Here is a 57,671-nt window from a genome sequence, read left to right as displayed (position 1 = left end):
TGCCAACAATCCCACACATGCTTGTCACCCATGTCCCAAGAGCCCCCGACCGGTAATCAGGAAGGCGGACGCCGCTCGGTGCGTGTCCTCCAGCGGGTGCTATTAAATCCAAACAGATTAGTAAAATTGATTATTGCGATAGCTATCATCCACGATATGGATGCGACTCCCTCAGTAGGGTCGATTGACGCTGTATGCGGTGAATGGTGCCTTCTGCAAAGTGTCGATGATAAGCTTCGCCCGGGTTTTGGGCGCCTGCCTCTGAAAATGTTCGAGCCAACAGGAATTGGTATCTGCCGACGACATGCCGCGCGCATGTCATTAGTAAGCGCTGTTTTCAGGCCACGGCTTTGAGTTCATGCGTTGCGGCGTAGACCCAAGGCAGCAGGTCGTCGACGACAGGCGTGGTCATCGATATCGACCACGACCTCGATGCGCGGCAGGTGCGCTGGTAGCGAGCCCCGGTTCGTGCGCCGCTTGGCAACTTGCGACTGGCGAAAAGCCGTGGCAGCCTGTTCCTTCTCTTCCAGTCCGTCGGCTTCGACCTGCTCGGCTTCTTCAAACCCAAGCAGAAGCTGATCCTCGGGAAGCGTCTCTGCCCGTCGACCAAAGCGGTGGCGCTGCAATTCCTTGATGATCTGACGCAGGCGGGCATTCTCCGCCTCACGCGAAAGCACCATGGCTTTCAGCGCGTTCAGGTCATCCGGAAGTTCGTCCGCCGTTATCGTCATGGATCGAGAACAGCATATTTTACCGCTCGGATCGAGAGGCTGGATGGTGCTGATTCAAATGGTCGCGGCCGTCATCCAGCCCTTACCGGCGTGCGCGTTTCGCTCGGCGCATGAACGCGTTTCCAGTCCAGTCCCTCGAACAGCGCCGAGAACTGTGCGGCCGTCAGATGCATCGCGCCGTCCTGCATTCGAGGCCAATGGAACTCGCCATCCTCAAGCCGCTTGGCGACCAGGCGCACGCCGCTGCCATCCCAGAAGATCAGCTTGATCCGGTCCGTTCGTTTGGCGCGGAACACGTAGATCGTGCCAGAGAATGGGTCAGCACCCATCTCCGCCTTCACCAGTGCTGCCAATCCTTCAGCACCTTTGCGGAAGTCGACGGGCTTGGTGGCGATCATCACCTTTACCGCACCGGACGGACCAATCACGACTGAGCCTTCAAGGCCTGGTTCACGGCAGCAATGGTCGCGCTGTCCGTGCCAGATGCGATCCTGACGATCGCGCCGCCAACCTCCAGCTCGATTGCCGCAATTGGAAGTGCGCTCCTCGTTATCGTCTTTCGCCGTGTCGGGGGTGGCTCTGCCGGACGATCAATTACCGCTGGCACAAACATTGACGGCGAGTCTTGCTTCGCCTGACTTCGCACCTGCCGACGCCAGGTAAACAATTGTCCGGGCGACAACCCATGCCGACGCGCAACAGCACTGACCGACATCTCGCCGCTATAGCTCTCGGCGACAATGCGGTCCTTCTCCTCGTCGCTCCAGTCGCGGCGACGGCCTGTTCCCGTGAAAACCTCAAACCGTTGCAACGGCACATCTTCACTGGTGCCATGCGTAAATCCTGTAATCGTCATATGTCGAAGCCTCGTTCGGCAACAACATCAACAATCACACGCTGATCCGGAAGGTGGGGTCAAGGCACCGCTTACTGTCATTCGGCACGACCAATTGTCTTTCATCATGTGCACGGAGGCAATTCGTTTTTCTGCAGGTGAAGCGGTATGGGTCTGCGGGTTGACCCTAAGTCGTAATTGCCCCTTTGCATGCAAACGTGATCACGAATCGGTCAGCAGGGCTGCCCAGCCGCATTTGCAAAGAGGTTTGCGTCAGATTGAAAGTGCCGACAGTTGGAACCGCAAGGGCCATGGCGGCCCAGAAGTTCCGTTCGCACAAGCAAAGAAACTACCCCTTACCGCCGGATTTACCCCAACGCCTGCTTTTATGATTTCGGCAAGCGTCCACCAGCCTTGACCCGAGCTGGATTTCCCATGGCCGTGCTTCCTGCAGGAATATCTCGCGTGACCACACTACCAGCGCCAACGACAGCGTGATCGCCAATTGTCACGCCCGGGAGAATGATTGCTCCACCGCCAATCCAGGCGTGCCTGCCAATGCTGACAGGCCGTCCCAACTGCAGTCCAGCCTGGCGCTGCTCTGGATCATGTGGATGGTCCGCAGTATAAATCTGCACAGCAGGGCCAATTGCGGTTCCGTCACCGATAGTTACCGCTGCCACGTCAAGAATGACGCAGTTGTAATTGATGTAGACCCAAGCTCCGATCCGGATGTTAAACCCGTAATCGCAGTGGAACGGAGGACGAATAACCGCTCCAAGCCCGACTGCTCCCAATCGTTCTAAAAGGAGCGCATTCCACCGCTCGGCGGAGTCGCCCAGCGTGTCATTATACCGCTTCAACCAAGCCCCGGTGAGGAGCAGCTCGGCTTGGATCTCGGGGTCCGCTGCGTTGTACATTTCGCCTGCCAGCATCTTCTCTTTTTGGCTGCGTTTCATCGTCACTTCTCAGATCTTGTTAGCGGGAGGACGGTACTTGAGTGCGACTACTTCGCGATCAAGCTAGCTGGCACCTGGCACGATATCGGGTGCAGGCGGAGGTGGAATTGATAGTAACACTCCTTGTTCGTGGCAGAAAAGGATGAGGCGTCAACTTTAGTCGACCGGCGAGCCGAGTGAGAACTCCGGCGACGAAAATAGTCAGGCTCCAGCTCCCCGCGACACGTGGTGAAAGCGGAATAGCGTGGCTGCGCAACATTTTTCAGATGCGCGAGTATCTGGGGAATTGCAGCGAAACCTCGCTGACGGGAATCGGCGGCGCCTGCTTCAGGCACTTGAAGCTGGCCTTACAAGGGGTCAATCGTGACGATCTTCACTTCATTGCACCTGCTTAAACGCAAGGACAGCATTCATGCCGCCCATGGCGAAGGCGTTGCTCATGGCCACGCGCACCCTACGCTCCCGGGGCACATTTGGCGTGATGTCCAGGTCACAATCGGGATCCGGCTCGCGATAGTTTGCGGTCGGCGGCACGACATCTTCTTGGATCGCCATCACGCAGGCAATCATTTCGAGCGCACTTGCTGCCCCGAGGCAGTGCGCGTGAGTGGATTTGGTGGAAGAGATGGACATCGATCGAGCATGGTCACCGAAGACGCGCTTAATCGCCATCGTTTCGATCTGATCGTTGGCCTTGGTGCCGGTGCCATGGGCGTTGAGGTAGTCTACATCCTCGGCATTTAAACCCGCATCAACAAGGCAGGCGCGCATCGCCGCCTCCGGCCCATGCACAGCTGGTGCAGCGATGTGGTAGGCATCGGCGGAAAGGCCAATGCCGGCGACCTCGGCAAGCATTGTTGCACCGCGGGCGGCGGCATGCTCATAACTTTCCAGCACCGCCATGCCCGCACCCTCGCCCAAAACTAGTCCTTTCCTGTCGGCGGAGAATGGCCGGCAAGTATCTGGAGCGAGTACGCGCATTGCTTCCCATGCCTTAAGCACGATCCACACGAGTGGCGCGTCGCTTCCTCCAGCTAGCATAACGTCCGCCCTACCGAGCTTGATCTGGTCTACCGCTGAAGCGATCGCATGGTTGGCCGAGGCGCAGGCGGAGGTGGCACCGAAGACTGGCCCCCGCAGCCCGAGGTTCATGCTTACTTGACAGGCAGCCGCGCTAGGCATTGCCTTTACCCCAGTGAATAGCTCAGTGCGGGTCGCGCCGCCCAGTAGGAGGGTGCGGTAGGCCTTCTCGGTAGCGTCCCAGCCGCCAAAGCCAACGCCCACTGTCGCGCCGAAACGGTGGGCATTTTCTTCATCGCACGAAAGGCCGGCCTGTCGCATGGCTTCTCTAGCTGCAAGCACGGCAAGCAGGCTGAAGCGGTCCATGGAGATGAGCTGCTTGCGATCAATGTCGTGTTGAGGCAGCACCTTGATCTCGGTCCCGATCATCCCCTTCAGCTCATGAATCTCTGAATTTGAAATCGGGCCGATGGCGGAGCGGCCTTCGCGCATCTCCGTCCAGATAGAGGAAGCATCGGTGCCCAGTCCGCACAGTCCGCCCAATCCGGTGATAACGACGCGCTTGTCCATTCAGACCTCCCTAGTGAGCAAGCCACGGACGGCTTCCACCACGTCGCCGATATTGTTGAGGTTCGACCAGGCATCCGCCGTATTCATCTCGATCTTGATGCCGTAGATTTGCTCCAGATCCCAAAGGACATCGGCCAAACCCAGCGAATCGATGCCAAGCGAAGTCAACTCCGTGTCAGTCGTTATTTCGCCGAGCGCTACGGTCGTTCTCTCGCCGTTTTCAGCTTTGACGAGCTTATTGATCGCACTGATAATTTCCAGTGTGAGTTGATCAGCCATTTGTGTTCCTTTCCATCATGCCTAATTTCGACAAGCCGCCGGCCTTGCGAGAAGACCCGATCCAATTGCTGCTAACATCGGAAGATGTTCCGGCTCGTCTGCGAAGTGATGACAGAACCGACAAAATTACCCAACCTCACCGCGCGGCTGCCTTGCTATGGATCATATGAAATGATTGGTAAAATTGATTGTGTGGATCAAAAGCATCCACGCCATGGATCGTGGCTCGGCGCATTGCGCGGCTGAATTCATTAGCGGGCGGCGTTTCAAACCCTCCAGGAAAAGCGTGATTACGCGGATCGAAAGTATTGAGCTTTGGCCCTTCCCGGGCCGGCGCGTTATCAGTGCGGCGCAGGAAGCATGTGCGGGAGGTCGATGAAGTCGCCGTGGCGTGATGCTGGTTTTCAGCATTGAGCCGAACATAAATGACAGGAATAAAGTTTTGAATCACTTTGCATTAGGCCAGGTAAAGCATACATGGCACCTTCTCAGGTAGAAACGATCGCTCTCGGCACAATGGCTTAAATCGCTGGATGAGCTGAGGCACCGGGACCCGCCTATAATGCGTTGCCTCGTTAGGGGACCGAATGCATCGGTTCCAATGATCAGCGCCCATCTAACTACTGGGGCTGTGGAATGAACCCGGGGGTGCCGCTTACGACGTGCAACTTTGCATCTCAGATTCCATGCGCGAAGCCTCTTTGATCATAATCTTGCGCATCCATATGTTTCCAGGATCAGTGTTGTGAAGAGCCGGCCATTGGACAGCCTCAGTGAACGAAAGCAGTGGCAAAGGATGCTCGATGATCCGTAAGGGGATAGTTTGTTCGTAATGTTTGACCAGCCGGAGCGGGATGGTTGCTATTCGGTTAGTGCCTGACAGCAACGGCGGGATCAGGTTAAACCCCGGCACGACGAGTTCAATACGCCTCTTGAAGCCGTGCTCCAGCAATAACCATTGCTCAACAGAAGGCTTAAGACCACGTCCGAACTTAGCCGCAACATGCCCCATGGACATATATTGCTCCAGGGAGAGCTTCCCTGGCAGCTGCTCGTTCGTAGGGCAGCCGACACACACCAGTTCCTCTTCGAAAAGCCTTGCTTTTGGGTGGGCGCCAGACATGAACAAATCCGGAAGGATCAGAAAATCAACATCCCCACGGCGGAGAAGCTCCTCCGGATCGTCGTCAAGTGGCAGCAACTCGAAGCTGACCCCCGGCGCCTCTCGAGCTAAGCGCAAGATGATCTTGTCGAAGAAGACCAGTGCCATGAAGTCTGAAAGGATAATTCTGAATCGGCGGTCGGACTCCGCAGGGATTATTGGATCCCATGCGATGACGGAGAGCTGAATATGCAAGAGAGCATCGCGAACAGCGGGGGCGAGTGCCTCCGCACGCGGGGTCGGAATTAGCTCCCGTCTCTGCATAATAAAAAGCTCGTCGTTGAAATAGGCGCGCAACCTGGAGATGGCAGCGCTCATGGCGGGTTGGCTGAGGTTGATGCTGCGTGCCGCTGCTGTGAGCTTGCGCTCGGTCATTAGAGCGTCGAGCGCTACAAGAAGGTTGAGATCAAGGCCTTTAAAACGCATGAGTGTATATCCATTCCATAGATGATTGCCATCCAAACAATCAATTTTACCAATCTTTCGGATCACTTATAGAAAAGCCGGAACTTGATCAATATCAAGGCCGGGAACGAAAAATCGAAATGCCGGGCAAGGGCCCGATTTCAATTCTTTACTTCTCCTAACCGCTCGATTGTCTAACCGGCAATCCAATAGTCATGCGCAACAATCTCGCGCGGCTTTGATCGTGGCTGGGTGAAGGAACAACGTGGAGCTTTTGCATGTCTTCTGAAGTGCGATGGAAAATATGCTGGGAAAATGAGTTGGAAGCTTCAGACCACGCGGAGCTCGCTGATTTTTTTTGCAAGACCTATGGGCCGACGGGAGCTTTCAATGCCAAGCCGTTCGAGACTGGCCGAAGCTGGGGTGGTGCGAGGCCCGAACGCCGCGCAATCGCATATGACTCGCGCGGTGTCGCTAGCCACATGGGCTTGTTACGCCGCTTCGTAAGGGTCGGTACGACTGATTTGCTTGTGGCCGAGCTAGGCCTGTACGGAGTGCGACCGGATCTAGAAGGATTAGGCATCGCTCACTCGGTCCGCGCTATGTTTCCGGTTCTGCGCGAGTTGAGCGTTCCATTTGCTTTTGGAACAGTTCGCCACGCCATGCGGAATCACATGGAAAGATACTGCCGAGACGGAACCGCCAATATGATGACGGGGCTGCGTGTGCGCTCCACGCTTCCAGACGCGCATTCCGACCTGCCAGCCACGCGCACTGAAGATGTCCTCGTATTGGTAGTTCCCGTCGACCGTCCGATGACTGAGTGGCCTGCGGGCTCGTTGATTGAACGAAACGGGTCGGAACTATGAAGCGGCCTGCCTATATGAGCGAAGTACCGGTCAATCACACAAACGGACCGGAAGATCGCTGCGTTTACTTGACGTTCGATGATGGTCCCAATCCATTCTGCACGCCGCAAATCCTTGATGTTCTAGCTGAGCACCGCGTCCCGGCAACATTTTTTGCTATCGGTTCCTACGTGAAGGATCACCCGGAACTCATTCAACGCCTTGTGGCGGAAGGTCATGATGTCGCCAATCATACCATGACGCATCCCGACCTCGCCACCTGCGATCCCAAGGATGTGAAACGTGAAATAGACGAGGCGCATCAAGCTATTGTCTCGGCCTGTCCCCAAGCCCAGGTCCGGCACTTACGAGCGCCTTACGGGGCGTGGACTGAAGACGTGCTCTCAGCATCGGTGAGGGCTGGACTTGGAGCCGTTCACTGGTCGGCCGACCCTAGAGATTGGTCTTGCCCGGGCACCGATGTGATCGTTGATGAGGTGCTTGCTGCTGCTCGGCCTGGGGCAATCGTACTTTTGCACGACGGGTGTCCGCCCGATGAGGTTGAGCAATGCTCGCTTGCCGGACTGCGTGACCAGACGCTTTTAGCACTCTCTCGAATTATTCCGGCACTGCATAGCCGCGGATTCCAAATTCGTTCACTTCCCTGAAACACTGGACAAACGAGAAACCATGACCCTGCTCGCAACAACCAGCATCGCCGCCGTCTCGCTTTATGCAATGCTCTCCACTGTTTATAAGAGCGCGCAGGTCTTTCATGCTAGGCGGACAACGATCTCAACAACACCTGCGAAACATATCGACGCCACCTCTGTGCCAAGCGTTGATGTCATTGTGCCGTCCTTCAACGAGGACCCAATCGTTCTTTCGGAATGCCTCGCGTCGCTTGCGGAGCAAGATTATGCCGGAAAATTGCGTATTTATGTAGTAGACGACGGTTCCAGAAATCGCGACGCGGTTGTGGCTCAGCGCGCTGCCTATGCAGACGATGAAAGATTCAGCTTCATAATTCTCGCTAAAAATGTTGGAAAGCGCAAAGCGCAAATCGCCGCTATCACCCAGTCCTCTGGGGATCTCATCTTGAACGTGGACTCAGACACCACGCTCGCCCCCGACGTCGTCTCCAAGCTCGCCCACAAAATGCGCGATCCAGCGGTCGGTGCGGCGATGGGCCAATTGAAAGCCAGTAACCAGGGGGACACTTGGCTGACTCGCTTGATTGACATGGAGTACTGGCTTGCCTGCAACGAGGAGCGCGCGGCGCAAGCTCGCTTCGGTGCAGTTATGTGCTGCTGCGGCCCATGCGCGATGTACCGGCGTTCTGCTATGCTCTCGCTGCTGGATCAGTACGAGACGCAACTTTATCGCGGCAAGCCGAGTGACTTCGGTGAAGATCGCCATTTAACGATTCTCATGCTGAGCGCAGGTTTTCGAACTGAGTATGTTCCGAGCGCCATCGCGGCGACAGTTGTTCCTGACACAATAGGTGTTTATCTGCGTCAACAACTACGGTGGGCACGCAGCACTTTTCGGGATACTTTGCTTGCGTTCCCCGTACTGCCTGGCCTTGATCGATATCTCACGCTGGACGTAATCGGGCAAAATGGCGGCCCTTTACTTCTTGCGCTGTCGGTGTTGACGGGTATTGGGCAGTTTGCGATGACCGCCACAGTACCATGGTGGACGATCATGGTCATCGGCTCCATGACTCTTGTGCGATGCAGCGTGGTTGCCTATCGCGCCCGCGAACTTAGGTTTCTGGGCTTTGCTCTCCACACGCTCGTGAACATCTTTCTCTTAATTCCTTTGAAGGCCTATGCCCTTTGTACCTTATCCAATAGCGACTGGCTGTCGCGCGGATCAGTCGCGATTGCGCCGAATGTTGGTCAGGGAGCTACCAAAGTGCCAGGGCGGGCGACATCTGAAATTGCCTATAGTGGCGAGTGATGGACGCGTCACTGCACCTCAAAATTTGGGACAAGAAATGAACGGGCAATTAGCGAATTTGAAGACGGCGATCGCTGATCCGCACCAGGATCATATCATCCTATCGGAGCGGCAGGGCCAATCAAAAAGTAAGTCAATGGATTCGCCTTCTGGGTCCTTGTCTTCAGTTGCAATCGACCTGGCCGGTGTTTCGAAATCATATGGTGGTAAAGTCGTCGTCAATGACTTGTCGTTTACTATCGCCGCCGGAGAATGTTTTGGTCTTTTAGGGCCGAACGGCGCAGGTAAAAGTACGATCACCCGTATGATCCTAGGGATGACGTCGCCAAGTGCAGGCACAATCACTGTACTCGGAGCACGGGAACCGCGCCAGGTTCGCTTGGCACGAGCGAAAATCGGGATCGTGTCTCAGTTCGATAATCTCGACCTGGAATTCACGGTCCGCGAAAACCTTTTAGTATACGGCCGCTACTTCCGCATGAGCACCCGAGAAATCGAAGCGGTCATCCCGTCTCTGCTTGATTTTGCGAGACTTGAGAGCAAGACGAATACGCGTGTGGCAGACCTATCTGGAGGAATGAAGCGGCGCCTCACTTTGGCGCGTGCGCTCATTAATGACCCACAGCTACTCATTTTGGACGAGCCGACCACTGGTCTCGACCCACACGCACGACACTTGATCTGGGAGCGGCTTCGATCGCTGTTGGCACGAGGCAAGACAATTCTTCTGACCACCCATATCATGGAAGAGGCGGAGCGCTTGTGCGACCGGCTGTGCGTGCTTGAAGCTGGGCGAAAGATCGCCGAAGGCCGACCGCATGCCCTGATCGAGGAGCAGATTGGCTGTCCCGTGATCGAAATTTATGGTGGCGATCCGCAGGAGCTTAGTCTTTTGATCAGGCCAAACGCTAGGCGACTGGAAATCAGCGGAGAGACCCTGTTCTGCTACACGCCTGATCCAGAGCAGGTGCGCGCGCAACTGCGTGGATATTCGGGCCTGCGCTTGCTGGAGCGTCCACCAAATCTAGAGGATGTCTTCTTGCGGTTAACCGGACGCGAGATGGAGAAGTAGACGATGAGCGTAGCAACATTACCCGCTGGCGGTTTGAACTGGCTCGCAGTTTGGCGCAGAAACTATCTGGCTTGGAAAAAAGCGGCGCTGGCATCCATTCTCGGAAATCTAGCCGATCCCATAATATACCTATTCGGGCTCGGCGCTGGATTGGGAGTGATGGTAGGGCACGTTGACGGCGTATCGTACACCGCATTTTTGGCGGCTGGAATGATCGCGACAAGCGCGATGACTGCTGCAACTTTCGAGACTATCTATGCGGCCTTTGGCCGAATGCAGGGCCAGCGCACCTGGGAAGCAATGTTGTACACACAGCTCAGGCTAGGGGATATCGTCGTTGGGGAAATGGCGTGGGCGGCAACTAAGGCGTCGCTCGCAGGCACCGGCATTGGTATCGTCGCCGCCATGTTGGGATACACTCACTGGCTGTCTCTTCTCTATGCTCTTCCGGTCATTGCCCTTACTGGCTTTGCCTTTGCGAGCCTCGGTATGGTGGTCACGGCCCTCGCGCCCAGCTACGATTATTTCATATTTTATCAAACGCTTGTCATCACACCGATGTTGTTCTTATCAGGCGCAGTCTTTCCCATCGACCAATTGCCTGTAGCATTCCAGCAGCTTGCGGCGTTCTTGCCCTTGGCACATGCGGTAGATGTTATCCGCCCGACGATGCTGGGCCAATCAATCACCAATGTCTGCCTGCACATCGGCGTTCTCTGCATCTACATAGTCGTACCATTCTTCTTGTCTACCGCATTGCTTCGGCGGCGACTGATGCGGTGAAGAATGCTGCTTAGCAAGTAAAAGGGCACATCGCGTCTCCGCGGCCATCATCGCTAACCATATTGGGGCAGCGACGACCCCCGGCACCAGCGGCGTGATGCCGCCTCACCAATTTGCTACGGCTGCCACCGTCAGCACCTCACTACGATTGCGCGGCCTAATGCCAAGGTCAAACGACCATTTTTCCGGCCTCGGCCAGCATGGTCTGCGTGAGCCCAGCGATGCCGCCGATGACGACCGTGCTGTCGAGCCCCGTCAGCTGATCAATCAGGGTCGGCGATAGCCGTTGGTCTGTACGCGATCTTGCGGTTTCTAGGGACGACACAATCCTCGATGGCATGACCCACAGAAACTAGGCCGGAACCGCCACGTTTTCGGCTAGAGAAAGCAACAGACAGCCTGGCAATTCCCCTAAACCAGCCTTAATCTGATCGTCACAAAACTGTTGGAGGGAACTCCAAAAAAACTTTGGAGCAAGGTCGGCCGGGGCTCCTTCGGGCCGACTCCTTGATTCAATTGGTGTCGTGGAGGCGGCATGGGATAACTGGTGTTAGTTGCGGAGTCCACGGGGAAAGGTCAGGCGGCGCGCCAAGTGGTTGCCGAAGTCAACCAACCCGATCCATAATGTCGGACTGAATGGTCATAGCAGTGTATATTGAAGCGTCCAATGGCAGATCTCCAAACGCGAGTTGACACAGAAGATAGTTGGCGCCTGCCTCTTCCAACTGATCAAGAAGAGACCGTCGCACAGAGGCTGCCGTTCCTACTACGCACAATTCACTCTCAATTGCGGCATCCAAGGTCAGCGGCAGGTTTGACGGAACTGGGATCGCATTGATATCGTATAGAAATTTGAAGCTCTTAACCCATCGTTCGTAAGCAGGTGCCGCGAGTGAATAGGCATGCGCGGCAGAACGTCCGACCACCACCATTCGGAGCAATCCGAGAAATGAGGCTTGGTCGTCCGTGCCATCGTAGTCCTCTCGATGGGAATGGAAGGCATCAGTAATTTTGCGAACAACAGACGCGGGTCCTAGGCACGCGATATTCGCGCCATTTGCGGCGGCCCAAGCTGCAGACTCGGGCCGGTTGGTGGCGATCCAAATGGGCGGATGCGGACGCTGATAAGGCTTCAGCGTCAATGGTACGTTGTTTAGCTCAAAGTGATCGCCTTGGTAGGATAGCGTACCGCCCTTCATTGCCTTGACAAGGATTTCACTGGCTTCGACGTAACGCTCCGGCACCGCGTCCGCATCAATTCCAAAGTAACCCAATTCGATTGGGAGTGATCCGCGGCCTATGCCCAACTCGAGCCTACCACCGCTCAACTGGTCAAGCATACAGATCTCTTCAAACGCGCGTAGCGGATGACACAGGCTTAGCAGCATGACCATGGGGCCGACGCGAAGATGACGAGTGCGCTGTGCCACGCTCGATAAGAACAAATTCGGCGATGGGCCTCTGCCATGCGGAGTACAATGGTGCTCTGCGAGATGATACGCATAAAAACCGAGCCGATCGCAGGTCTCTGCTAGCGTAAGGCGATTTGCATATTGTTGTGCGAGGTCGCGACCATCCTCGTCCAAATGATCAAAGATGCCGAAGCTTAGCTTTGCAGGAAAGGCGTTTCTCATTCCGTATCTCCAACGTTCATGCACATCCTTCAGGCACCGATCCAAATTTAAGACTTGGATTGCTGAGCGGACATGATCTCATGCTCAGGGCGAACTTACCTCTGAGCTTTGCGTCTGCGAGGGCAGATCATTGAGATCTCGAAATTGCCCGCAGCCATCTGTGATTTTGCTGTTGCCGAAAGTCCACCGTCAGGCGTCGGCCCGCTCTACATCACCAAGACCTAGAGAATGCCGACCCGGTGGCGTCGTCGACGCTTTGCAGGTCGTGCCGACGCGCGCCTTTTGTGAAGATGGTTCCTGATTTGACTGTGATGGCCGGTCCAAACCGGGCGGATAGTATCGAGCAGCGGCCTCCCGTTGCCCGCCATATCATGTTTATGCAACGCATAGAGCAGAGGCAGCGTTGCTTTAAGGCCGGCCTTCGAGATCCTCAGCTCCCATAATATCGCTGACCGCCGCAAGAAATGCATCCATCTGCGCTTTTGTACCGATGCTAACGCGGATGGAATATTCCAGTCCTCTATCGGGGAAGACAGCAATGAGTATCTTTTTCCGCTCCAGGGAGGCTTGCCACCAGACGCTATCTCTTCCTGCTGGCACACGGGCCAGCAGGAAGTTTGCATGCGAGGGAGTTACGGTGAAACCAAATTGCGAGAGCGCTGCGCTCACTCGCTGTCTCTCATACTTAATTTGCTTGTGGTTCTCGTCGTAGGCGGACCGATTCGAAAGGATGCTGACGCCAACAGCATGGCCAATCACGTTCATGTTGAAGACGTTCTGTATGTTTCGCAGTCTGCCGATGACCTCAGGATGACCGAATCCGAGCCCAACTCGAATGCCCGCAGCAGCATAGCTCTTCGAAAATGTTCTTAAGAGCAGGAGGTTCGCATGACGCTTAACCAGACGTAGAGCATCGTCAGGTGCAAAGTCGACATAGGCTTCATCCAAAACAATCAACCGATCCGATTGTGCCACAAGGAGTTCGATGTCAGCAATCGGAATAAATGTTCCGGTTGGGTTGTTCGGATTAGCCAACAGAATGAACTTGGCATCTTTTGCTGGTCCGAGGAGTAATTGCTTTGACAGCAATGAGTGAATTTCCCCCCACCCAATTTCCAGAAAATCAGCTCCTTGCAAAAAGGCCAGTTTGCGGTTGAATGAAAACCCCGGCGACACCATCGCGACAGTGTCACCCGGAGCAAGGAATGCCCTGTAGATAAGCCCGAGAAGTTCAGATGATCCGTTCCCGGCGATCACCTGATCTCTGGAGAGGTCATAGGTAAGGGCGGCTGCTTCCCTCAGACTGATGTTGTCATTTTCCGGATACAGATACTGCCGTTCGAGGGCAGCAATAGCGCTCTGCATGACAACTGCCGGCAACGCAAATGGATTTTCATTCGTGTTTAGCTTGATGCAACCAGCATCCGGCGCCTTACTGGAAGGCAGAGCGTTCAGCTGTCTGGGCACTTCCGCAAGAGCCGAAAGCACGCTCTGCAATTTTGCATCCGACATGTTTTTCTCCGTTTCATTCGCTGGGGCGATCACATTGTGCCGGTACAAATACTCCTGTTCGTCCATTCCATATCGGCTCGCGACTTTTTTATTGGATTTTCATACGGTTGGTAAAATCATTTCTATGCATGGCATCCATCCACGCTATCAATTGACTGGCAGGCTGTGCGGGAAGGGACAGGAGAGCAGGGACGTTGCCGACTGTCCGCGAGCACATGTTTCGAAAATGGCAGCGCGATAGGAAGTCGATCGAAATGGCCTTCTCGAAACTTACCCGGCCAGCGTTACGATACAATTGGCGTGGCTCATCTAATCGATGACATCGATTTCGACATAATCCTTGGCGACAACTAATTCCGCGTCATACGGGTTCTTTCTAAGGATACGACAACGGCTGTCAGGTGCGCCTCGCGCGGCAAGAACGCCGAGGGCTGAGGCGATAAATTTTGAATCGCCGGCTTCCATTGCCTCGTCTGAATCGAGCAGATTGGCAATGTCGAAATCCATGATCTTTTCAGTCGTCGTGTTACCAGTCTAGCCGATAAGCGATGACCCTGAACAGAATCTCAGTAGGCTATCGACACTTCAGAACGGCTTTCATTGAGATTGTTCAGGGATTTTCGATATCGTTGCTATAGCTGACGATAAATCGGACCACGACGCTTCCCAGACATAAGCGATCACCGGCGTTTATGATCATAGGATCAACAACCGTTGCGCGGGAGGAATAACGATCACGCCTGAGGCCAAAGCCCCCTTGCACAATGTTTCGGCATTAAATCGAGGCATTGGCAGCCAGACATGAAAACCATCGTAAGCGGGCGTTCGTAAATCATTACCAACAACTGAGCGAGCCATCTTCGGACGGTGTCTCGCCTCACTTTCAATTGCCTCTCGAATACCGCTACGGTCCCGTCAGAAAGCCACTCGGCTAAAATGGCGCAGGATAGAGGCGATACAGTCAACGACGAAGCACGCTGGGTCCAAGGCACGCTGGACAAAGAATGCGGGTTTGCGTTGCAAGGCCCGGCATCTCGCAAGATCGTGTGAACGCTGGGCAACGCGGCGCGTCTCTTGATCAACGACGCTATGACGGCGAGGAATATGTGGCTGCCGTCAAAGCTTGCGTCGACGCATTGAGCGGTAAGACTGCCCCGGAACAACTCCGGTAAGCGCTTCTGCATGTGGCCGATGAGGCGGGTATCGCAGCTCTCTCTCGTCCGGCAGGGAGTTAGAGCGCGATGACCGGATCTGCCCTCGAGCCCCAGGATAGTCCGAATCTCAAAGGCTACCCGCTTTCGACGTCACGTCTGCGCGGAGCGCCCGCCCCAGCTGGCCGGACACGGACGCGCCACTCCTTGCCATCAGGTTGCTTCGAGCACCATGTTGAGCGAGCTCTGGGCCGCGCGCCTGATATGGGTGAAGCCGCCGGACCGGATCACCTCCGTCAGCCGCCGTTCGCCTGCCTGCGCGCCTAGCGCCAGCCCTGTCTCCTGCGCAAGCGAGGTGGGAACGCAGATCATCGTCGACGCCGAGTAGTAGAGGCGCCCGACCGGATTGATGTTCTCCTCCAACGTATCTCCCGCGATCGGCTCGACGACCATCCACGTGCCGCCGTCCTTCAGCGCCTTTCTGATATGAGACGCCGCGGCTTTCGGGTCGCCCATGTCGTGCAGGCAGTCGAAGCAGGTGATCAAGTCGAAATCCCGGCCGTCGAAATCTTCCGCTCGGCCCACCTCGAACTGCACGTTCGTCAACCCGTGCGCCTCAGCGTGCGCTTTCGCAGCCGCGATCGAGCCCATATGGAAGTCGTAGCCCACAAACCAGGAATTGGGAAAGGCCTGCGCCATCAGCACCGTCGATACCCCGTGCCCGCAACCGACGTCGGCCACCGTTGCACCCCATTTTAACTTGGCGATCACGCCATCGAGCGCCGGCAGCCACTCCTGGACCAGCGCATTGACGTAACCAGGGCGGAACAGCCGCGCTACAGCGCAGAACATGCAGCCAGCCTGGTCGCCCCAGGCAACGCCTTCACCGGTCTTGAAGGCAGACTGCACCTTCGGCTGATTTCCGACCATCGCGGCAGCGGTATCGAACGCGCCAATCAGGTTGAACGGGCTGTCGGGTTCAGCAAACACATAGGCCTGCTCCGGCGTGAGCGAGAACTGGCCATTCTCGTAATGCACATAGCCCGAAGCCGCCTGCGCTGCCAGCCACTCGCGCACATAGCGAGGCGCGCATCTAGCGGCCACGGCAACCTCCTCGGCCGTCGCGGGTCCGATCTCCTTCAGCGTCTTGTAGAGGCCGAGGTCATCGCCGATCCGCACCAGCGGCACGCTGAATGCACCGCCAAGGTCGCCAAAGATGCGGTCCACGAGCTTCTCAAGCGTTGTGTCGTTGAGTTGGGTCATGTCGGACTCCTCCTTATTTACGGGCGGCCTCTTGCCGATGGCCGCCTTCAAGGGATCGGGAACTCGATGCCCTCTATTTGGGGTGTATGCCCGCTTGCACTTGGAATCGACGCTCATCTATCGACCCGCGCACACGCTAACTGGATAGCCTCCTCGCGTCGACAGTAACGGGCAGGCGCCTGTTCTGCGATAGGTCGGGGAGGGCTATCCGCCATCCATTTTTCAGCAAAATGAAGCCGCCCCATAGGTTTTTGTGCTCAACCGAGATGATCGGTTCCTCAAGGTCTTTCTTGTGAATATAGACCGATAAGCCGACGTCAGTTCTGCTGATTGTCACTCTCATGCATGTCCCTTCTCGCTACGGCGGCTTTGAAGATCGAAAGTCGAGCGTTATCAAAGCCTATTATTTTGGTACGACATACCAGGCCGACACCTCCGTTATGGCTCTGTCTTGGACGGCATCCGTTCCGGGGCCCACGTCGGCTACTCAGGTTGCGCGCATCGCTCACTGGATGGGATATTGGTGGTACGTGAATTTTTAACCTCATATTCGCCTAGGAGACCACTGGCCACTCGTCCCATTCTTTGCGCTTTAGTCTGGTGACGATCAGGCAGGGACGCAGGTCTTCGGCATCGGACACACCGAAGCGCATTGTTGCGTGTCGAACTCACCCCTGCACTCGGTACATTTTTTTGAATCCACAACATATCCCTCACCTTTGAAACTGATCGCATCTGAGGGACATTCAAATTCGCAAGCGCCGCACTGGGTGCATTGGGATATAATGATCTTGAAGGCCATGTTTTAGCTCCTGATTCAATTAGAGGGGCCTAAAGCCGTCGGCATCGCCGGTTTGCCGCCAAACTCGGCGGCGTATAGCGCGCCAATCGCAGTCTCGATGTAATCATAGGAAAATGCGTCACTGGCTCGCACGCCAGTTTCTGCCAGCCGCTTCTTTGGGCAATCGCCGATTTTGGAAGAAAGCAGAATGTCGATGCCGTCGAGTGCAACGATAGTGTGATCGAGAGTGGCCTTCTCGCCTAAACCACCGAGGCAATACTGCTCGACCTTGCGGTGTCCCACCAAGTTGATCCCCTTTCGTGAGACTGCATACACTTGGAATTCTCTTGCCTGACCGAAATGTTCGTTGATCCGGCCGCCACCTTTAGTCGCCACGGCAACAGCAAGGGTTCCCGAAGAACTCAGTGACTTGACTGCTTTGTTCGCGTCCAATTTTGCTGCCAGTTGATCCCCTCGCTCGTGCTGGACCAGCTTGCGATAGGCCTCGCGCTTGCTGGTGTCGAATTCAACTTTGGTGGAGATCTGGTCGAGGGCAAACTCTCGCTCGCGATCATCGCCCAACAAACCGATGGCGTCGGCCCGGCATTGTTGGCAGTGACGCATAAGCTTGACGTTGCCATCGAGACAATCTTGAAGTGCCTTCAGTTCGAACGGCTCCGGGCAACGCTGACCCGTAAGACCGTAATAAGTACCATGCGAAGGCTTGGAAATCAGGGGCACCACATTGTGCATGAATGCGCCGCGGTCTCTGATCCATCGGTTAACTTCGACGAGGTGCGTGTCATTGACGCCTGGAATCATAACCGAATTGATTTTGGTGAGGATGCCGCGCTTGGTCAGCAATTCCAAACCCAACATTTGGCGCTCGTGAAGGATCCTGGCAGCTTCTATGCCAGTGTATCGACGATGCCCGTGGAGTATCCACGGATAGATCTTCGCCCCGACTACCGGATCCACCATGTTGATGGTGATCGTCACGTGATCGATATTCATGTCAGCTAACTCATCGACATGATCCGGAAGCGCCAATCCATTGGTGGAGATGCATAGTTTGATGTCAGGTATTTCTCTCGCAACTCCTTCAAACGTCGCTACGGTCTTCCTCCAGTCGTAACAAGCGTCGCCCGGTCCGGCAATGCCGATTACGGAAAGCTCCGGCACTTTGCTGGCGACGGCAAGCACCTTGCGTAGTGCCTGGTCGGGAGTTAGCTTGACTGATGCGACCCCGGGACGGCTTTCGTTGGTGCAGTCATATTTGCGATTGCAGTAATTGCACTGGATGTTGCAGGCAGGTGCGACCGCGACATGCATGCGAGCAAAATAGTGATGGGCTTGCTCTGAAAAGCAGGGATGGTCTTTGATTCTCTCCCAGATCCGCGCATCGATGTCATCCGTCACCGAAAGGTCATAGGACGAAGATGCGCGGCCGCCGCGCATAGCGGGCGCCATCGGCGCCCGGTCGAAGGGGGCGCTGCTGGTCATCCTGACCTCTATTTCCGGTTCCGACATCACACTGTTCCACTGTTGAGGAAGGTTAAATCTCCGAATGCAAAAGATTCCGATCGACGAGACATTGTTGTTTCAGCGTTATGTCGCCTTACCGCCCGTTTCCCCGCTTGCTGCCGGAGATGTCTTGTAGAAATGAAAACAGATCGCGCCCGGAGTCGTTGGGCCACGCTTACGGAGTTCTTGGCGATCGCCGTCACTCCTTCTTCACATCGATACGAAACCGGCGTAGCGCATAGCCGACCTGCCGCGGCGTTTTACCAAGGATACGAGCTGCTTTGGCCTGTACCCAACCAGCCTTCACCATTGCATTGATCAGTCGATCACGCTCAGTGAGACTCGGTGCCTCCATTGTGGCTGTGGCACCGCTGGGAGCGCCTGCGTAGGGGCCCAGTCCGCTCGACATTGTATCTCGCGGGTTGAGACTATGCACCGCGTCGTTGTCAATAACGTCGCCGGCGTCTTTCCAGAGGAGCGCCGAAGAACACTGGCCTTGCTGACAGGCAAAATCTGATGAAGCAATCGTATTTGAACTGGCGAGAGTAGCGGTCCTTTGTACGCAGTTGTCCAGCTCGCGAACATTGCCGGGGAAGGCGCATTTCGACAAAACGTCTTTTGCCGACGGCGTGAAGCAGAAATTTCGATCATTTGCCTTGTTGAATTTCTCGAGGAACACTTGCGCTAGAAGCAAAATGTCACCGTCGCGCTGGCGAAGTGGCGGCAAAACGATGGGCACCACATTGATCCGATAATAGAGATCGGCTCTGAACTCCCCACGAAGGACGGCCACTTCAAGGTTTTTGTTGGTGGCGCATATAATTCGAACGTCTACTTTCAATGTCTTCGTTCCGCCGAGACGTTCGAATTCACCTTCCTGCAATACGCGCAATAACTTTGCCTGGAATTGTGGTGATACATCGCCGATTTCATCAAGCAACAGTGTTCCGCCATTTGCCAGTTCGAAACGTCCAGCTCGTTGAAGGAGAGCGCCAGTGAAAGCGCCCTTTTCATGGCCAAATAATTCAGATTCCAGAACGGTTTCCGACAGCGCGGCGCAATTCAACTTAATAAACGCCTTGCTTTTACGTATCGATAACGCGTGTATTGCTCTTGCAAAGCATTCCTTGCCAGTGCCGCTCTCTCCTCTCAAGAGCACCGTGGCGTTGGTCGCGGCCACGATCTCGGTGGTAGCTAATACCCTCTTTAGCGCGGGGCTCTCCCCAACGATCCAGTCGATTTTAGCGACTTGGGTGGGATGAGACTTCGGCTTGATTTTCGGAATCTGTCCTGCTTGTTGTTCCTCGGGGACTGATCCGCCACCGCTGCACAACTCGCGACGGCTAGCTTTGGCGATCAGGTTAGCGATGTGTTTCATAAGCGCCGTCTCGCCGGCCACCGCGCTGCCGTAAAAAGTGCGATCTATCCACAAAGCGCCAATTGCTTCCCCTTTCATTTTGAAGCCTACAGCAACAGTTTTTTTCACAAAATGCGGCTCACCGCTAGCGAAGGCGCAATTTATTGCATCCGACTGTTCAACCGTAAGAGAACGTGAGCGAACGTCGTGGCCATCGGCATGCCATACGGTTAGTTTGGGCTCTCGTCCCGTGCCGTAAATCACGATCACGCCGTCTCGCATTGGCAGATGTCTGTCGAGGGTGTTCATGACCACCTTCAGCGCGATCTCAAGAGGGGAAGATATGAGATCGCCGGCGATTTCGGAGAGTAGCCGGATCCGCTCGTCTGGTTTCGTCATGCCTGGGAACAGGCTATAGGTCACTGTTTTTTCCACTGGAATCGCGCGAAATACGCCAAGGCATATTTCTAAATTGAACGTGTGCCTGACGGCGTGACAACTTAGCCTTTCGAGGGGTTGATATGTTGATGCACATTCACTTGCCGCTTAGCAGTTGCACCGGTCGCTGCTATCGCGGCGGAGGTAGGAACTCTTCATCCGAATTTGAAGAGGACCCCGAACCCTCCCCGGGGATAATTCCACTTTATGTCGCCACTCGCTTCGCATAACACTCTGCATGTGCCGCATTCCAAGCAGCCATCCGAAACAATCGCCACTTGACCAATTTCGTTCACCTCGTAGCATTTGGCCGGACAGATTTGCGTCAAGGCGAGGAGGTTTGGGCTCGGCGACAGATGCGGTCGCACCGTAATGTGCGGACGTCCAGTATCGACGAGATATCGGTTTTGGTACAGCTTATCCTCAATGCGCTCAATGGTGGTCGCCTTCATCGAATTTTCCTTTTAACGCCAAGATACGGCGGAGCGGACCGCGTCGCTAATCAACCCCCAACGGGATCGTGCGTTGATAAAGGAGGCAGCTGTGGCCTTCTCCCTGTTGATTTTAGGTGCACCGTCGACGCGCACAAAATTTTGCGCCGCCTGAGATATAAGCGTTGGATACGTCATGAAAAAATTGTGACTGTCGGTGTGGAGGAGGCTTGGAAGATCTTTGTGTTTCATCAAGTCTTTCATGACGAACGACTTATCCAGCATACCCTTATAGAGAGAGAGATTGTGCTTCGTCATGAGACCGCCACGGCTCTTTATCTGGAAGATCGCTTCACCCGCCATGAGGCCTGATGTCATCGCAAGGTTTGATCCCTCCCTATGCACGGCATTGTTTAATTGCGCCGCGTCGCCCACGACGACCCACCCGTTGCCAAAGAGCTGTGGGATTGCCTTGAAGCCTCCCTCAGGGATAAGATGTGCGGCGTATTCTTTGATCTCGGATCCCGCCAGTAATGGTCGGATGGATGGATGTTGCTTGAAGGCGTCAAGAAGGCGGTACGGATTTTCCATGCTTTCCGCTAACCCGGAGACGAGACAGCCGATCCCCACCGAGATCGACTCCTTGTTGGTATAAAGGAAGCCCAGTCCGGCCATTCCGCGTGAAATCGTGCCGCCGGCTTCGATCACGCAGCCTTCGCCACCGGTGAGGCCGAAGCGCTCTGCGATGACCTCTTCCGGCATAAAATGCATTTCCTTGACAGCGAGTGCCACACTTTCTGGCTTCGGCATATCGCGTAAGCCGGCTCGTGTGCCAAGGAGTCCGTTCACGCCCTCAGCGAGGACGACTACGTCCGCGAGGATCACACCGCCCTCTCGGTCCGTGTAAACGCCTATTACACTACCGCTCCGATCTCGAGCAAGTTTCGTCGCTGTCGTTTCACAAAGGACTGTGCCTCCCGCCTCGCGCACCTTGGATGAGAACCATTTGTCAAACTGGGCACGGATGATCGTATACCGGTTTGGCTTCAGTTCATTAAAGTCATCAGAGCGATAGTGCACGCCCGTGTGCGACGAGTCATCCATTAGCCAGAATCGTTGCTCGACCAGATGCCGTTCCAGGGGAGCGTCATCTCGGAAGTTTGGGATAATCGCCTCCAACATGTTCGCATATAATATAGCCCCCTGAACATTCTTAGAGCCCGAATGTTCTCCGCGCTCCAGTTGCAGCACTTTTAGACCGCGACGAGCCATCGAATACGCTGCGGCGTTGCCGGACATACCGGCACCAATGACGATCGCGTCGAACTTACTCTTGGTCATCTAGCCTTCCTCGATCCATACCCTTGGTAGAGTTGTGCGGTGGCATTCGCCTGGCGAAAGCTTCTGTCAACGCCGGCAAGAACTCCAGCGCGCAAGCGACAACGCCGATGTGGGCGAAGTCAAAGATCGGAGCGTTCTGGTCGAGGTTGATAGCGACAATCAGATCGGCTCCTTCGACGCCAACGCGATGCTGGACCGCGCCAGATATTCCCGCCGCGATGTAGAGCTTAGGTCTAATGGTATGGCCGGACTGACCAATTTGTCGATCAGCAGGCATCCAGCCTTTTTGGACCAGTGGCCGCGAGCACCCGACTCCCCCGCCGATCGTCGTTGCAAGGTTTCTCAAGTGCTGCAGGTTTCCCGCAGCGCCGAGGCCGAGTCCGCCCCCAACCACGATGTCGGAGTTGGCCAGATTGGATTGCTCAGAACCGTCGTTGCAGAGGAATGCGAGGACTTTGGTGACGATCGCTTCCTCGACCATTGTGAGTTCGTGCTGGATAACGCGCCCAATTGGCTTATCCGCACGTTGCGGCGTCGCCATGACCCTGGACCGCACCGTTGCCATTTGTGGCCGGCTGTTCAGCGTGTAGATCGTGCACAACAAGGACCCGCCGAAAGTTGGCCGCGTCGCTGCGAGTGAACCATCTCCATCAACATCCAGCTCGGTGCAATCAGCCGTAAGCCCCGTTTGTAAGGTCGTTGCTACAGCACCGGCGAGGTCGCGGCCGAGCGTGGTCGCGCCGAGAAGCAGAATTTCTGGTTTGTGAGTAGTGACCAGATCCGTCAAAGCCTTGGTGAAGGGTTCGTTTCGATAGTTTGCGAGGAGGGGCGACTCTACCAGATAGGCGACATCAGCTCCGTAAGCGAAGGCCTCTTCGATCGCCGGCTTGGTCCCCACGCCTTCAGACGAACCGAGGATTACCCCGGCCAGTTGGACGCCCAGCTTATCGGCTAGTCTGCGGCCTTCGCCGAGGAGTTCAATCGATACGGGATGAACCTTGCCGCGCTCAAGTTCCATGAAGACCCAGACGTGCCGGTGATCTTCGAAACACTTAAGCAGCTTTTTCCCTGAGCTGGCGCGGCCGACCGCGTTTGCCGGCGTTTCATTTTTTCTAGCGACCAAAATCTACTCCTCGCTGCTCACCGATTGCCATGGGACGTGAGCTTGCGTTCCAAAACAGGCTCGCGGGCAAAAATTGCAGCGACCGTGTCCGCCGCGACCTCGGCCAACGTTTTGTCGTTAATGTCCATTTGCATAGCTTTTTCGGCGCGCGGACCAGGAGCGAATACTCGCTTCACGACCGTCGGCGATCCCCTTAGGCCGCATTTGGTCAACTCCCCAATGCCGGCGTCAGCGGCCCCCCATTTAAGAACCGGGCTTCGCGCGGCACGGAAGGCGTCATCGAGAGAGCCCCGGCGGATTGCATTGACACCTTCCAGCACGGTGATGAGACACGGCAACGTGCTCTTCAGCATCTGCGTGCCGCTCTCCGCGTGTCGTTCAACCATGAGCTCGCGCGAAGTGGGATCAATGGAGACAATCTTCGTTACGTAAGTCAGTTGCTGGAGGTTCAGCCTCTTTGCAATTCCGGGCCCGACCTGGGCCGTGTCGCCGTCAATTGTCTGCTTTCCGGTAAAGACGATATCTGGCGCCCCATAGCTCTCGCCAATCTTCGCTACTGCTTGAGAAAGAGCATACGAGGTCGCCAGCGTGTCAGATCCAGCAAAGTGGCGGTCGGTGAGAAGCACTGCGCGATCTGCGCCGTGGGTGAGGGCTTTGCGTAGCGCTTGCTCAGCCATGGGCGGCCCCATCGTGAGAACAGTCACCTCGCCCCCATAGCGGTTACGAACTTGTAGTGCCTCTTCGAGAGCAAACAGGTCGTAAGGGTTAATGATGGTCGGTACGCCTTGGCGCATGATCGTATTTGTCACCGGGTGTACGCGTATCTGCGCAGAGTCCGGAACCTGTTTGATACAGACCACGATGTGCATAGTCGTTTAAGCTCCCAATCTAATTTGGGCTCTAGGGACCCGGCTTTCTGTGAGCACTGCTCGTGCCAATCAGGTTGCGGCGGTAACCCTTCGGGATTGCACGTGTTTCGTTGTCGCTATGCGGAGGATGTTGTAGGGTTGCCGACATGTCGTGTCGCAATCCGCCCAATTACCACGCGATGGAGAGGGCGGCCCATTAGCGTCAACTCGGTTAAGTCATGATGGCTGCGCTACGAGCCGGGAGATGATAAGGATCTCCGAGATGGACCGCGGGTACAAAGTTCCGGCGCGGTGGCCCGCACATGGGTGAGGCCGTCACCGAGCAGCTCCATATTGATGTGAGGCGAAGGTCCTGCAGAATGTGGGGCTCAAGTATGCATGCCGCCATTACGACCGGACCGGCCTCAATACGCCTGTTGTCATTGCCCCGATGACCGCGCCGCTTGCCGGGCAGGATCGCCACTTTATCCCGCCCGCCTCCATGAAGCGCATTCTTCCGATCAATGTCCCGAAATGACAACGGCGCAAGGAGATGTTGTCCAGGTTCAGGTTGATGCCCTCCTCAACGGCCGAAAGCGCCGTATTCCAGCCCTTGATCTGTGTCGCCGCCGAGTTCGTCATGGAACGAGCTCCGCTGCGTAAGTCTCGCCTGCAGCAATACGCTCCTTTTCGGCATTTTTTTGCTTCCGCGCTGGCACGCCAGCTGCCGTCAATGACTTTTGGCAAAACGTCCTCGATCGCACCCAGATGCCGATAAAGGCGATGCTGCCGTCGCGATCGACAACGAACGCCTGTGGAACGCCGAAAGATAGCTGGCATCGATCCAATGCTCATTCATTTCGCCTGAGTGATCGATGGCGTCCACCTCAGCTCTGGCCTCGTCGGCCGTTGCAGCTTACTCACGCGATGCGACCGCGATAACCTCAACTCCCATGTCGCGATATCCCTCCTGCAGCTGCGCCAGGTAGGTCAGCGATGGCCGGCAATAACCGCAGCCCGTCGCAAGAAGTCGAGGATGTATATCTTGCCGAGCTTGAAGTTTGGAAGCCGATCGCCGCGTAGCCAGTCCAGCGCTTCGATCGACGGGGCTGGAGAGCCGCTATTTAAACTGGAAGTCATTTTCATTCTCCACCAGTAGCTATCCGGAGCTTCGTAGGCCAGGATTGAGCGTGTCAAGTATCAGGCCGAGTTGCTTCGATTTCGAAACGCGGCGCATGTTCCGTCTGTTGGACCCACGCTTGTGATCTCTTCGTCTAAAATGGCTTCTGCGGGTGCGGGCCGCCATTGCGATAGTGTCCTTCGTTTGGGAGGGTGGCGATGTTCCCGTCGTGACAGGAAGACGCCGAGCCTTGATGCAGATCGAGGTCATTAAAGAGTTCCCATTAGTCATGAACACCGACTATGCTTCTCCGTGTTAGACGCTGCGGGGTTGTGCAAGCGACGCCTGTAAGTCAGGTGCCGGGGACTTAGCCTCCGGCGGGCTGCGCCGGCGATGTCTTGGGGCGAGGTTCTAAACTTTAGTTTCCCTATTGCTTCGTCAGCTGTTTGCGATTATCCGGCGTCGCTGTCATTCGCCGGTCGGCCGTCTATCCTCTGTTTGATTGGTTCAAGTGTCAGCAGCCGCAGCAATCGTCTTCATCGTCTTCCTCGATGATGTATTTTCTTTCCGTTTTCTCATTCCTCTTGAGAGAGCTGGCTGCTGCTTCAGCGTCGGCGAAGACCACCTCAACATCCTCGCGTGAGACGAGTGGGGCGACACCTCTCATAATGCTCCGTTGGGCGAGACGGCGCACAATTTCCTTGACATATGCGGCGCTGGCACCCTTTGAACGAAGGACGGCTTCGGCCAAGGCTCCATCCTGGAAGTTCAGCGCGTGACCGTATTGCTTGAACAGGCGCTGGCGGCAATCGTCATCAGGGAGAGGAATCTCAATCGCCGCATCTACACGGCCCGATCGGGTGGCGAGTGCCTCCTCGAGCGATCTCGGTCTATTCGAGGTCAGGAGAATGACGATGTCGGAATCTTCGCCAAGACCATCCAACTCGTTCAACAGACGGTTCAGGTGGGTTTCTGCCTTTTGGCCCGAAATATTATCGCGTGAACGGGCAACCAGATCCACATCCTCAAACACCATGATGCATGGCTGTAGGACACGAGCCAGCGCAAAGTGTTCCTCCATATCCAGCATCTGCTCCGCCGTGACCAGAACCACACTGTGCCCGGGCAGGTTGGCAGCGATATAGTGGACGACATGGGTCTTGCCGGTGCCAGGCTCTCCGTGGAGCAGGATCCCTTTCTGTCCTGACTGGCCGAGGCGCTTCAACTCGCCCCGGTATTTAACAAAATCGAAGATGTGCGTATCGAGCTGGGTCATAGTCGCCTTGGAAAGCACGACGTCGTTCCGGCTTACCGCAGGAAGCTTGTGCACCCTCATTGTTTCGTGAGTGCCCCCGAAGTCATTGAACTCGAAAGAGACAGCCTTGTTGCGATAATATCGGGAGCTCTTGCCGTGCGCCTCGATTGTGTGCAGAAAGCCCTCGGCGAAGACATGACCCACCTCATTGGGCAGATGAGCAATTTCGACCTGGACCTTTGGACCATACCGGGTAAGGAACTTCGACAGCATGACTGCTGCAGGCATGTCGTCGTCGATCGTTATCAGCCAGAGACCGTTGCTAATCGAAGCATAGGGCTCATCTTCGCCAATGTCGATGTCCTGATATTGCACGGGCGTCAGCTGCACGACGCGTTTTCCCTCAAAGGTGGTCAGGTCTGACAGCTTCATCGGGAAAATCTCGAACTCTTGATGGAAGCCCAAGAGCTCAGGGGACCAAGGTGCGACTAGGTCCTCGATAGTGGTTTGAAGATCTGCCAGGAGATGTGCGGTAAATTGTCGGCGTGAGCTCACGAGAACTGTCAGATCATCAGTCTTGAAATGGCGACGAAGTTTCTGCCACACAAAGCGAACGGATTCACTCATGACGATGTCCCTTTGAAAGTGGAGTTGAGTGGAAGGCCTGAGTCTCTAAAAGCAGCATCCGCATCGGGTTTCTCTCCAAACGTTCCGGCAGCCACGGTGTTTTCAGTGTCGCTTGGTCTCCGAAAATAGGATCAGGTCTCTAGGGACCCGGCTTACTCTGAGCACTGCTCGTGCCAATCAGGTTACGCCGGTAAGCCTCCGGGATCGCACGTGTTTCGTTGTCGCTATTCGGAGGGTTTTGTGGGGTTGCCGACATCTCGTGTCGCAGTTCGTCCGCGAATACTGCATTGGAGAGGCGGTCCGATAGTCTTCAACTCGGACAACTCATGAAGGCTGCGTCATGAGCCGCGGATCACCATCTTGACGCGTTTCGAAAATCTGCGGCCGGTGGAGCGCAAGTCCCACGGGCCTCTTTGCAATCAATACAGGTCGGCAACGGCGCGTTCGACGCGATCGCATGCCTGCGTGATCACCTCCATCGACGTTGCGATCGAGAGGCGGAAGTGAGGGGATATCCCGAAGGCAGCACCCTGCAGCGCCGCGACCCCGACGCCTTCCAGCAGGTAGAGCACGAAATCGAGGTCTGTCTCGATTGTCTTGCCTTCGGGGGTTTTCTTGCCGATGACACCGGCGCAGTTCGGAAACAGATAGAAGGCTCCGTCCGGTACGAGACAGGAGAGGCCGGGCACGGCATTGAGCCGTGAGCACGCATAATCGCGGCGCTCCTTGTAGACCTTCACGCATTCCGAAACGAATGACTGGTCAGAAGACAGCGCATAGGCAGCGGCGGCCTGACTGACCGACGACGGGCAGGACGACATCTGCGACTGCAGCTTGTTGATGGCCGCAATCAGGGCGGCCGGACCCGCCGCGTAGCCGATACGCCATCCGGTCATGGCGTAGGACTTTGAGACGCCGTTGGTGAGCAGAACTCGCTGCTTCAGTTCCGGGACGGCGGCAACCAGCGTCGTCATCGGCTCGTCCTTGAACCAGATCTGGTCGTAGATATCGTCGGAGAGCACGAAGACGTGGGGATGGCGCAGCAGCACCTTGCCGAGGGCTTCGAGTTCGCTCCTGTCATATGCCGCGCCCGTCGGATTGGACGGCGCGTTGAGAACCAGCCACAAGGTCTTCGGCGTGATCGCTTTTTCCAATGCTTCCGGCGTGAGTTTGAAGCGTGCTTCCTGCGGGCATTCGACGATGACCGGCTTGCCTTCGTTGGCGATGACCATATCTGGATAGGAAACCCAGTATGGTGCGGGAATGATCACCTCGGCATCGTTTTCCACGCTCGCCATCAGCGCCAGAAACAGAACCTGCTTGGCGCCGCCGCCCACGCAGATTTCGTTGTCCGCGTAGCTGAGACCCAGCCGGCGCTGAAAATCGCCGAGGATTGCCTTGCGCAGAGCTGACGTGCCGTTGACGGCCGTATATTTCGTTTCGCCCCTGTCGATGGCCTCATGCGCCGCGGCCTTGATGTTGTCAGGCGTATCGAAGTCCGGCTCGCCGACGGTAAGATCGACGATGTCGCGACCTGCCGCCGTCAGATCGCGAGCACGCGCTGCCGCAGCCGTGCTCGGCGAGATCTTGATATTGGACACACGCGATGCAGGCACGAAGGTGCTCATTGGGATTTCCTCGGTTCTGAAGAGGCTGGATAGGCCTCAGTGAACGGCGTCGGTTTCGCCGCGCATCTTTCCGGTCAGAAAAGGTCGACGAATCCGTGATGGGTGATGGCAGGATCATGGTCGCCGACAGCTTGAGAAAGTTGATTGCCAATCCCGTGACCCCCGACGAATTCAGAGCATCAGGACTTAAGTTCCAGATTGCGCTATTGCCCCTTTGAAGACCCCCCTAAACCGCTCGCTCTACAAGCAGCAAAATCCGTGCCTATTTTTACGGGTCGTACAGGATAGAACTTCTTTCAACTTGTTCTGGTACTTAGAGGAAACTTCGGCAGAACTCCATGCGCAATCAGTGTCCGACAAAGGCCGACCGCGAAATGGAAAACCCTCCTGAACTCTGAGAAATCGAGCTTCGCCAGCCTGGTAGACAATCGGGTGCCAGTGCGTCGGGGGCCGTCGCCATGAGATCTCAAGGGAATACATCAAACACGAAAAGAAGCGTTCACTCACGCGGCAGCAAAGTCGGAAATGCTACAATCCGCCAGGCGGTGGCGAAACCATTTTCCCTCCAACTAAGTGATGGGGCCGGCTTTGCTGCCATGCGAGGGCAGGGAGACTGTCGCTTGCCGCAGATAGGGCTCCAATCCCCACAGGATTATAACATGAAGATGACGCCGGGCGATGACGTTAGTTATCTTCATCGGGTGGAGACCGTATGCGGGGAAGTGGGCGTTTCCGAATCCGGTGTGGAGCGAGCTGCGCACGGCCTTTCAGGAGGGGAGGGATGATATGGAGAGCACTCGATCAAAATGCCCCGTCTTTGGAGAGGTCCAAAGCGACCGGGTCAGCTTGGACTGGCCAGGCCGACCCGGTCGTAATCAGGCGACGATAATTCCGAGACCCAACATCGCTAATCGATGCTCGCCACAAGGTACGTGGGACCAAGACCTGTCTTGCTTACCATCGCACCGCATCTGCCCATCGACTCCGCCTGACGGACGGGCGGATCTCGGAACTCGAAACGGGTGGACGCCGCCCCGTTTCCAACCGTGTTCCATGCCCCGAAACCTTGGTCGAACACGATCGTCGCCTGCTTCCCACCGGTAAAACGCAGATGCATGTAGCGACCGTGAGCAACACGTTGGAACGTGATATTAAGGTCGACGTCCTTCCTTTTCGCGTATTCCTTCAACACCATCTCCGCCACCGCGCTGTCGCGCCAGTCGTTCGAGATCGCGTTCTGCATGCCATGCTTCGTTCCCGGCTTGTCGCCGGTTAGTAGCGAGACGATGGGTCGAGACGTCGAGCCCTTTACCAACGCGGCCACGGTGTCGACGAACATCTTAGCCACCAACGGCGACTTCACGTATGGATCGCTGTAGACAATGGACTCGATCGCCGATGTCTTCGGTATTCCAAGCTCTTCGAGCAGCCCCCGAATCCTTGATGCCATTCCGCTTCCAAACAGTGTCAGCGATCGGTCCAGCTCGCCTTTGATCGGTTCGTATCTGGACTTGGCCGACGGAAGCAGTGCCTTGCTCTCCAGCGGAGAGAAAGTGGGTGTCCAATTCACGGCCGCCTTGACCACCGGCATTGTCGCAGGCTGCCCCCACCTCGTTCCGGGAAGCCAGGATGAGGTGTCCCTCGACGCCCACGCAGTGGTTCGGCCCGCCGAGGTCACCGAAATACCAGCGAACGCGCCGTTGGCCTCGGCGGCCGGGTTTCCAGACAGGATCGCGAAGGTGCCTCCTGTTCGGCTGAAACGCTGTCCGAGATCGTAGAATGCCAGCTTGCTCGCACCGTCGTAGGAAGAAAGGGCGACGTCCGGCAGGACGAAACGAACGTCGTATCCTTGCGAGTACCACTTTCCGAACTGCGAGAGCGACGCCCACTCTGAAAGTTGTCCGGCATCCGTCGCCTCGGGAAGGAAGACGTGAACGATAGGCTTCGCAGAGTCGACGAGAAGCCGATTGACTTCGTCCAAAGTGGACGCGGAGAGCACTGGATCCGCCCCGAACCGGTCCTCCGTTGGAACGTCGTCATTGAACGAGAGATGAGCGTCAAGGAAGTCCAAAGCTGCGGTTCTATCTAGTCGACCCTCTTCGAAGGGAGCGTCGGACACCAGCACGCATGACGCGCATCCCGTCGAGCATCCCGGATTCGGACAGTTCAGTATCGACCGAGCCTCCCGCAGGACGGTGACTAGGCGCGCTGGTATCGCAGCCGAGAATCCTGCTCCTCCTGCGGCGCGGTCGAACACGAGCATCGACCGGACACGCTGGGCGAGGACGCCGTCCCAGCTTTGCGTCGCAAATCCCATCTCGTCTGCTTCGATACCGAGGTCGCGAGCCACGCCCTCGCGCAGGGCAATGACAAGCGCGGTTGCTGCAGCTTTTGTCATGGGCGCAGACGGCTGGAGCTCGAAGACGTCAGTCGTGATCTCATAGCCGAGTTCCAGGTTCCTCTTGATGGCCCAGGAACTGTCGTTGCCTTCGCAGAATAGTCGACTCTCGCCCTTCTTCCATCGCAGTGGAAGGTGCAGCTCGAGCGGAGATGAGTGCGTAGGATCGGGATCGCCGTTCTCAAGCTTCTGGTGATCGGGCGCCGCGCGACCGCAGTGAAGGCAGAGGGCGTATCCGTTTTTCGATTGCGCCCTGTTGCTGTAGTAGACGGACCCTTCTCTCGTGCTCCTGAACCGGCCGAGATCTGGCATTGGGAGCGAAGCCCAAGCGCTCGCGCGCACCGAGACGCTCGGCTCTTCCGGGGGGACGTAGGAGATGATGTCCGTTTCCGCATGCGCTTTCTCTCGGGCGTCTACGGAGAACCCTGCTGGACGGAGATACTGTTGATTTCTCACTGCCCCCGCGCAGATCGGGCATTCGGTCACCAGGTCACGTCCGGTATCGCTGGTGCCGCAGCTCTGGCACACCCAGTGGAACTTTAGGCTTTGAACCTCGCGGACGTTTTCCTCGCTCGCCGGCCGCTTCCAATTCAGAAGCACGCCAGCGGACTTATGCACCAGACCGTCTAGGACGATCTCGGAACCTGGGGCGTAGTCACGGATAGCGAGGTCGAGCGATCGCTGCGGTCCGATAAGCCGCGTCGTGCGCCGTCCATCCTGCGGGTCGGTGGATTTTGGTTTGTGTGGGACGAACGTGACGACGCCGGTCGGAAAGCCGTGGCCTGGAAGGAAGCCGCGATCGGCTAGCGCGCTGAGGAGGAATTCCTGGCAAAGGCGCTTCAACTCGAGAGCCATTCTCCCCTTGGCAGCAACCTTGATGCCTTCGTCCTTGGCGAGAGCCTGCAAGCCGGTCCATTCGTTTACGAACCCCGTTTCCAGAAGCGTCGCGATTTCCAAGCAGCTCTCGACGAGATCGGATTGTCCTTCGAGAACCGAGTGCCTGACGAGGCTTGTGAGCTCGCTCTCGACCGCGGCGGCTGTCGAAGGATTTCCAAGCCACTCGCGAAACGCCGCGATCGGCCGCAATTCCGCAATGGCCCTAGCCTCGCCGACCACCGCCGGAGTACCCATGAACGCCCCGATTTCCATCTTGAGCGGGTTGCCGCCGCGCGCGAGCATGAAACGTCGCAGCAGGTAGGCGTTCACGTGCCTCTGAACGATCGGGCGGCTGCTCAGCGCCACCTTGGGCGCCGCCAAGGTGCGGGCCAGATACCGCTCCGGTGAATTGAAGGCTTCCCGGTCGAGGGGGCGGTCCCTGCAGAAGGTGAAGGCGAGCGAAAATGGCTGCCTGCGTCGGCCGGCGCGTCCCACTCGCTGCTTGTAATTGGCAATCGACGGTGGAACGTTCGTCATCAGGACCGTCGAGACCGATCCGATGTCGACGCCCATCTCCATCGTCGTTGAGCAATTCAGAATGTTGATTTTCCCTGCCTTGAACTGCGCCTCGTAATGCTGAAGTACGGCGGCGTCCTGCTGGGCCGAATGTTCGGCAGACCGCGAGTAATCAGCGAACAGGGCGACGCGGTCCGAAATGTTGTTCCAGGCACTGTCTGCCCGCAGACCCTTCACCTCTTCGGAGTCCTCAAGCCATTCGCGGATCTTCCGCCGACCTTCGTCGAAGTCGACGTCGCCGAGCAGAACCGCGGGAAGATTGGGCATCTTCCTGGACTCTGCCACGCGGCGGGCGGAATGCCTCGACGCCCGGACGAGCGGACTTGAGCCGAATGGGGCGATGTCGACAATTCTGCGCGTCAGGGCGCAGTAATAGCCGTCGGGCAGGGGCGCGATGTGGGCCTTGCGCAGGTCGAGGGCAGGGCGATCCGGATCGCTGTTGAACACTGCCTGAAGCTGATGCCATGCCCTGTCGAATATCTCTTCGAAATCGGCGCGGTGATCTGGCCGCGACCGATCGAGCCCAAGTCCGTTCATCAGGAGCAACTGAGGCGTCGAAGGATTCCCCTTCCTCGGGACACCCGGCCACGCTAAAAACCGCCTATCGCCATCAGTGGTCCTGCCCGGAGCGCGCAAACCCCGCATCTTCGCCCTGGGCGTGATCCAGTGCATGACCGCCGGGTGGATCGCGACCGCGGAATTGGCGCGCAGGAAGAACGCGGTGATGGCGTATAGGAAAGAGCGCCAGTCCTCGATCCCCTTTCCATGTCGGGCGAAAGCGGGCGGTACGACAGTCTGGCTGTCGATCACGGCGAAGCGGAGCCGCGCGAGCCCGAGGCTTTCAAGAGAAAGCGCGGTTCGCGGGCGCCTCGCGAATTCTCGGAGCAGGAGAAAGTCAGCCAGCTTCCTGCTGTCGTTGAACAGTCCCGGATCGCGAGGCTCCCAGACCTCTTTCACCCACTGACCGACCTCTTTTCGCTGCGACAGACGTGCGACCATATCGTCCCATGTGACTCCCTCCAGTGAAGGTTTGGATGCGTCGGCGAGCGCTTTTCTCTGCTGGTCGAGCAGATTCTGCAGTGAAGGATCCCTGGTGGCGGCAACGACCGGCTCGAGGCTTGCTATCGTCCTCTCTATCTCGGACGTGTCTACCGCGGTCCCAATTTGAAGCGAATGCTGGACGGTATGATATACGAACGAGCGGACAAAGTTTCGCTCGGCCTCGGCCTGTATCTTGGCCGACATGCGGGCCGTCCCCTGCCGGCTGTCCGTGAACGATAGGACGCGCCGACCCTGAGACGGCGAGGCTTCCCTGTCCACCTCTGGGTCCACTCCTTCGAGAAGGATCGGTGCGGCGCTCGCAATCATGAACGGCGCTCCGAAGCGAACGGGGCGAAGTAGCTTGTCGACGCCGTTAGTCGCGCCGATCTGGCAGCACGGGCACGAGTCCTGCTTCAAGGCCGAGTACACGGATGCAGAGCCGGGCGACGCAACAGCCTCGATCTTCCAGTCGGTTCTCGACAGGTGCAATGGTCGGAAGTCGGGGCCGGCCGCTATGCCAATCAGTATCTCGGTTCCCACCACATTCCCGACCAACCCCTGCTCGGCGTCATCGGCCTCGTCATCCGCGTCGTCGCCGGTGCCGTCGTCCTCCCTAGTCGCCTCGGCTTCGAACTCGTCCTTGCCCAGGTCGCGGCGGGTACCGCGGATCCGATCATTCGGAAGTTCGATTGCCTCGAGAACGACCTCGCCGCACTCCGAGCAGCTCACGATCTCGAGAACCGGAGCGCTACACGCCGGGCACAAGTCGCAGCGATCGAGATATACCGCGCCGAAGGACCAGCCCGCCGGCGACGCCGAGCAGCCATCGTTCACGCAGGTCCACAAGCCGGGTACAGCCCGCTCGAAACAGTGCACACGCACGGGCGCAAGCCTCTCCTCGTCCTCCTTCGCGTCGGGATGCGGCCTGACCGCGCTCGACAGCAGCGTCAGGAATTGTTCTGCGTCGAGACCTAGAGACTGCGCAGATCGTTCGAATTCAGCAAGCGTCAGCGGCCCCTTGAACAGTCGATCAGAAATGAGGCTCCATACGCGATCGTCGGCCGCTAGTGCTTCATAACGCTCTTCGGGCCGAGCGTCGAAAAGGGCTTTGACATCGGTGATCCTCCCGCGTTTCGCAGGACGGCCGGGAAGCTGGCGGTGACCTTCGACGACATGCACGTTCGCATGCTCGATACCCGCCACGTCGGCCAAGAACCGTTTGAGCTGCGCCTGTATGTCGTCGCCACTCCCGATCGTGGCCGACGTCGCCACGAAATGAACCTCTTCGGGTTTGCATTCGAAGGCCAGGAGAACGCGACGCAGCAGTAGCGCAATCTCAGCCGCGGCGGCGCCCACTAACGAGTGCGCCTCGTCAAGAACGATCCACTTCAGTTTTCCCTTGGATTTCTCGATGATCGGTTGGTCCTCGCTGCGTGCGAGCATGTACTCAAGCATCGTGATGTTCGTAACCAGAACCGGGGGCGGACTAGCTCGTAGCTGCTCGCGATCCCTGAGCTTCTCAAGTGTCTCCCGACGAACCGAGTTCGGTTCGGATTGCGGAAGGTTGCCGTTGTAGAGGCAGTACCTGATCTTTCCGCCGAACGGCGCCGTCCAGGTGGACAGCCGTTCCTGCTGGCTTTCGATCAGCGCGTTCAACGGATATAACATGATTGCCTGAACGCCTTCGAGCGGCGTGCTCGTCGCATCGAGCTGTCGGACAAGGTCGCTCAAAATCGGGAACAGGAAGCATTCCGTCTTGCCCGAACCGGTTCCCGAGGTGACTAGAACGGACTGACGGGCCGCGCGGCCAGCCAGATGCTCCCAGGCGGTCAACTGATGGGCAAAGGGACGGCGCCCCTTGGGGAACCGATAGTCGTTCGATGGTCCGATCTCATCCAGCATCGAGACGAAGCGAGGGTGCAGCACCGATGCCTCTACTTCGGACATCGTCTTCTTGGCGGCGACGTAAGGATGCGATCCTTCGATGACCGGCCGCTGGAGCAGGGCGCCTGCATCTGGCGTGTCGGAGCCGAACATGCGCCGCATATGGTCGGCGAGCGCCACGTTCCTGATCCCCGACTGAGCGATGATTGCTTCGGCAGATCTGCGACGAATATCGGAAAGCGTATTAAAGGGCTTCAAGAAAGGGCCTCGTAGAAACGTAGGAGATGCGGGTAGGCGAAGGATACGTAGCGGCCGTGCTCGCGGAGGGTTCTGCGCACCACGACGTCTGAAAGTCCGCTCGATGCAATCCTGCCAGTCGCGGCAGCCGCGAGAAATGCAGGAACCGCGATGCCCTCGAACTCCGCCACACTGTGGTTTTCGAACTCCGACGGCAGGCGGATGGAGGATTGCGACAACAGTTCCAGGACAGGATTCCGGACGATGTTCCTATGGGACGTCTCGTCGTCGAAAAGATGCTGATCGCGTACGTATTCCATCAGCACCATGTTCAACGTCGGCTCCGCCTTCGCGCCTCCAACGTCGAGAACCGCGGCGAGTGCAGGTTCAAGGGACAGAAGCGAGTCACACAGAGACCTGACACGGTTGGCCAGGAATTCGAAGACCTTCTCCGGGGGCAGTTGTACGAGCGAAAGCGCGGTTTCGAACTCTTCTCTCTCTGCGACGAGGATGTCCCGCCACGCTTTCGATGGCAGGGAGAGCCACAGGAATGGCAACTGGTCCTGGAGCGCCCAGATAGCTTGTCTCTGCGCATCGTCCCTTGCCTTGAACAAGAGGCGGAGCATCGACCGCGGCCGTCGTGCCATGACTTTGAGGACGTCGAATGCCGCCGCGGGGAGACCGTTCAGATTGGTGGCGAGATCGAGAAGGTAGTTGACGTCGTCGGGCGGCAGAGTTCCGGCTTCGAACTGGAAAATGGCCTCCTCGAACTTCTCCATTCTGGTCCGCGTATCAGGAGCGAAAAGCGCGGAGCGGAAATGGGATTCACCCACATCGGCCGCCGGAAGCCGAACCAGGAGCGGTCTGGAGACGACGTCCGGCCCGTCACGTACGTAGACGAGACATGGCCCCTCGCAGGGATCGGGCAGCGCGAACGTGCCATCTGGGTTGGAGCTCAGGGGGTGTTCTTCAGCGGGCCGTAGGATCATCCGGACGACTGGATCGGAAGGCATCGTCTGGTCGAGCACGATCTGCCCGTCTCGATAGTGAGGCTGCGAATATCGATACCGCTTGACCCTGATCGATGTCCTTGCATCCCCGATGAAGTCCATGTCGAGAACCGCGTCCTGCTCGCTGATGCGTGCCATCAGCTCTTCGACGACCGGCTTCAACACGGAAAGCGGGATCTCTCCTGTGAAGCTGAACTGAAGAGAATTCGACCGTTCGTTCCGGGGCGTGATCGTCAGCGTGGCTTTCGAAGACGACTCGGCGATCGCTCCCCGGAGCGCGGTGACGTCGATCTCCTGGCCGGGCTGAATGATTTCTCCATCGCTGGAAATCACTGAAGCCAGGCGACTTTTTAATGGAATGGACACGCTGAACGGATGTCCACCGGGAGCGCGCAGAACCGCCTCGACGCGATAGCGCGGCCTGCGGGCGAACATGAGCCTATGTTCGCCCGCGTTGACGAGGTCAGCTTTTACGTTGGCGGAGGCCAGGCTGACGCTCCAGTCTTCCAGGTTCTCTTCAACGACCTGTGCCTCGACGCCGCTGACCATCCTTCCCTTCAGGCGCGCGCCGATGGGCATTATCGCGATGCGACGGCGTTCGAGCTGGATGTTCGCGGTCGGGTCGCGCCACGAAATGTCGAAAACGCCTAAGCGAGAGACCCGACGGTCATTCACCGGGGTCCAAGGGCCTCCGGGCTGACGTATCAGGACTTCGTTCGGGCGGATCTGTCTCGCACCCGCCGGCCTTGCGATCTCGATCGTAACCGGACCCTCGAAGATTTCGAGCTCGTCCATCGACTGAAGAGGAGATGCTTCCACGGATGTCAGGGACAGACTTTCCTGCCTCTCGTCCTTGCCAGCCTCGATCCTGTAACGCTCTCCGAAAGTTGCGCCCGGCTTCTGGAAGTAAGCCGTGCCGGTGACAACGTGGACGATCGTCCCCGCGTCGCCTGGCCAGTTCGCAGGAAGAGCTATTCCTTCTTCCGTTGTCACGATCCAGTCCGCTGGCGCGAGTACGTAGACCGTGGCCGCCGGAAGGCTGGCAGAACCAACCCTTTCCAGCCTCAGCTTCTTCTGAGACTGGACATCGGCCCCCTCGGCGACGAACGCCATGATCTTCCCGACCACCGGTGAGCCACCGGGCCAAGGAAAGGGCTGCACGTCCGATCCGCACGTCAGATTGACGGTGACAGCTTCGTTGAAACCAAATCCGACAAGCAGCCGGTCTAGCAGTGTCGTGGGGCGAACGCGCCATGTCTTCTCGTGTTCCGTCGGAGGCTCGAACAGTGCCAACTGGCTCGGAAGAAAATCTGCAAGCTTTCCGGAGGGACCGGCCTTCCATCGACCCTTCGAGGAGATGCCGGGGAGCTTGCCTGCCGGAATTTCTCCACGTGCGTTGAGCAGCAACGCCGGCCGCCATCGATCGGCTTCGAAAACGAGGTAACGCTCCGCGCCGACGCCGCTGCCAACCGGTCCCGTTGCCACCTTTTCAACCAGCAGTCCGTTGAGAAGCCGGCGTGCGATCTGGTCGTCGTTGCTGGGAATGAAGATCGGAAGCGTCGCCTTCCAATCGGGGCTGTGCGCGTCGAGGAACTGAACAGGGTCCACCCCTGCCGGAGCCGTCTCCACCGTCCTGCGCCAGTCGAGCAACGTCAGAACGAGTTCGGCGCATAGATCCACGAATCCTTCTTGCTTGTAGGACTTGCGGATCATCTCCGACATGTCGTGCGCATAACCCTTTCCGTGGTCGGCGTGACCGTCCATCAGCGAAAAACGCATGATTGCCCGAAGGTATTCCGAGAGCCACGTCGAGCCGCCGTCGGCGATCACATGGGCGGAAATCCCGCCTTCCAAGGCGAGGGAAAGCAGGAATTCGCGACCGTTGTCGAATCTTAGGAGAGGGCGCTTCCAGTACCCTAGGCCGACTTCCGCGAGGCGCCGGCGCGCGTCATGAGGGACGTCGTTGAGGACGTCGAGGTTCAGGGAATCCCATTTCAAGAAAAGACTGGTGGACTCTCGACGAAACCATTCTGCGCTGAACGCCACAAACAAGCTCGCAGCGACGCCGTCTTCCCGCAACAGGCGACCGGTTGCGGCGCGTAGAATCTCTCGGATTTCCGCATACTCGTTATCACTCATACGATATCTATGGAGCGGCCGTCCGTCGGGTAATTCCAGTCCACGGCGTCCAAGGTAGGACAGTTTCCATCGCACGAGTGCGTCCGCTGGCATCGAGGCTGGCTTTGCAGGGGTCGATGGTGGCTTGGCTGTCTTTCTGAGCTTGGCAAGAACGCCGACGACATCGAGCTGAAGTTCGAATGCGTCGTCCGTATCGCGTTTGTTCAATTCGTTGTTGATCGCTTCGAGCACGGAGAGATCGTCTCGCCCGCGCTCGAACTCCACCCGAAGCTGATCATCCGATAGCGTTGATAGACCCAAAGACTCCCCCCCTGCGTTGCATCAGCAACGTATAATTTGTCGGTTACCAGGGGTTGAAGATCAAGTGGTGATCTATCGCCTTCCTGCCGCCTCAGAGTTTATGCTGGCCTAATTTCGCACCGGCCGACATATCCGACGTGTGATTCCCTCGCCTGTTACTGCGCCGTTGGTGATCGTCCGATGGCTGAAGGTTTCACTTTTGGTGAAGGGCCTTTCGTCCTAGCGTGCGCGCAAAGGGAGATTCGGCATGGATGAGTTTGAGAAAAAGCGGATGGAATACCAGCAACACCTTGACACCCTCTGGAACGACGCCATCCGCGTCGCCTTCGGGTCGTCGCCGCCGACGTCGAGGTCATGGACGGATCCTTACGACTGCGCGGAAGTCCTTCGGCCATTCATGGTCGGAAACTGTTCGTTTCTGCCGCCGAACGGCCACCTGCCTCTCGAGGGGGTCGATGTTCACGAGGACGGCGGCAAGCTGATGTTCAATCTGAGCGAGACCGATCTACTGGAGACGGCACCAAGGATCCTGCAGTTCGAATACATCGAGAAGGCGCCGATCGAGTCCTTCTTCCTCCTTGAGATGCGGCGGATGCAGCCGACCGGCATCTACGATAGCGTTGACGAGTATACCGAGCAGATCGCGCGGATCGATGGAGAGGATTACGACTACGGCCTGATGGAGCACGGCGTCTGGCGGTATGACGAGGATGGTAACGAGGTGCCGGTCCCTGAGGACGCCAAGACAGTCCTGCGGCTTCTCTCCGGTAAGCTGCTGATCGTCTCCCAAGGGAGCATGTGGAACCACACCAACGAAAACTGGAACGGGAGACACAACGACATGACCGCGGACGAGATCAGGTCGTTGATCGAGCTTAGCCTTCAGTAGTATCGAAGGCTGTGCAATCCTGGATTCGCGCGGAACGAAGTTTCAACCATTTCGACGCAACATCCGGCGACCATATCGCGGGACGGGGACATCTTGCTAACGAAGAACCATGCGCAGGAAGGTTTGAGCCGCGCCTACGTGCAAGCGCTGTCTTCCGCCGCTCGCGTCTGGCTCAGCATGAAGGACGAGTTCGACTATGGATTCGACGGCCAGCTAGACCTCATCGCGAGGGTTGAGACCGATCCGGCGACGGGAAAGCAGAACCTGGTGAAGGCGGGCTACACGATCGACTTTCAGCTAAAATGCTCGAAGGATTGGAAGTTGGCCGGCGACGACGTCCAATGGAGCATGAAGTCCAAGGCGTACAACAAGCTCGCGGGCAGGGGTCCCGGCGCCGTGCCGGCAATCCTGATCCTGATGTGCCTGCCGGAAAACGAGGAGGAGTGGATGGAAATTTCCGAAGACTCGCTTCTTCTGCGCAAGTGCTGCTATTTCACGACCGTGAAGGGGCCGTTGATCGAGAACGAGAACACGACCCGGCAGATCAGCTTCCCTCGGCGAAACCTGCTGAACGTGTCGACGTTGACGACCATCCTCGACGACAATCGAAAGCGGTTGGACGCCGCCTTCGCAGCGTTCGGGGAGTAGAGCAATGGACGCGACCAAACAGTCCATCATGCGCTACCTCCTTCGGCAGGGATGGAAGCAGCAGACGAGCAGAGACGGGGCGCTCACCCGGTTCGGGGGCGCCGAGGGCGACGGCAGTCCTCCGGTCAATATCTTTTTCTCGACGGAGAGCGGCGGCGCCGATGCAGATAAAGCCGAATTGGCCGCCGCCCTGGAGACCATTCGACAGGTCTACGGTCTATCGGAATCCGCTCTTCGGGCGATGCTGGCGTCGCTGAGCTACGACAAGATTCTCGCCACGGTACCGGATGACTACCTGAGGCACGAATCCATCGAGCTGAGGGCTGCCAGATCGTACTTGAACGGGATGAAAGGGATCATTGCCGCCTCGGCGACAACGGTGATAACCGGCGAACGCTCGTTCCGGCGTACGGTGAAGGAGGCCAAGGAGTTCGCAGATGGATGCCGTTTCGCGCACACCTTCAAAGGAAGCTTCGGTCTCGCGATCGAGTCTCCAGTAGGATTGAACAACCAGACGTTGATGCCCTTCGTGGAACCGGAATTGCCGCTCGGCAGGAAGACCCTTCGACGCATTGCTGTTGGCCTTGAATCTTTGAAGGCGGCCTATGCTCAAGATGACCTGGGGCCGATCCTGTCTGCCCCAGATGGCCTGAATGCGAACATGTGCAACGAGCTCGTAGGGATCATTGAAGGAACTGGAATCCCTCGGATCGAGCTGTCCTTCATCTTGTCCCCGGAGTGGGAGCCCGAAGCACCGTTGCCGGCGCCGTTCAAGATCGAGAGGCGCTACCGCGACATTCTAAAGGACGCCTCGGCTCGCCTCGCGAAGGACGACACGGAAGCCGACGTGTCGATTTTCGGTCGGATCGTAAACCTTCATGCGGCCGGCAATCCCTCAGACCTCATGGACGACGACGCCGACCGGATCATTCAAGTGAACTGGGACAGTCCGGACCTGGGAATGGTCAAGGTCTCTGTCAGTCTTGATCCGGCCCGCTATCTCGTCGCCGTGGAAGCCCATCGGCAAGGGCGGCCCATCACCATCCAGGGAAAGCTTCGGCGTAAGGGCCGCCAGTGGTCATTGCAGGATCCAGGTGACCTCGCGGTCGTCACGATCTGATCCGGCCGTTGGTGGGAGCGGGGAGTGGGCGACGACATCGCAGTGCCGGGAAACGGCAACACGCAAGCCTCGTGCCCAACACCGCCGATCTGCCTTATGTCAGTTAAGGAAATCTCATTTGCTCGCTCCCGATTCCCGTCTTACACAATGATCACCTAAGACGCCATGATGATCGAAAACAGGATCGCTAAAAATGACTGTGTTGCGAGACAAGTTAGAAATGCTGTCGAATATGACGCCCTCGCTCGAAGACGGCGAGTATGTGTTCTGCTCGTTACCCAATGAAGGGAGCAAGGTTCACGATCTAAATCCGATCGCGACATTTCATGAAAGAGAAGGCTTCGCAGTCGTCCTTGAGAAAGGAGAGGCGTACGAAGCGGGGTTCGAAACCTCACTGGCGATGCGCCAGATCACACTCAATGTGAATTCTGCTCTCGATGGCGTCGGCCTCACGGCGGGCGTTGCTGCCTGTCTCGCAGAAGCTGGCATACCGTGCAACATGGTGGCAGCATATCACCACGACCATATTTTTGTGCCGGCGGGCCTGGCTGACCGAGCATTGCAGCTCCTTATCTCGCTGCAGGGCAAGTCCGCGCGGGCGATGCGCAATGTTGACGGACAGTAAGTCGCATAAGGCCGGCGAAGCTTCATTAACTTTGCGAGCAAGCCGCAGCACAGGGTAATATAGAACCGTCAAATCTACGCGCATTTTGTCACACACTGGCAGCGGGCGCGCATGTATGCCTGTTCATTCTCTGGGGACGTGGGAAGCTGCCGTCGCGCCGCGGGCATAACAAAGTGCTACTCAACCAGCGCCTCGGAGTAACGACGCTCTATGTGACCCACGATCAGGTCGAGGCCATGACCATGGGCGATCGTGTGGCTGTGCTGAAGCCAGTGTTCAACGGACAGGAGAGGCAATCTCCAGCAGATCGACACCCCGCAGATACTCTACGACAAGCCCGCCAACCTCTTTGTCGCTGGCTTCATCGGCTCGCCCGCTATGAATTTTGTGCGCGTCGATCTGACGGCGGAAGCCGGATCTCTCAAAGCCGCGGTTTCCGGAACGAAGACATCCTTCTCCATCCCCGCCAAGGCGGCGCTTTCGGAATATATTGGCCGGCAGGTCATCCCAGGCAACTTGGCTGTCGTCGAATACGAGGTCGGCGGCAGCCATTTTTTCTTAGGATTCTGAATCTGAAATGCAGAACGTGAATATCGCGCCGTGAACGGGCTTAACCGGAACGTCGATAGGTCCAGAGCTGTGCCGGCGGGATGTTGCGGATGACGAAGTCGTAATGTGAAACAACATATCGCTCCGGCATCTTGATCACCGGCGACAGCGGCCCGTAGGTGATCTGGATGACTGGACGGCCTGCGGGAATGCGGGCAAGCAAATCCTCGAGTCGCCGACTGCGCACGCTATGACAGCCTCAGGAGCGCAAGCTGATGGAACGCACACAGGTTCTCGAACTGATGAGTACGCTGAAGCTCTATGGAATGCGCAGCGCTTACGACGAGGTCATGGGCAACGGCATCAAACGACAGCACGAACCGCCGCGCATCGTCGGCGATCTCTTGCAATCGGAGATCGCCGAGACGCAGGCACGCTCCATTCGCTACCAACTCAGCATCGCCAAGCTGCCGCTCGCCAAGGACATCGACGACTTCGACATCGACGACTTCGACTTCGCCGATACGCCCGCCAATGAATCCCTGGTGCGAGAGCTGGCTACCGGCACCTTCGTCGCTGATCAGCGTAACGTCGTCCTCGTCGGCGGCACGGGAACCGGTAAGAGCCATCTCGCCATCGCGATTGCCCGTGCACTGATCCGCAACGGAACACGCGGGCGCTTCTTCAACGTCGTCGATCTGGTCAATCGGTTGGAAACGGAAACGCGCAGCGGCAAGCAAGGGCGGACGGCCGACTATCTCAACCGTCTCGACTTCATCATCCTCGACGAACTCGGCTATCTGCCATTTGCCCAGGCTGGCGGTCAGCTCCTGTTCCATCTGATCAGTAGGCTCTACGAGCGCACGTCGATCATCGTCACCACGAACCTCGCGTTCGGAGAATGGCCGACAGTGTTCGGCGACGCCAAGATGACGACGGCGCTTCTCGACCGTCTGACCCATCATTGCGAGATTGTCGAAACCGGAAACAAGTCCTGGCGCTTCAAGAACCGCTCTCAAAGCTAAAGCCGAAGAACGACATCACCCGCACTTGGCCTACCCTCTGCAACCCCGGCCAGCGCCGGGCAGGCCAAGCGCTGATCTACATCACCAGGGGGTCAAAATTGGGCTCTGACTCATATGTGGAACGGCCCGGTTGGCAAGGTTTTTCAGCGCAAATCGCCTCCGGACGGTGCAGTCATATGTCCGGCCTGTGAGCGCGGTCATTGACCGCTGGCCACGATGAGATCCGCGATGTCGATCGCCTAATCAGTTTTGCGCGCTTTAAAGGCGCAGTGAGTCAGACGGTCTGATCGACATCGAGGTATCGCCCCTCAGGTTCATCACGCTTTCGTACCTTGCCGCTTTATCCCGACGCAGAAACGCCGGGAATTCTGTTCCTACACCTCTGCCATCGCTGGCGCTTGGTATGTGCCGCCCTTGACCAAAATCGCCCATATCGTGCGGGCCATCTTGTTAGCCAAGGCCACGGCTGCCACTTTGTAGGGGCGTCGTCCCATTATTGAAACGACCCAGCCTGGTAGCTTTGAACCTCTGCGAGCCTGTTTCAGAATCGATGTAGCACCGGCAATCAGTAGAGTTCGTAACTGCTTATTGCCGCGCTTCGAGATCTTGCCAAGCCGCTCCTTCCCTCCGCTGGAGTTCGCTCTTGGCGTGATGCCGATCCAGGCGGCCAAATCCCGCCCTGTTCGAAAGGCTCCCGGATCCTGAACCGCGGCACGAACAGTCGCTGCAATAATAGGACCGACGCCGGGGATGGTTGTTAAACGACGTGCGGCATCATCAGCTTTCACTGCTGCGACAATCTTACTGTCGAGCACCTCAACCCTTTCTGTCAGCCTTTCGATCTGATCGGCCATCTCCAAAAGCGCAGCTCTGGCCGAGTTTGGTAGACGGCCGTCACGATCGTCGCGCAAAATGGCGACGAGCTTTGCAATACTGGTCATGCCGGCCGCGGCGACGATCCCGAGCTCGGCCATATGAGCACGCATCGCATTCGCCGTCTGGCTTCGCTGACGCACGAGTAACTCTCGGGTCTTCAAAACCATCCCGGCAGCCTGCTCCTCAGGTGATTTGATAGGCACGAAGCGCATTGTCGGGCGCGTGACCGCCTCGCAGATCGCCTCCGCATCCGCGGCGTCGGTCTTGTTACGTTTGACGTAGGGTTTCACGTACGCTGGCGGCATCAACCGCACCGTATGACCAAATTCGCCGATCGCGTTGGCCCAGTAGTGGGCACTCCCGCATGCTTCCATTCCGACAAGGCATGGTTCGATATGACGAAAGAACTCCAACACCTGTGATCGCCGCAAGGCACGTCGGACAGCGATATGTCCGTCTTCACTGATGGCGTGGACTTGAAAGACTGACTTGGCCAAATCCAGTCCGATTGTAGTAATCTTCTCCATGGAACGGTTCCTTCTGTCTTGTGGCGATTGGCGTCACCACGATAGGCATCTTGGATGCCGGTGCGAAGGGCCGTTCCACACCATCAGTTTTGATGCAGTTGTGATGATGCTGCCTTGCTGGTTTCCACAAAGGAATCAGCATGATGAGCACCAAGTTTCGCCCCTCTGATTTGGTTCCGGCAGGCTTCATCGCCGAACGCATCACCCACATTGACGATGAAACCTGCATTTTGCTTTCCCGAGCCGGCGCTACCGCGGCTTGTCCGGCATGCGGACGGATGTCGCGAACGGTTCGAAGTCGCTATTGCCGCCAGGTAGCGGACCTTCCCCTCTCTGGGAAACGCGTCAGGCTGCTCGTGCAGACACGAAGGTTCGCTTGTGATGCCGTGCTTTGCGGGAGGCAGATATTCGCTGAGCGGTTTGGCGATGTGCTACCGCCCCATGCCAGACGAACTGGGCGTCTTGAGCATGTCATCCACCATCTGGCGCTTGCGCTTGGAGGACGCCCGGCGGCGCGTTTTGCCCAGCGGCTGATGCTTCCCGTCAGCAACGACACCTTGCTGCGCGTCATCCGCAGGCAAGGATTACCAACGTCGACCCCGCCCTCGGTGATTGGCATCGACGACTGGGCGGCGCAATCATCGCTACGGCACGATCGTGTGTGACCTGGAGCGTCGGCGGCCGGTTCGTCTGTTGCCGGACCGTGAGCCTGCGACGGCGGAAGCTTGGCTGCGGCAGAACCCCCAAATCCAAATCATTGCCCGCGACCGCGGCGGTGCTTACGGGCTCGCGGCGGCAAAGGCGCTGCCGGATGCGTTGCAGGTCGCTGATCGATGGCATTTGATGGAGAATGCCAGCCGTGCGTTCCTGGACGCTGTCCGCAAATCGATGCGGCAAATCCGCAAGACACTCGGTGCAACACGCATCAATCCCAAGCTCCTGACCGCGGCCGAACGCCTTCAATACGAAGGCTATCTCCGGCGCGAACAGACGAACGCGTCCATCATTGCGCTGGCGAAGGACGGTGTCACGATCAAGGAGATTGTGCGCCGTACCAGTCTTAGTCGCGGCTTGGTCCGCCAGGTGCTCAGAGGGCAACGAAACGATGTCTTTCGGTCCAGAGAAAGCTCGTTGGAGCCTTATCTCGAATGGCTCGACGCGGAATGGGCGGCCGGCAAGCGGAACGGCACTGAGCTATGGCGGCGACTGAGAACACAGGGCTTTCGTGGTTCGCGTCGGGTCGTGAGTGAATGGGCCACACGACGGAAGCGGGCCGACAAGGCGGATGCGGACTCGTTGACCCGCATTCCCTCCGCCCGAACGATTGCCCGCCTTTTGACAACCAGCAGAGACAACCTGACGAAATCCGAGACCGTCGTCATCGCCGCTATCGAAAGTGGTGTTCCCTTGCTCGTTACGGCTCGCGATATCATCGCCGACTTCCATCACATGATCCGGTCCAAGGAGGAAAACCAGCTCGCGCCGTGGATCGACCGCGCTCGCAACAGTCTGCTTTCCTCCTTTGGCAATGGCGTGGCGAAAGACATGCAAGCAGTCCGGGCAGCGATCGTCTCACCATGGTCCAATGGACAAACCGAGGGGCAGATCACCAAGCTCAAGCTGGTAAAGCGCCAGATGTACGGACGCGGAAAGCTTGATCTTCTTCAAGCCCGCCTGATTGGCGCGACATGAGAGAAATTGCACCAAATCTGCGTCAGAGCCATATTTGGATGCCGATAAGGGGTGAATTTTGGACGCCGATTGACAGGCTAAACATCCCCACGGCGGTTTAACGAGCGTCAATGGTGTGTTGTCGGCTTATTCCGCACGTCTATCCGTCAACGTCCGAATGCCAGCCTTCCGCCGCGTCAATCCTTCTGGCTTCGAATGAGCCATCGCGCCATCGAGGCATATCTCCAGCCTCGCTTAGGCTTTGTGCCTCGATCAACGGCGAACCGCAGCCGGTTATTTCTGCGAAACATAAGGCACCGGCGGTGATGATTTGCCTGCAGTGGTTCGCTCGACAAGAATGCTCGTTCGCGGGGGGCAACTGCTTAGATCGAAAACTTGATTATCCAGTTCCTTATCCGCCTGCGTCAGGCGATGGTGCAGTCGATGATAATCCGTCCAGGTTGGCGTTCGAAATGTTTCCAACCAGCGTAACGGCTCCTGCACATCGCGGGTCAGCGTCCATTGCCGTGCGCCCACTCGGCTTTGGGCGTATCTTCGCTTCTGCATGATCTCGAGGAACCGGTCCACGTTCTCGTCAGCGATCACATATTCCGTCGTGACGAGGATGGGGCCGCTTCTTGGCTTCAGATCGAGCGCGACCTCAGGTGCGCTAAAGCTGCCTGAGGGTTCCAGTTCCGATTCAGAACGATTGCTGATCGGCAGTTTGAGCCCAAGTGCTGCGACCAAGAGGGTCGCAACACCGGACCAACCGAGCGCCATCGGCAGCGAGTGGTTTTGAACGATCGTGCCCCAAAACCAACTCCCAGCAGCGATGCCGCCATAGGTAAAGGCGCTGTAGATCGATATTGTGCGGCCAACGATCCAGCGCGGACTTGCCAGTTGCACATTGACGCCAAGCCCGGACCATGCCGTTACCCAGCCGGCGCCGCCAAAGGCAAGGCAAAACGTTGCAACGGCGAGCGAAGACGTGAATGAAAGGGATATCTCGCAGACAGCACAGCCAATACAGGCGAGCACCACCATCCATTCCTGCGTGAGCAGTCTGCGAAGTTTGGGATTGATCAGCCCGGCTAGAAGCGCGCCGGCGCCAAAACCGCCCATCATGATGCCGTAGCCGATCGGTCCGCCCTTCACGACATCGCGTGCAACAAGCGGCAGCAATGCCAAGGTGGAAGTGGCTGCGAACCCGAACAGCGTCCCGCGCACAATCGTTGACTTGATTTCCGAGGATATGGCCGTAAAGCGCAGACCGTCGTAGATCGCCGTCCTAAGTGCTTCGCGCGGCAGAGTCGAGCGTTGGACCTTCCAGTTGTTACGCCACAAAGCGGTGAGGGGAGCGATAAAGCTGAGCGTGGTGAGTGCAAATGTCACAAGCGGACCAAAAGCGGCAACGATTATTCCCCCAAGAGCGGGACCGACGCTGCGAACCGTATTGAACCCGACATTGAGGAGAGTGACGGCAGCCGGCAGATGGCGACGTTCCAAAATATCTCCGAGCGAGGCTCGCCACGCGGGATCGCTCAAAGCGATGCCGCAGCCGTCCAGAAAACTGAACGCGAGGATCAGCCAAGGATCAGTAATGCCAAACGCCATGATGATCGTCAGCATCGCTGCAGCAGCCATCATCAGGCTCCGGCCGACAATCATGACCATGCGGCGGCTGTAGTTATCGGCAATCGCTCCGACGAAGACGGCCAGAAAGAACGCTGGCAAGGTCGACGAAGCCTGAACGAGGGCAACCATCACGTCCGAGGTTGAAACCGTGGCCATCAGCCAGCCAAGCGCTACCGTCTGCATCAGCCAGCCGAGGCTCGAAAGCTGAGATCCGAGGAAGATTGATCGAAAGGTGCGATTCTCAAGGGGCGCAAACAGGCTGGTATGTTCGGTGGCTGTGCTGGTCATCTGCCGGTCATCTCATGCTCTATTCGTTCAGCTTCCGGGACTGCAATATGGCTTCGGTTCGTGTTCAATGCGCCGACAGGGAGCGTCCGGCTCAATCAGGATATGGAGAAGGGTGAACAGCCGACGGGCGGTCTCCAGATCGACATCGATCCTGGATCTGAGGCGTTCTCTGAGCAGCTCGGATGCTTCGTTGTGAATGGCCCGGCGTCCCATGTCGATGGCCTCGAGCCTGTGGGGCACCGAGCCGACCATTGCATCCGAGTAACTGTCGCAGACAAGGCTGTAATCCCTAAGAAGCCGGCGGAACGAGGTGAGCAACAAATGGTGACAAAGGACTGGCGCCCCGGTCTCGGTGGTGACGGTCATGACCAGCCGCCTGTCGGCCACTGCTAGGCACAGCCGATAGGGTCCACCGTCGTGACCAACGGGTGCAAAGCTATTGTTGTCCAGGAGGTCAAAAATCGCGACTGCCTGTTCGCGCTTATGGTCTTTGTCCGTCTGCCTTCCGAACGACCCGTCGAGAGAAACCGCACAAAGTCGAAAGCTGGACGAAGAGGTGGTCGCGGTCGTCATAGCAGGCTCCGCTTCGGTACATCGTTTGCCTTCGCCACTTCGCGAAACCGTCCGGCAATACAGTGAGATGTGGCTGCCGTCGAAACAGGTCCGACGACAGCCACGTTGCCTTGGGAGGCGGACGGGAAAGAACATTTGGTTGAGCTGCCTGAACGCACCGAGAAAAAGCGGCAGCCGCTGAAGAAGGATCAACGGCAGCCGAGTGGACCTGCGTGGCACGGAGTAGTGCCAATTGCAGGTCAGGAGCTGAAGCAGGCGAATTTGATTTGGCTTTGGTCGAAGTGATGTCCGCCAGACTGCCGGGGAAGGAAGCCCATTGCAAACACACCTGTTCATTCTTTGATGGGATCATGTCGTCATCATCTCAGAAGCCGCGAAACGACTTCGATGGGCCGGGTCCTGGCGGCCTCTGTCGTACGCTCGACCGAAAGCACCGTTTGCGGCGGACGCTCTCCATCATGCAGGGCCTGGAGCTGCTCGCCGAGGTCCTTGTCCGCGGCCGTAAGCCGATGGTTGAGGCGAAGAAAATCCATCCAGGTTGGCGTGCGGAATGTCTCCGTCCAAACTGACGGCGTTTGCAGGTTGCGCTGCAGCGTCCAGTTTCGGGCACCGGCCCGGCTTTGAACATGCCGTCTTGCGCGCATGCAACCCAGAAACGCCTCAATGTTCTCTTCGGATATGGAATACTCGATTTTGACGCCGATCGGACCACTTCTGGGCTTCAGATCGAGTGCCAAGTCGGGCGGATGGAAATCCGAACTCTCCTGGTCCGCTTCTTCCCATGGACGCACGGGGAACAGTAGTCCCGTTGCCGCGACCAGCAGCAGAGCTCCTGACGCGCCCTCCAGAGCCCAGGTCAAGGAGTAGTTCTGGGCGACGGTTCCCCAGACCCAGCTGCCAGCCGCCATGCCGCCGGCACTCAAGGCGTAATAGATCGAGAGCGTGCGGCCGACAACCCATCTTGGACTGGCCAGCTGCACCGCGACGTCGATGCCAGTCCACGTAATCAGCCATCCGGCACCCCCGAGTGCCAGCGCCAAAGCCGCCACGGCGACTGACGATGTCAGAGCAAGGGAAAGGCAGCATGCCGCACAGGCAACAGAGGCGACCGCCACCAGCTTGTTTTGAGACATGATCCGCCGGAGGAAGCTGTTGCACATGCCGGCGGCGAAAGCCCCGCCGCCAAAGCCGGCCAACAGAATACCGTAGACGATCGGCCCGCTTTGCAAACGGTCGCGGACGACGAGAGGCAGCAGTGCAAGGATAGAGATACTGGCCAAGCCGAACAGAGTCGCCCGGACGACCGCTGATCTGATCTCGAAGGACATTGCCGTGAAGCGCAGACCGTCGTGGATCGCCGTGGACATTCTTTCACGGGGGAGAGGCGAAGCGCGCACGTGCCATTTGGTGCGCCAGATGGCACCAAGCGGCGTCAGATCGCACAGCGCGGCTATGGCGAAAGCGGTGAGCGGTCCGAAGAAAGCCAGGATTACGCCGCCCAAGGCCGGACCAACGCTGCGCACGATGTTGTATCCGACAGACGTCAGCGTCACCGCGGCCGGAATGTCGCGCTTGTGCAGGATATCGCCAATGGAAGCGTGCCAGGCAGGATCATTCAAAGCGAACCCGCAGCCGGCGAGGAACCCCAGTCCGAGGATGAGCCAGGGACTGATAAATCCCAGTCCCACAGAAATCACCAGCGTCGTTGACGCCAGCGCCAACAGGCAGTGTCCTGCAAACATCACCCATCGGCGGCTAAAATTGTCGGCAATGGCGCCGGCGAGGATCGACAGGAAAAATACCGGCAATGTCGAGGCAGCCTGCACCAGGGCGACCATCAGGTCGGACGCCGAAATGGTCACCATCAGCCAACTGATGGCCACGGTTTGCACGAGCCATCCGAGACTGGATATTTGCGAGGCCGTCCAGATCGCGCGAAATGCGGGATTCCGGAGAGGAGCCAAGGTGGTCGAAACACCGGATTGGGGATCGGCATGCTGCATTTCGTCGTGTCTCTTTCAGACTCCTAAAATGTCCCTGGGACGCAACAGAGTACCCGTCACCGCAGGGCGGATTTCGCCGTTTTGAGCGTGTCGCTGCAGGAACGCTGCGTTAAAGGCTCGAAAAGGCACGATAGCAGCCACGGCTCTTTCCTGGCCCATCGCGGCGCTGATCATCCGGCCTTGATAGCGATATTGATCAGGAGCGCTAGCGCCTCGCTACCGTCTCTGATCAGTCGACGCGAGCGTGAAGCGTCGCTCCATTGAATTAACGCCAAAGGGTTGAGCTTTCGAGCAGCCTAAACTTCGGCGCCTACCGTGGGAGCTGTGCTAGCTTATTCGTGAGGCAAAGTGCGGCTAATGTTACGGTTTAAAGGAAATCGATTTTCGGCGGCGCTATTTGCACGCAGCCAATTGCAAAACGTTGCCACTTCCTTACGGGGCTTTGTGTCATTTAGTCGAACGAAATAGTATTGAAACCCCGTTTGGATAGGGGCCTGATCTGAGAATAGCCTAACCAACCGACCGGCCTCTATGTCAATTGCAGCAATTTTGCTGCTAACCAAGGCGATACCGAATCCAGAGATAGCGGCATCTAATGCCATCATCTCGCTTGGAAACCTATGACCTTGAAAAGCATCAGGGTGCGAGATATTCGCCGCTTTTAACCACATTTGCCAATTGGGAGCAGCTGATGCCAGCGCGGGCCAATCCACATGCAACAAACGATGATGCTTCAGATCAGCCAGCTTAAGCGCTCGTCCGTTCGTTTGAAAAAGTTTCGCGCTAGAAACCGGGAAATAAACGTCTTGGAAAAGCTTTTCAACCTGCAGGTCAGAATATTTGCCAGTGCCGTAACGGATCCCTACATCGGCCGAGCCTTTTTTTAAATCCACTAAATCATCGCGCGCGTCTATTCTCACTTCGACTTCCGGGTGCGCCTGCCTAAAATCCTCCAGTCGAGGAACTAGCCATTTCATGCTGAACGAAGGCGGTGCCGTAACCACAATATAATCTTTGGGCCGTGCGTTCTGCATTGCATCACACGCGCCAGAAATGTTGTTCATTCCTGCCGCCAATAACGGCACTGCAAGTTCTCCAACTCTCGTCAACGCAAGCGCTCGCGGGTTACGATCGAACAACCTTATCTCAAAATAATCTTCGAGTTGGCGCACCTGCTGGCTGATTGCCGCAGGTGTCACGTTGAGTTCTTCGGCTGCCTTTTTGAAGCTCATATGCCGCGAAACAGTTTCAAAGGCGCGAAGCCAGTTTAAGGGGGGAATGCCGCGCGGAGCTTTCGATACGTTAGGCACGCTTAGCCTCGCTTTAGTTAATATCGTTTGTGAATCGCTCTACTCCAAATAGCATTCAGGAGCCAACGAATTTATGAACGAAGTATGTGGAGTTGCCCCTTAAAAACCGGACAGGATCAGGTTTCTGTTTGACGGTTTAAGAACTCACGAGGCGAGCGATACCCCAATGCCTTATGCGGGTGAAGGGTATTGTAGTGTTCGAACCATGAGGGCAGTTGCGCGATGACGGTTATAGCGTCCGGTAAGGGGTTCACCGAGACGTAATCGCGCTTAAAGGTTTTGACGAAGGCCTCGGCCATTCCGTTGGACTGAGGGCTGCGAACGGGCGTTGAACACGGCTCCATGCCGATATCGATGAGCAGCGATCTGGTGTCCTTTGCGATGAAGCAGGAGCCGTTGTCAGTCAGCCATTCGATTGGCTTTGGAAGGGTGTTGATGAGACCGAAGCGGTTCTCAACGGCGGTGATGACAAGGTCCTGGACGTCCTCGCTCTTAATGCCCTCGGTTGTCGCGACATGGGCAATGGCCTCGCGATCACAGCAGTCGAGAGCGAAGGCAACGCGGACCTTCTCCTTGTTGTCGCAGCCGATTTCGAAGCCGTCTGAACACCAACGCAGATTGGATTGCTCGACGGCGACGCGGCCATCGTGGCGACGGGTGTCAATTGCACCGGTGTGGCGCTGAAGAAGCATGCCGTGAACCTTCATCACCCGGTAGACGCGTTTGGCATTTGGCCATGTGCGGTTTTCGCTGCGGGCTTTACGGCAAAGGATCGCGTGAACCCGCCGATATCCGTAGGTCGGCATGTCGTCGATGATCGTCTTGATCTCATCCAGCAGTTCCTGATCGGCGAGCGGCGGCCGCCCTCGGGATTTTGAAGGGCGTTGCTTCACACGTTCGGCGATGTTGGATCGGGCGACACCCAGGGTTTCGCACACCGCCGTCATCGCGAACCGTCCTTCGGCAACGAGAGCGAGCGCAACAGGTGTTTTTTTGACCCTGATGCTATCTCAAGCGCTTCCTTGAGGATTTCGCCTTCCATCGTCTTTTTGCCGAGGAGGCGCTGCAGCTCTTTCACCTGGTTTTGAAGTGCCCTGTATTCGGATGCCGGGACGACCTCTTCCTGTGATGCCGTCGCCGTCAGCGCACCCTGCGCCGCTAGTTTGCGCCAGGCGAACAACTGGTTCGGCTGAATGCCATGCCGTCGGGCAACGATGCTGACCGTGACGTCAGGCTCGTAGGTCTCCTGGACTATCGCGAGCTTTTCCGCTGTCGACCAGCGACGGCGGCGCTCCGGGCCGGACAGCACTTCTATCTTAGGTATGTGACTGGTCATAATGGGCACATTACTCCTAACACTTAACAAGTGGGAGATCGTGTCCGGGGATTTAGGGGGCCACTACAGTATGCTACGTCGAGCCCGGATCAATCCTCAATGTCCTGCATTCACCCAACACATCCACCTGTCGATAACAATGTCTCCACTTGTGGAGGGCAACTGGGCATATTGATAGCGGGGATTACCAGCATTGTCTCGGCCGGCTCCTATACAACTCTTGCAGGGCTGCTAACGACCAATTTCGTAAAGCAGCTAGGGTGGAGCGTATCATCCATTTCGCCGGGAATTGCGCTCAATATGATCCTGTATGGGTTAACGGCTCCATTTGCGATCTACGCGATGCGTCGCTTCGGTATTGCTAAGGTGGCAAACATCGCGCTCCTTATGCTTGTCACTGGAAGCGGTATGGCTCTAGTCCCAAATCCGCTTATGTTTAATTTTGCATGGGGCATCATCATTGGCATTGGGACGGGATGCCTGACGATGGCATATGGTAGCCTCATCGTCAGCATCTGGTTTCCACGCCAGCAAGGAGCAATTTCAGGTTGCCTAGTTGCCTCAAGCGTATTTGGGCAGTTTGCTCTCCTTCCGTTTTGGTCCGAGGTCATGAGCATTTTTGGCTGGCGTGCACCGCTCATCGGCTCGGCTGGCATTGCGGCACTGGCAATTCTTGCAAATGTATTTCTTCTTCGTGGCCATGCTGAAGCCCCCAACGCCCGATATTGTGGCCCAATCGGCCCGGCTCTGTTCAGCGGATTGTCGGGCGCCGCAAAGACCTGGATTTTTTGGGTTCTCGCTGCTCTGTTTATGATTTGCGGCGCCACGACCAACGGCATCATGTGGAGCCACTTTACTCTTGCCGCCAGTATCTGCGGGTTGACTGTTACAGCAGCCTCTTCGGTCTTACTCCTCGTAGGCGTTTTCAACGTATTGGGAACGACAATATCTGGATGGCTCACTGACCGAGTTAGTGTTCAAATTATCCTGGCAGTAGCGTTTGCTGTCAGGGCACTCACGCTCCTTTCTCTGCCGTTCGTCCTTACGGGAGACTTTGGTGCGGAGATTATAACCTTCGCCATTGTTTTTGGCATCATGGATGTTGCCACCGTTCCCCCGGTTATTGCCATTTGCAACCGCGTTTACAATGACGACGGTCCAGCAGTTTTCGGATGGGTGAACGCGTTCCATCAGATTGGCGCTGGCGCCATGGCCTATTACGGGAGCATCCTATGGCTCGAGCACGGCAGCTACAACCCTCTCTGGTACGCCTCTGGTGTTCTCTGCCTGATAGCTACCGGTATCGTCTTCGCAAGTAAGTACAAAGCGCGGAACGTGATCGCGACCAGCTGATCGTATCATCCTATCGTACTCTCACTCTGGGAATTAAAGCCATGAACGATGTTCGTTTCGAAAGTCCCAAGCTCGCGCATGCCAAAGAAATTGCCAGCCTCGTTCAAGGCACTACTCATCTGGATAAGAATAGCAACTACACGTATGCTCTCTGGTGCACACACTTCTCTTGACAATCTGCAGTGGCTCTCCGCGATGATGAAGTGATTGCGTTTCTCACGGCGTTTCGCTCCCCGGAGAGGCCGGATTCATACTTCTTATGGCAGACAGCCACAAAACCTCGCCATGGAATTGCGGCGCTGGGCCTCGAATTGCTTGAATTTGCGGTCAAACGAGAGGTCTCACATGGTGCACGTTTTGTAGAGGCCTCTGTCGATAAAGACAACAAGCCGATCCGATTGGTGATGAAGACCCTTTGCAAGCGATTGGGCGGCCATCTCACTGAAGAACTCCTCTATTCCTCCGAATTTCTCTCGAGCAAGGACGCAGAACATCACGATGAGACGCTGAACCGCGCCGGGTTTGCCGGAGGCTATTGCGTTTAAGTTATGCGGCCATGGCTGGTTCGTCTAGCATGGCGTAATATTGCTCTTCAGCTTCGGCTGGCGGCATGTTTCCGATGGGTTCCAGAAGCCTTCGATGGTTGAACCAGTCGACCCATTCCAGTGTGGCGAACTCCACCGCTTCGAAGCTCCGCCATGGTCCGCGCCGATGGATGACCTCGGCCTTGTAGAGACCGTTGATCGTTTCGGCGAGCGCATTGTCGTAGCTGTCGCCCACACTTCCGACGGAAGGCTCGATCCCTGCCTCCGCCAGCCGCTCCGAATACCTGATCGACACGTATTGAACGCCCCTGTCCGAGTGATGCACGAGGCCGCCGCCATGAACGGGACGCCGATCATGAAGTGCCTGTTCGAGAGCATCGAGGACAAACCCGGCATGTGCCGTTCGGCTTACGCGCCAACCGACGATGCGCCGAGCGAAAGCGTCGATCACGAAGGCCACGTAAACGAAGCCTTGCCAGGTAGCGACATAGGTGAAATCTGAAACCCACAGCCTGTTGGGCGCAGGAGCCTTGAACTGTCGGTTCACGCGGTCCAGTGGGCTCGGAGCCGTTCTGTCGGGGAACGTCGTGCGGATCGGCTTTCCCCGAATGATACCTTGCAGGCTCATCGACCTCATAAGCCGAGTGACGGTGCAGCGGGCGACATCGAAGCCTTCTCGCTTCAACTGCCGCCAGACCTTCCGAACGCCATAGACGCGGTAGTTCTGCTCGAAGACACGACGTATCTCGATCTTCAGGCTTATATCCCTGCGGGCGCGGATCGATAGACGATCCACATCCACACGCTTGGCCACGTTCTCGTAGTAGGTTGATGGGGCAATCGGCAGCAGCCTGCAGATCGGCTCGACCCCGAACACTGCGCGGTGTTCGTCGATGAACGAGATCATCGCTTCAATGGGCGGTCGAGCTCCGCCATCGCGAAATATGCTGACGCCTTGCGCAAAATCTCGTTGGCCTGCCGAAGCTCACGGTTCTCTCGCTCCAGCGCCTTCATCCTCTCGGCGACGTCGCTTGGGAGCCCAGGCCGGGAACCATTGTCCACTTCGGCCTTCTTCACCCACTCATTGAGCGTCTGCGCAGTGCAGCCGATCTTGGCGGCGATTGAGGACACCGCCGCCCATCGCGAGGAATGCTCGCCTTCGTGATCCAAAACCATCCGCACGGCTCGGGCGCGGACTTCCGGTGAAAACTTGTTCGTTGTCTTGCTCATATCGGCTCCACTTTCTCAGAAGTTGGAGCCTCCGGCAAACCCGGCGCGGTTCAGTCAGCATCTGCCCGGTTGACAACTCAGAACCCGACTTGAGCCGTATAAGGTTCCAGAGAGGGTTTGGCCAATTTCCGAAATACCCAGAACTGCAAACAACAAGTTTGACAGGAGGGCGCTCATGCGCCTGCTGGAAGAAGGTGTGGCGCAGGTGCCCCAAAACACTAGCGTGGAGATACCCTATGCTTAAGAAAGTTCTTTCTAAAGACGAAGCCCGTGACGCCCTCCGAAAAGCATTACACGCGGTCCTTGAGGAAGAAATTCCGCCGCTTACCGACAACATCGTTTTAT

General features: G+C 57.2%; 45 protein-coding genes, 6 pseudogenes and 1 other annotated feature (2 of these 52 running past the window's edge). Of the genes and pseudogenes, 17 read left to right on the top strand and 34 right to left on the bottom strand.

The features are described from left to right. The 9 genes and pseudogenes from glmS to nodD1 form a co-directional block, all read right to left on the bottom strand. Window positions 1-19, bottom strand: the 5' end (the start) of a protein-coding gene (gene glmS, locus J2J98_RS26775) for a glutamine--fructose-6-phosphate transaminase (isomerizing) (RefSeq protein WP_138396807.1). It extends 1,808 nt beyond the left edge of the window; 19 of the gene's 1,827 nt are visible here — the first part of the coding sequence; its start codon is at window positions 17-19; its stop codon lies beyond the left edge, outside the window. Between the two features lie 379 nt (window positions 20-398). Then, a pseudogene (locus J2J98_RS26770) lies at window positions 399-731 on the bottom strand (transposase domain-containing protein); the annotation flags it as partial. 71 nt (window positions 732-802) lie between these two features. Further along, complete coding sequence (gene tnpB / locus J2J98_RS26765; RefSeq protein WP_138396806.1) at window positions 803-1,159, bottom strand: IS66 family insertion sequence element accessory protein TnpB; 357 nt, start codon at window positions 1,157-1,159, stop codon at window positions 803-805. Beyond that, window positions 1,156-1,587 carry an IS66-like element accessory protein TnpA gene (gene tnpA / locus J2J98_RS26760; protein WP_138396805.1) on the bottom strand — a complete coding sequence of 144 codons (432 nt, stop codon included), beginning with the start codon at window positions 1,585-1,587 and terminating at the stop codon, window positions 1,156-1,158. The genes tnpB and tnpA overlap by 4 nt, the downstream gene beginning before the upstream one ends. A gap of 365 nt (window positions 1,588-1,952) precedes the next feature. Continuing rightward, window positions 1,953-2,525, bottom strand: a complete 573-nt coding sequence (nodL, locus tag J2J98_RS26755) for a nodulation O-acetyltransferase NodL (protein ID WP_138396804.1) — start codon at window positions 2,523-2,525, stop codon at window positions 1,953-1,955. A gap of 378 nt (window positions 2,526-2,903) precedes the next feature. Beyond that, the gene (locus J2J98_RS26750) at window positions 2,904-4,115 is read right to left on the bottom strand and encodes a beta-ketoacyl-[acyl-carrier-protein] synthase family protein (RefSeq protein WP_138396803.1); all 1,212 of its coding nucleotides are present in this window, start codon (window positions 4,113-4,115) and stop codon (window positions 2,904-2,906) included. Then, window positions 4,116-4,394 (bottom strand): acyl carrier protein, encoded by a 279-nt coding sequence (locus J2J98_RS26745; RefSeq protein WP_138396802.1) that lies wholly within the window; start codon window positions 4,392-4,394, stop codon window positions 4,116-4,118. A gap of 136 nt (window positions 4,395-4,530) precedes the next feature. Next, entirely contained in the window at window positions 4,531-4,845 is a 315-nt protein-coding gene (locus J2J98_RS26740) for a hypothetical protein (RefSeq protein WP_138396801.1), read from the bottom strand. 204 nt (window positions 4,846-5,049) lie between these two features. Beyond that, complete coding sequence (nodD1, locus tag J2J98_RS26735) at window positions 5,050-5,982, bottom strand: transcriptional regulator NodD1 (RefSeq protein ID WP_151519978.1); 933 nt, start codon at window positions 5,980-5,982, stop codon at window positions 5,050-5,052. A 257-nt stretch (window positions 5,983-6,239) separates the two neighbouring features. Here nodD1 and J2J98_RS26730 point away from each other — a divergent pair, with 257 nt between their 5' ends. From J2J98_RS26730 to J2J98_RS26710, 5 genes are read left to right on the top strand one after another with little or no spacing between them, the layout of a single operon-like run. Then, a complete protein-coding gene (locus J2J98_RS26730) occupies window positions 6,240-6,830 on the top strand; it encodes a NodA family N-acyltransferase (protein WP_017958626.1) in 591 nt (196 codons plus the stop codon). Beyond that, window positions 6,827-7,477: a chitooligosaccharide deacetylase NodB gene (gene nodB / locus J2J98_RS26725; RefSeq protein WP_138333873.1), complete on the top strand. Its 651-nt coding sequence runs from the start codon at window positions 6,827-6,829 to the stop codon at window positions 7,475-7,477. Before J2J98_RS26730 ends, nodB begins: the two co-directional genes overlap by 4 nt. Window positions 7,478-7,499: 22 nt before the next feature. Next, a complete protein-coding gene (gene nodC / locus J2J98_RS26720; protein WP_138396799.1) occupies window positions 7,500-8,774 on the top strand; it encodes a chitooligosaccharide synthase NodC in 1,275 nt (424 codons plus the stop codon). A 37-nt stretch (window positions 8,775-8,811) separates the two neighbouring features. Continuing rightward, window positions 8,812-9,846: a nodulation factor ABC transporter ATP-binding protein NodI gene (gene nodI / locus J2J98_RS26715; protein WP_138396798.1), complete on the top strand. Its 1,035-nt coding sequence runs from the start codon at window positions 8,812-8,814 to the stop codon at window positions 9,844-9,846. Between the two features lie 3 nt (window positions 9,847-9,849). Then, window positions 9,850-10,629: an ABC transporter permease gene (locus tag J2J98_RS26710; RefSeq protein WP_138396797.1), complete on the top strand. Its 780-nt coding sequence runs from the start codon at window positions 9,850-9,852 to the stop codon at window positions 10,627-10,629. Window positions 10,630-11,234: 605 nt separating this feature from the next. Here J2J98_RS26710 and J2J98_RS26705 read toward each other — a convergent pair. The 3 genes from J2J98_RS26705 to J2J98_RS30530 form a co-directional block, all read right to left on the bottom strand. Further along, a complete protein-coding gene (locus J2J98_RS26705; protein WP_105009920.1) occupies window positions 11,235-12,263 on the bottom strand; it encodes an LLM class flavin-dependent oxidoreductase in 1,029 nt (342 codons plus the stop codon). Between the two features lie 408 nt (window positions 12,264-12,671). Continuing rightward, a complete protein-coding gene (locus J2J98_RS26700) occupies window positions 12,672-13,775 on the bottom strand; it encodes a pyridoxal phosphate-dependent aminotransferase (protein WP_138396826.1) in 1,104 nt (367 codons plus the stop codon). Between the two features lie 309 nt (window positions 13,776-14,084). Then, the gene (locus tag J2J98_RS30530; RefSeq protein WP_077988149.1) at window positions 14,085-14,282 is read right to left on the bottom strand and encodes a helix-turn-helix domain-containing protein; all 198 of its coding nucleotides are present in this window, start codon (window positions 14,280-14,282) and stop codon (window positions 14,085-14,087) included. A 486-nt stretch (window positions 14,283-14,768) separates the two neighbouring features. Between J2J98_RS30530 and J2J98_RS26690 the strand changes: the two are divergent. Further along, window positions 14,769-15,020, top strand: a pseudogene (locus J2J98_RS26690) (DUF982 domain-containing protein). A gap of 119 nt (window positions 15,021-15,139) precedes the next feature. Here J2J98_RS26690 and J2J98_RS26685 read toward each other — a convergent pair. The 9 genes from J2J98_RS26685 to J2J98_RS26645 all read right to left on the bottom strand — a co-directional run bounded on the left by J2J98_RS26685 (window position 15,140) and on the right by J2J98_RS26645 (window position 24,053). Continuing rightward, window positions 15,140-16,189, bottom strand: a complete 1,050-nt coding sequence (locus J2J98_RS26685; protein ID WP_207246325.1) for a class I SAM-dependent methyltransferase — start codon at window positions 16,187-16,189, stop codon at window positions 15,140-15,142. A gap of 136 nt (window positions 16,190-16,325) precedes the next feature. Next, the gene (gene nifT, locus J2J98_RS26680; protein WP_017958633.1) at window positions 16,326-16,532 is read right to left on the bottom strand and encodes a putative nitrogen fixation protein NifT; all 207 of its coding nucleotides are present in this window, start codon (window positions 16,530-16,532) and stop codon (window positions 16,326-16,328) included. A gap of 264 nt (window positions 16,533-16,796) precedes the next feature. Beyond that, entirely contained in the window at window positions 16,797-16,991 is a 195-nt protein-coding gene (locus J2J98_RS26675; protein WP_018484288.1) for a 4Fe-4S dicluster domain-containing protein, read from the bottom strand. Window positions 16,992-17,006: 15 nt separating this feature from the next. Further along, complete coding sequence (nifB, locus tag J2J98_RS26670) at window positions 17,007-18,500, bottom strand: nitrogenase cofactor biosynthesis protein NifB (protein ID WP_207603958.1); 1,494 nt, start codon at window positions 18,498-18,500, stop codon at window positions 17,007-17,009. Window positions 18,501-18,693: 193 nt separating this feature from the next. After that, complete coding sequence (nifA, locus tag J2J98_RS26665) at window positions 18,694-20,250, bottom strand: nif-specific transcriptional activator NifA (RefSeq protein ID WP_207603977.1); 1,557 nt, start codon at window positions 20,248-20,250, stop codon at window positions 18,694-18,696. 194 nt (window positions 20,251-20,444) lie between these two features. After that, complete coding sequence (locus tag J2J98_RS26660; protein ID WP_028734769.1) at window positions 20,445-20,741, bottom strand: ferredoxin family protein; 297 nt, start codon at window positions 20,739-20,741, stop codon at window positions 20,445-20,447. Window positions 20,742-20,753: 12 nt separating this feature from the next. Further along, window positions 20,754-22,061, bottom strand: coding sequence for an FAD-dependent oxidoreductase (locus tag J2J98_RS26655; RefSeq protein WP_207603957.1), 1,308 nt, complete (start codon window positions 22,059-22,061; stop codon window positions 20,754-20,756). After that, a complete protein-coding gene (locus J2J98_RS26650; RefSeq protein WP_207603956.1) occupies window positions 22,048-23,184 on the bottom strand; it encodes an electron transfer flavoprotein subunit alpha/FixB family protein in 1,137 nt (378 codons plus the stop codon). The genes J2J98_RS26655 and J2J98_RS26650 overlap by 14 nt, the downstream gene beginning before the upstream one ends. Before the next feature lie 17 nt (window positions 23,185-23,201). After that, window positions 23,202-24,053: an electron transfer flavoprotein subunit beta/FixA family protein gene (locus tag J2J98_RS26645; RefSeq protein ID WP_018484294.1), complete on the bottom strand. Its 852-nt coding sequence runs from the start codon at window positions 24,051-24,053 to the stop codon at window positions 23,202-23,204. A gap of 302 nt (window positions 24,054-24,355) precedes the next feature. Between J2J98_RS26645 and J2J98_RS30900 the strand changes: the two are divergent. Further along, window positions 24,356-24,523, top strand: a pseudogene (locus tag J2J98_RS30900) (IS66 family transposase); the annotation flags it as partial. 499 nt (window positions 24,524-25,022) lie between these two features. Here J2J98_RS30900 and J2J98_RS30520 read toward each other — a convergent pair. From J2J98_RS30520 to J2J98_RS26620, 5 genes are all read right to left on the bottom strand, one after another. Next, a complete protein-coding gene (locus J2J98_RS30520) occupies window positions 25,023-25,172 on the bottom strand; it encodes a hypothetical protein (RefSeq protein ID WP_246569480.1) in 150 nt (49 codons plus the stop codon). A 494-nt stretch (window positions 25,173-25,666) separates the two neighbouring features. Beyond that, window positions 25,667-27,034 carry an AAA family ATPase gene (locus J2J98_RS30515; protein WP_246569479.1) on the bottom strand — a complete coding sequence of 456 codons (1,368 nt, stop codon included), beginning with the start codon at window positions 27,032-27,034 and terminating at the stop codon, window positions 25,667-25,669. Between the two features lie 419 nt (window positions 27,035-27,453). Beyond that, complete coding sequence (locus J2J98_RS26630) at window positions 27,454-28,662, bottom strand: aspartate transaminase (RefSeq protein ID WP_168296866.1); 1,209 nt, start codon at window positions 28,660-28,662, stop codon at window positions 27,454-27,456. A 907-nt stretch (window positions 28,663-29,569) separates the two neighbouring features. Continuing rightward, the gene (locus J2J98_RS26625) at window positions 29,570-35,695 is read right to left on the bottom strand and encodes a DEAD/DEAH box helicase (RefSeq protein ID WP_207603955.1); all 6,126 of its coding nucleotides are present in this window, start codon (window positions 35,693-35,695) and stop codon (window positions 29,570-29,572) included. Beyond that, window positions 35,692-39,054, bottom strand: coding sequence for an STY4851/ECs_5259 family protein (locus tag J2J98_RS26620; RefSeq protein WP_246569478.1), 3,363 nt, complete (start codon window positions 39,052-39,054; stop codon window positions 35,692-35,694). Before J2J98_RS26620 ends, J2J98_RS26625 begins: the two co-directional genes overlap by 4 nt. Before the next feature lie 316 nt (window positions 39,055-39,370). On the opposite strand from J2J98_RS26620, the gene J2J98_RS26615 reads away from it, so the two are divergent. The 5 genes and pseudogenes from J2J98_RS26615 to J2J98_RS26595 form a co-directional block, all read left to right on the top strand. Further along, complete coding sequence (locus tag J2J98_RS26615; protein ID WP_207603954.1) at window positions 39,371-40,012, top strand: hypothetical protein; 642 nt, start codon at window positions 39,371-39,373, stop codon at window positions 40,010-40,012. A 93-nt stretch (window positions 40,013-40,105) separates the two neighbouring features. Beyond that, window positions 40,106-40,660 (top strand): DUF4365 domain-containing protein, encoded by a 555-nt coding sequence (locus tag J2J98_RS26610; RefSeq protein WP_246569477.1) that lies wholly within the window; start codon window positions 40,106-40,108, stop codon window positions 40,658-40,660. Between the two features lie 4 nt (window positions 40,661-40,664). After that, window positions 40,665-41,780, top strand: a complete 1,116-nt coding sequence (locus tag J2J98_RS26605) for a hypothetical protein (RefSeq protein WP_207603953.1) — start codon at window positions 40,665-40,667, stop codon at window positions 41,778-41,780. 193 nt (window positions 41,781-41,973) lie between these two features. Then, window positions 41,974-42,405: an ACT domain-containing protein gene (locus tag J2J98_RS26600; RefSeq protein WP_207603952.1), complete on the top strand. Its 432-nt coding sequence runs from the start codon at window positions 41,974-41,976 to the stop codon at window positions 42,403-42,405. A 176-nt stretch (window positions 42,406-42,581) separates the two neighbouring features. After that, a pseudogene (locus J2J98_RS26595) lies at window positions 42,582-42,918 on the top strand (ABC transporter ATP-binding protein); the annotation flags it as partial. A 97-nt stretch (window positions 42,919-43,015) separates the two neighbouring features. On the opposite strand, the pseudogene J2J98_RS26590 reads toward J2J98_RS26595, so the two are convergent. Next, window positions 43,016-43,198 (bottom strand): annotated as a pseudogene (locus J2J98_RS26590) (phospholipid N-methyltransferase PmtA); the annotation flags it as partial. A 31-nt stretch (window positions 43,199-43,229) separates the two neighbouring features. Here J2J98_RS26590 and istB point away from each other — a divergent pair. Further along, a complete protein-coding gene (gene istB / locus J2J98_RS26585; RefSeq protein WP_207603951.1) occupies window positions 43,230-43,979 on the top strand; it encodes an IS21-like element helper ATPase IstB in 750 nt (249 codons plus the stop codon). A gap of 374 nt (window positions 43,980-44,353) precedes the next feature. Here istB and J2J98_RS26580 read toward each other — a convergent pair whose 3' ends face one another. Beyond that, the gene (locus tag J2J98_RS26580; RefSeq protein WP_207603950.1) at window positions 44,354-45,382 is read right to left on the bottom strand and encodes an IS110 family RNA-guided transposase; all 1,029 of its coding nucleotides are present in this window, start codon (window positions 45,380-45,382) and stop codon (window positions 44,354-44,356) included. 143 nt (window positions 45,383-45,525) lie between these two features. On the opposite strand from J2J98_RS26580, the pseudogene J2J98_RS26575 reads away from it, so the two are divergent. Then, window positions 45,526-47,074 (top strand): annotated as a pseudogene (locus J2J98_RS26575) (ISL3 family transposase). Window positions 47,075-47,347: 273 nt separating this feature from the next. On the opposite strand, the gene J2J98_RS26570 reads toward J2J98_RS26575, so the two are convergent. From J2J98_RS26570 to J2J98_RS26550, 5 genes are all read right to left on the bottom strand, one after another. Then, entirely contained in the window at window positions 47,348-48,976 is a 1,629-nt protein-coding gene (locus tag J2J98_RS26570) for an MFS transporter (protein ID WP_207603949.1), read from the bottom strand. A 27-nt stretch (window positions 48,977-49,003) separates the two neighbouring features. Continuing rightward, the gene (locus J2J98_RS26565) at window positions 49,004-49,549 is read right to left on the bottom strand and encodes a UPF0262 family protein (RefSeq protein WP_207603948.1); all 546 of its coding nucleotides are present in this window, start codon (window positions 49,547-49,549) and stop codon (window positions 49,004-49,006) included. Between the two features lie 359 nt (window positions 49,550-49,908). Continuing rightward, complete coding sequence (locus tag J2J98_RS26560) at window positions 49,909-51,552, bottom strand: MFS transporter (protein ID WP_207603947.1); 1,644 nt, start codon at window positions 51,550-51,552, stop codon at window positions 49,909-49,911. 332 nt (window positions 51,553-51,884) lie between these two features. After that, window positions 51,885-52,862, bottom strand: a complete 978-nt coding sequence (gene gcvA, locus J2J98_RS26555) for a transcriptional regulator GcvA (RefSeq protein WP_207603946.1) — start codon at window positions 52,860-52,862, stop codon at window positions 51,885-51,887. A 116-nt stretch (window positions 52,863-52,978) separates the two neighbouring features. Further along, window positions 52,979-54,198 (bottom strand): IS3 family transposase gene (locus tag J2J98_RS26550; protein ID WP_207603909.1). Its coding sequence is split into 2 segments (ribosomal slippage): window positions 52,979-53,859 and window positions 53,859-54,198, totalling 1,221 coding nucleotides; the frame shifts between segments, so codons are not numbered across the junction. Window positions 54,199-54,297: 99 nt separating this feature from the next. Here J2J98_RS26550 and J2J98_RS26545 point away from each other — a divergent pair. Beyond that, window positions 54,298-55,551 carry an MFS transporter gene (locus tag J2J98_RS26545; RefSeq protein WP_207603945.1) on the top strand — a complete coding sequence of 418 codons (1,254 nt, stop codon included), beginning with the start codon at window positions 54,298-54,300 and terminating at the stop codon, window positions 55,549-55,551. Between the two features lie 182 nt (window positions 55,552-55,733). Continuing rightward, complete coding sequence (locus J2J98_RS26540) at window positions 55,734-56,096, top strand: GNAT family N-acetyltransferase (protein ID WP_207603944.1); 363 nt, start codon at window positions 55,734-55,736, stop codon at window positions 56,094-56,096. A 1-nt stretch (window position 56,097) separates the two neighbouring features. On the opposite strand, the gene J2J98_RS26535 is transcribed toward J2J98_RS26540, so the two are convergent. Continuing rightward, a protein-coding gene (locus J2J98_RS26535; RefSeq protein ID WP_207600998.1) for an IS3 family transposase occupies window positions 56,098-57,326 on the bottom strand; the annotation gives its coding sequence in 2 pieces (ribosomal slippage) (window positions 56,098-57,032 and window positions 57,032-57,326; 1,230 coding nt in all). Next, window positions 56,929-57,045: a sequence feature (AL1L pseudoknot), on the bottom strand. (Overlaps the previous gene by 117 nt.) Window positions 57,327-57,562: 236 nt before the next feature. Here J2J98_RS26535 and J2J98_RS26530 point away from each other — a divergent pair. Beyond that, window positions 57,563-57,671: the beginning of a phosphopantetheine-binding protein gene (locus J2J98_RS26530; protein WP_207603943.1), read on the top strand. The gene runs 161 nt beyond the window's last position; the window shows 109 of its 270 coding nt (coding positions 1-109); the start codon lies at window positions 57,563-57,565; its stop codon lies beyond the right edge, outside the window.

The organism is Rhizobium bangladeshense (assembly GCF_017357245.1).
GTDB lineage: Bacteria > Pseudomonadota > Alphaproteobacteria > Rhizobiales > Rhizobiaceae > Rhizobium > Rhizobium bangladeshense.
This window is presented reverse-complemented; position numbering and strand designations above follow the sequence as displayed.

Bases quoted from the DNA above. Each gene is read 5' to 3' on its own strand.
- J2J98_RS26675 (WP_018484288.1), bottom strand. From the start codon at position 16,991: ATGGCCTTCAAGATCATTATATCCCAATGCACCCAGTGCGGCGCTTGC.
- nodC (WP_138396799.1), top strand. From the start codon at position 7,500: ATGACCCTGCTCGCAACAACCAGCATCGCCGCCGTCTCGCTTTATGCA.
- J2J98_RS26745 (WP_138396802.1), bottom strand. From the start codon at position 4,394: ATGGCTGATCAACTCACACTGGAAATTATCAGTGCGATCAATAAGCTC.
- J2J98_RS26730 (WP_017958626.1), top strand. From the start codon at position 6,240: ATGTCTTCTGAAGTGCGATGGAAAATATGCTGGGAAAATGAGTTGGAA.
- nodI (WP_138396798.1), top strand. From the start codon at position 8,812: ATGAACGGGCAATTAGCGAATTTGAAGACGGCGATCGCTGATCCGCAC.
- J2J98_RS26545 (WP_207603945.1), top strand. From the start codon at position 54,298: ATGTCCTGCATTCACCCAACACATCCACCTGTCGATAACAATGTCTCC.
- nifA (WP_207603977.1), bottom strand. From the start codon at position 20,250: ATGACGAAACCAGACGAGCGGATCCGGCTACTCTCCGAAATCGCCGGC.
- J2J98_RS26710 (WP_138396797.1), top strand. From the start codon at position 9,850: ATGAGCGTAGCAACATTACCCGCTGGCGGTTTGAACTGGCTCGCAGTT.
- J2J98_RS26655 (WP_207603957.1), bottom strand. From the start codon at position 22,061: ATGACCAAGAGTAAGTTCGACGCGATCGTCATTGGTGCCGGTATGTCC.
- nodD1 (WP_151519978.1), bottom strand. From the start codon at position 5,982: ATGCGTTTTAAAGGCCTTGATCTCAACCTTCTTGTAGCGCTCGACGCT.
- J2J98_RS26645 (WP_018484294.1), bottom strand. From the start codon at position 24,053: ATGCACATCGTGGTCTGTATCAAACAGGTTCCGGACTCTGCGCAGATA.
- J2J98_RS30515 (WP_246569479.1), bottom strand. From the start codon at position 27,034: ATGAGTGAATCCGTTCGCTTTGTGTGGCAGAAACTTCGTCGCCATTTC.
- J2J98_RS30520 (WP_246569480.1), bottom strand. From the start codon at position 25,172: ATGACTTCCAGTTTAAATAGCGGCTCTCCAGCCCCGTCGATCGAAGCG.
- J2J98_RS26600 (WP_207603952.1), top strand. From the start codon at position 41,974: ATGACTGTGTTGCGAGACAAGTTAGAAATGCTGTCGAATATGACGCCC.
- nodB (WP_138333873.1), top strand. From the start codon at position 6,827: ATGAAGCGGCCTGCCTATATGAGCGAAGTACCGGTCAATCACACAAAC.
- J2J98_RS26560 (WP_207603947.1), bottom strand. From the start codon at position 51,552: ATGCAGCATGCCGATCCCCAATCCGGTGTTTCGACCACCTTGGCTCCT.
- nifB (WP_207603958.1), bottom strand. From the start codon at position 18,500: ATGTCGGAACCGGAAATAGAGGTCAGGATGACCAGCAGCGCCCCCTTC.
- J2J98_RS26605 (WP_207603953.1), top strand. From the start codon at position 40,665: ATGGACGCGACCAAACAGTCCATCATGCGCTACCTCCTTCGGCAGGGA.
- J2J98_RS26700 (WP_138396826.1), bottom strand. From the start codon at position 13,775: ATGTCGGATGCAAAATTGCAGAGCGTGCTTTCGGCTCTTGCGGAAGTG.
- J2J98_RS26685 (WP_207246325.1), bottom strand. From the start codon at position 16,189: ATGACCCAACTCAACGACACAACGCTTGAGAAGCTCGTGGACCGCATC.
- J2J98_RS30530 (WP_077988149.1), bottom strand. From the start codon at position 14,282: ATGGATTTCGACATTGCCAATCTGCTCGATTCAGACGAGGCAATGGAA.
- tnpA (WP_138396805.1), bottom strand. From the start codon at position 1,587: ATGACGATTACAGGATTTACGCATGGCACCAGTGAAGATGTGCCGTTG.
- J2J98_RS26615 (WP_207603954.1), top strand. From the start codon at position 39,371: ATGGATGAGTTTGAGAAAAAGCGGATGGAATACCAGCAACACCTTGAC.
- nodL (WP_138396804.1), bottom strand. From the start codon at position 2,525: ATGAAACGCAGCCAAAAAGAGAAGATGCTGGCAGGCGAAATGTACAAC.
- J2J98_RS26565 (WP_207603948.1), bottom strand. From the start codon at position 49,549: ATGACGACCGCGACCACCTCTTCGTCCAGCTTTCGACTTTGTGCGGTT.
- J2J98_RS26570 (WP_207603949.1), bottom strand. From the start codon at position 48,976: ATGACCAGCACAGCCACCGAACATACCAGCCTGTTTGCGCCCCTTGAG.
- J2J98_RS26580 (WP_207603950.1), bottom strand. From the start codon at position 45,382: ATGGAGAAGATTACTACAATCGGACTGGATTTGGCCAAGTCAGTCTTT.
- J2J98_RS26750 (WP_138396803.1), bottom strand. From the start codon at position 4,115: ATGGACAAGCGCGTCGTTATCACCGGATTGGGCGGACTGTGCGGACTG.
- J2J98_RS26630 (WP_168296866.1), bottom strand. From the start codon at position 28,662: ATGAGCACCTTCGTGCCTGCATCGCGTGTGTCCAATATCAAGATCTCG.
- istB (WP_207603951.1), top strand. From the start codon at position 43,230: ATGGAACGCACACAGGTTCTCGAACTGATGAGTACGCTGAAGCTCTAT.
- J2J98_RS26705 (WP_105009920.1), bottom strand. From the start codon at position 12,263: ATGAGAAACGCCTTTCCTGCAAAGCTAAGCTTCGGCATCTTTGATCAT.
- J2J98_RS26660 (WP_028734769.1), bottom strand. From the start codon at position 20,741: ATGAAGGCGACCACCATTGAGCGCATTGAGGATAAGCTGTACCAAAAC.
- nifT (WP_017958633.1), bottom strand. From the start codon at position 16,532: ATGAGAGTGACAATCAGCAGAACTGACGTCGGCTTATCGGTCTATATT.